The sequence below is a fragment of the Pseudomonas sp. S4_EA_1b genome, assembly GCF_016307435.1.
GTDB classification, from domain to species: Bacteria; Pseudomonadota; Gammaproteobacteria; order Pseudomonadales; family Pseudomonadaceae; genus Aquipseudomonas; species Aquipseudomonas rhodesiae.
The window spans coordinates 1-53,621 of record NZ_JAEILC010000093.1 but is presented as its reverse complement, the minus strand read 5'-3'; the positions used below and the strand labels follow the sequence as shown (position 1 = coordinate 53,621).

At 55.1% G+C, this 53,621-nt stretch carries 38 protein-coding genes and 4 pseudogenes; 27 read left to right on the top strand and 15 right to left on the bottom strand.

Annotation, left to right across the window (positions count from 1 at the left end; genetic code table 11):
- Window positions 1-224: 224 nt before the first annotated feature.
- A complete protein-coding gene (locus YA0848_RS25685; RefSeq protein ID WP_198712533.1) occupies window positions 225-1,682 on the bottom strand; it encodes a YfjI family protein in 1,458 nt (485 codons plus the stop codon).
- A gap of 28 nt (window positions 1,683-1,710) precedes the next feature.
- Window positions 1,711-1,977, bottom strand: coding sequence for a helix-turn-helix transcriptional regulator (locus tag YA0848_RS25680; RefSeq protein WP_232925182.1), 267 nt, complete (start codon window positions 1,975-1,977; stop codon window positions 1,711-1,713).
- Between the two features lie 378 nt (window positions 1,978-2,355).
- Between YA0848_RS25680 and YA0848_RS25675 the strand changes: the two genes are divergently transcribed.
- The 5 genes from YA0848_RS25675 (at window position 2,356) to radC (ending at window position 6,418) form a co-directional block, all read left to right on the top strand.
- Complete coding sequence (locus tag YA0848_RS25675) at window positions 2,356-2,685, top strand: hypothetical protein (protein WP_126588269.1); 330 nt, start codon at window positions 2,356-2,358, stop codon at window positions 2,683-2,685.
- A gap of 72 nt (window positions 2,686-2,757) precedes the next feature.
- Window positions 2,758-3,726 carry a DUF932 domain-containing protein gene (locus YA0848_RS25670; RefSeq protein ID WP_126588268.1) on the top strand — a complete coding sequence of 323 codons (969 nt, stop codon included), beginning with the start codon at window positions 2,758-2,760 and terminating at the stop codon, window positions 3,724-3,726.
- 109 nt (window positions 3,727-3,835) lie between these two features.
- Window positions 3,836-4,840: a YqaJ viral recombinase family nuclease gene (locus YA0848_RS25665; RefSeq protein WP_126588267.1), complete on the top strand. Its 1,005-nt coding sequence runs from the start codon at window positions 3,836-3,838 to the stop codon at window positions 4,838-4,840.
- Window positions 4,841-4,946: 106 nt separating this feature from the next.
- Window positions 4,947-5,873, top strand: coding sequence for a recombination directionality factor (locus YA0848_RS25660; protein WP_126588266.1), 927 nt, complete (start codon window positions 4,947-4,949; stop codon window positions 5,871-5,873).
- Window positions 5,874-5,920: 47 nt separating this feature from the next.
- Window positions 5,921-6,418 carry a RadC family protein gene (gene radC, locus YA0848_RS25655; protein ID WP_126588265.1) on the top strand — a complete coding sequence of 166 codons (498 nt, stop codon included), beginning with the start codon at window positions 5,921-5,923 and terminating at the stop codon, window positions 6,416-6,418.
- A 74-nt stretch (window positions 6,419-6,492) separates the two neighbouring features.
- Here the strand turns inward: radC and YA0848_RS25650 are convergent.
- A pseudogene (locus YA0848_RS25650) lies at window positions 6,493-6,699 on the bottom strand (YagK/YfjJ domain-containing protein); the annotation flags it as partial.
- A 351-nt stretch (window positions 6,700-7,050) separates the two neighbouring features.
- Between YA0848_RS25650 and rmuC the strand changes: the two are divergent.
- The 8 genes and pseudogenes from rmuC (at window position 7,051) to YA0848_RS25610 (ending at window position 17,934) form a co-directional block, all read left to right on the top strand.
- On the top strand, window positions 7,051-8,970 hold the full coding sequence (gene rmuC, locus YA0848_RS25645; RefSeq protein WP_198712534.1) for a DNA recombination protein RmuC: 1,920 nt from the start codon (window positions 7,051-7,053) through the stop codon (window positions 8,968-8,970).
- Between the two features lie 57 nt (window positions 8,971-9,027).
- Window positions 9,028-9,126, top strand: a pseudogene (locus tag YA0848_RS25640) (IS5/IS1182 family transposase); the annotation flags it as partial.
- A gap of 478 nt (window positions 9,127-9,604) precedes the next feature.
- Entirely contained in the window at window positions 9,605-10,558 is a 954-nt protein-coding gene (locus YA0848_RS25635; protein ID WP_232925181.1) for a dynamin family protein, read from the top strand.
- The gene (locus YA0848_RS25630) at window positions 10,555-12,813 is read left to right on the top strand and encodes a dynamin family protein (RefSeq protein ID WP_198712535.1); all 2,259 of its coding nucleotides are present in this window, start codon (window positions 10,555-10,557) and stop codon (window positions 12,811-12,813) included. The genes YA0848_RS25635 and YA0848_RS25630 overlap by 4 nt, the downstream gene beginning before the upstream one ends.
- A 12-nt stretch (window positions 12,814-12,825) precedes the next feature.
- On the top strand, window positions 12,826-13,722 hold the full coding sequence (locus YA0848_RS25625) for a hypothetical protein (RefSeq protein ID WP_057711635.1): 897 nt from the start codon (window positions 12,826-12,828) through the stop codon (window positions 13,720-13,722).
- Between the two features lie 4 nt (window positions 13,723-13,726).
- Window positions 13,727-16,927: an ATP-binding protein gene (locus YA0848_RS25620; RefSeq protein WP_126588263.1), complete on the top strand. Its 3,201-nt coding sequence runs from the start codon at window positions 13,727-13,729 to the stop codon at window positions 16,925-16,927.
- Window positions 16,924-17,511 carry an HNH/ENDO VII family nuclease gene (locus YA0848_RS25615; protein WP_126588262.1) on the top strand — a complete coding sequence of 196 codons (588 nt, stop codon included), beginning with the start codon at window positions 16,924-16,926 and terminating at the stop codon, window positions 17,509-17,511. Before YA0848_RS25620 ends, YA0848_RS25615 begins: the two co-directional genes overlap by 4 nt.
- Window positions 17,512-17,526: 15 nt before the next feature.
- Window positions 17,527-17,934: an SMI1/KNR4 family protein gene (locus YA0848_RS25610; protein ID WP_126588261.1), complete on the top strand. Its 408-nt coding sequence runs from the start codon at window positions 17,527-17,529 to the stop codon at window positions 17,932-17,934.
- A gap of 686 nt (window positions 17,935-18,620) precedes the next feature.
- Here YA0848_RS25610 and YA0848_RS25605 read toward each other — a convergent pair.
- Together YA0848_RS25605 and YA0848_RS25600 are read right to left on the bottom strand one after the other, a co-directional pair.
- A complete protein-coding gene (locus tag YA0848_RS25605) occupies window positions 18,621-19,673 on the bottom strand; it encodes an ADP-ribosylglycohydrolase family protein (RefSeq protein WP_126588259.1) in 1,053 nt (350 codons plus the stop codon).
- Window positions 19,674-19,683: 10 nt separating this feature from the next.
- Window positions 19,684-19,941: a hypothetical protein gene (locus tag YA0848_RS25600; RefSeq protein ID WP_126588258.1), complete on the bottom strand. Its 258-nt coding sequence runs from the start codon at window positions 19,939-19,941 to the stop codon at window positions 19,684-19,686.
- Window positions 19,942-20,060: 119 nt separating this feature from the next.
- Here YA0848_RS25600 and YA0848_RS25595 point away from each other — a divergent pair, with 119 nt between their 5' ends.
- On the top strand, window positions 20,061-20,936 hold the full coding sequence (locus YA0848_RS25595; protein WP_126588257.1) for a helix-turn-helix transcriptional regulator: 876 nt from the start codon (window positions 20,061-20,063) through the stop codon (window positions 20,934-20,936).
- Window positions 20,937-21,019: 83 nt separating this feature from the next.
- Here the strand turns inward: YA0848_RS25595 and YA0848_RS25590 are convergent, their stop codons facing one another.
- Together YA0848_RS25590 and YA0848_RS25585 are read right to left on the bottom strand one after the other, a co-directional pair.
- Window positions 21,020-21,697, bottom strand: coding sequence for a hypothetical protein (locus YA0848_RS25590; protein ID WP_126588256.1), 678 nt, complete (start codon window positions 21,695-21,697; stop codon window positions 21,020-21,022).
- Between the two features lie 206 nt (window positions 21,698-21,903).
- A pseudogene (locus YA0848_RS25585) lies at window positions 21,904-22,095 on the bottom strand (transporter substrate-binding domain-containing protein); the annotation flags it as partial.
- A 120-nt stretch (window positions 22,096-22,215) separates the two neighbouring features.
- Between YA0848_RS25585 and YA0848_RS25580 the strand changes: the two are divergent.
- On the top strand, window positions 22,216-23,556 hold the full coding sequence (locus YA0848_RS25580; RefSeq protein ID WP_185833384.1) for a hypothetical protein: 1,341 nt from the start codon (window positions 22,216-22,218) through the stop codon (window positions 23,554-23,556).
- A gap of 743 nt (window positions 23,557-24,299) precedes the next feature.
- Window positions 24,300-24,830 (top strand): hypothetical protein, encoded by a 531-nt coding sequence (locus tag YA0848_RS25575; protein WP_126588255.1) that lies wholly within the window; start codon window positions 24,300-24,302, stop codon window positions 24,828-24,830.
- 23 nt (window positions 24,831-24,853) lie between these two features.
- Here the strand turns inward: YA0848_RS25575 and YA0848_RS25570 are convergent, their stop codons facing one another.
- From YA0848_RS25570 to YA0848_RS25555, 4 genes are read right to left on the bottom strand one after another with little or no spacing between them, the layout of a single operon-like run.
- Window positions 24,854-25,615, bottom strand: a complete 762-nt coding sequence (locus YA0848_RS25570) for an SIR2 family NAD-dependent protein deacylase (protein WP_126588254.1) — start codon at window positions 25,613-25,615, stop codon at window positions 24,854-24,856.
- Window positions 25,602-26,609: a hypothetical protein gene (locus tag YA0848_RS25565; RefSeq protein WP_126588253.1), complete on the bottom strand. Its 1,008-nt coding sequence runs from the start codon at window positions 26,607-26,609 to the stop codon at window positions 25,602-25,604. Before YA0848_RS25565 ends, YA0848_RS25570 begins: the two co-directional genes overlap by 14 nt.
- 55 nt (window positions 26,610-26,664) lie before the next feature.
- Window positions 26,665-27,264 (bottom strand): hypothetical protein, encoded by a 600-nt coding sequence (locus tag YA0848_RS25560; RefSeq protein ID WP_126588252.1) that lies wholly within the window; start codon window positions 27,262-27,264, stop codon window positions 26,665-26,667.
- 26 nt (window positions 27,265-27,290) lie between these two features.
- Window positions 27,291-28,178 (bottom strand): tetratricopeptide repeat protein, encoded by an 888-nt coding sequence (locus tag YA0848_RS25555; RefSeq protein ID WP_126588251.1) that lies wholly within the window; start codon window positions 28,176-28,178, stop codon window positions 27,291-27,293.
- A 106-nt stretch (window positions 28,179-28,284) separates the two neighbouring features.
- Between YA0848_RS25555 and YA0848_RS36535 the strand changes: the two genes are divergently transcribed.
- The 4 genes from YA0848_RS36535 to YA0848_RS25535 all read left to right on the top strand — a co-directional run bounded on the left by YA0848_RS36535 (window position 28,285) and on the right by YA0848_RS25535 (window position 31,198).
- Window positions 28,285-29,280 carry a helix-turn-helix transcriptional regulator gene (locus tag YA0848_RS36535; RefSeq protein WP_126588249.1) on the top strand — a complete coding sequence of 332 codons (996 nt, stop codon included), beginning with the start codon at window positions 28,285-28,287 and terminating at the stop codon, window positions 29,278-29,280.
- A gap of 71 nt (window positions 29,281-29,351) precedes the next feature.
- Window positions 29,352-29,516: a hypothetical protein gene (locus YA0848_RS25545; RefSeq protein WP_185833383.1), complete on the top strand. Its 165-nt coding sequence runs from the start codon at window positions 29,352-29,354 to the stop codon at window positions 29,514-29,516.
- 3 nt (window positions 29,517-29,519) lie between these two features.
- A complete protein-coding gene (locus tag YA0848_RS25540) occupies window positions 29,520-30,674 on the top strand; it encodes a hypothetical protein (RefSeq protein ID WP_126588247.1) in 1,155 nt (384 codons plus the stop codon).
- 233 nt (window positions 30,675-30,907) lie between these two features.
- Window positions 30,908-31,198: a hypothetical protein gene (locus YA0848_RS25535; protein WP_126588245.1), complete on the top strand. Its 291-nt coding sequence runs from the start codon at window positions 30,908-30,910 to the stop codon at window positions 31,196-31,198.
- A 37-nt stretch (window positions 31,199-31,235) separates the two neighbouring features.
- Here the strand turns inward: YA0848_RS25535 and YA0848_RS25530 are convergent, their stop codons facing one another.
- From YA0848_RS25530 to recC, 4 genes are read right to left on the bottom strand one after another with little or no spacing between them, the layout of a single operon-like run.
- The gene (locus tag YA0848_RS25530; RefSeq protein ID WP_126588243.1) at window positions 31,236-35,492 is read right to left on the bottom strand and encodes a sacsin N-terminal ATP-binding-like domain-containing protein; all 4,257 of its coding nucleotides are present in this window, start codon (window positions 35,490-35,492) and stop codon (window positions 31,236-31,238) included.
- On the bottom strand, window positions 35,489-37,606 hold the full coding sequence (gene recD, locus YA0848_RS25525) for an exodeoxyribonuclease V subunit alpha (protein ID WP_126588242.1): 2,118 nt from the start codon (window positions 37,604-37,606) through the stop codon (window positions 35,489-35,491). The genes YA0848_RS25530 and recD overlap by 4 nt, the downstream gene beginning before the upstream one ends.
- On the bottom strand, window positions 37,603-41,298 hold the full coding sequence (recB, locus tag YA0848_RS25520) for an exodeoxyribonuclease V subunit beta (protein ID WP_198712536.1): 3,696 nt from the start codon (window positions 41,296-41,298) through the stop codon (window positions 37,603-37,605). Before recB ends, recD begins: the two co-directional genes overlap by 4 nt.
- Entirely contained in the window at window positions 41,295-44,774 is a 3,480-nt protein-coding gene (gene recC / locus YA0848_RS25515; protein WP_198712537.1) for an exodeoxyribonuclease V subunit gamma, read from the bottom strand. The genes recB and recC overlap by 4 nt, the downstream gene beginning before the upstream one ends.
- A 281-nt stretch (window positions 44,775-45,055) precedes the next feature.
- Here recC and YA0848_RS25510 point away from each other — a divergent pair, with 281 nt between their 5' ends.
- From YA0848_RS25510 to pglX, 7 genes and pseudogenes are all read left to right on the top strand, one after another.
- Window positions 45,056-45,250 carry a hypothetical protein gene (locus YA0848_RS25510; RefSeq protein WP_198712538.1) on the top strand — a complete coding sequence of 65 codons (195 nt, stop codon included), beginning with the start codon at window positions 45,056-45,058 and terminating at the stop codon, window positions 45,248-45,250.
- 169 nt (window positions 45,251-45,419) lie between these two features.
- Window positions 45,420-45,536: pseudogene (locus YA0848_RS25505) on the top strand (hydrolase or metal-binding protein); the annotation flags it as partial.
- A 302-nt stretch (window positions 45,537-45,838) separates the two neighbouring features.
- Entirely contained in the window at window positions 45,839-46,708 is an 870-nt protein-coding gene (locus YA0848_RS25500) for a helix-turn-helix transcriptional regulator (protein ID WP_153334712.1), read from the top strand.
- Window positions 46,709-46,710: 2 nt separating this feature from the next.
- The gene (locus YA0848_RS25495) at window positions 46,711-47,322 is read left to right on the top strand and encodes a DUF1819 family protein (RefSeq protein ID WP_198712539.1); all 612 of its coding nucleotides are present in this window, start codon (window positions 46,711-46,713) and stop codon (window positions 47,320-47,322) included.
- A 22-nt stretch (window positions 47,323-47,344) separates the two neighbouring features.
- On the top strand, window positions 47,345-47,920 hold the full coding sequence (locus YA0848_RS25490) for a DUF1788 domain-containing protein (RefSeq protein WP_198712540.1): 576 nt from the start codon (window positions 47,345-47,347) through the stop codon (window positions 47,918-47,920).
- Window positions 47,921-47,938: 18 nt separating this feature from the next.
- On the top strand, window positions 47,939-51,592 hold the full coding sequence (gene brxC / locus YA0848_RS25485; protein WP_198712541.1) for a BREX system P-loop protein BrxC: 3,654 nt from the start codon (window positions 47,939-47,941) through the stop codon (window positions 51,590-51,592).
- Window positions 51,593-51,679: 87 nt separating this feature from the next.
- On the top strand, window positions 51,680-53,621 hold a 1,942-nt coding region (gene pglX / locus YA0848_RS25480), incomplete at its 3' end, for a BREX-1 system adenine-specific DNA-methyltransferase PglX (RefSeq protein WP_198731450.1).

Below are 53,621 nucleotides of genomic sequence, written 5' to 3'. Positions count from 1 at the left end.
ACTAACTAACTAACTAACTATTAGATAATTATTTTAATTAAACCAACAATCAAACTACAAACCTAACAACTTAATTAAATAGTAATACATAATCAAACAATAGACACCTTGAACATGCACCTTATAAAAACGAGAGAAACAAACTCACGCAACTCGTAAACACCTAACACCAAACATCAAAAACAACCAAAAAAGTTAGTACCCCAAGAAGAGCCTGGCATCATCTACACACCACCCTGCCAAGGACAGAGATCGACATAAACAGTTTTACCACCAGGATAATTCGAAATCCGGATAGCACCGTTATTTACTAGTCGCAAAAGAACATACTCAAGAGCAGATTTCTTTCTAAACTTCCCAGGCCCGCATTGCAAAATATAATTTTTCTTAACAAACCGTTTACCCACCTTACGAAAATTATCTAGCCAGCAATTTAATTCCTGCTCTTCATCATTCTCTTTAGAGTTCTGCCCAAACAACTTTATAAACTCATTGGAGTACCATTTAGCAAGATCCGTTGCCACCTGCAAGGTTGACGTCGAAATATCACCCTCAAACCCTTCAAAACAATGAAGCAATGCAGCCAACCTAGAAATCACCTCCATTAACTTTGAGCCATGATCACCTAGTCCATAAAGTATTCCACCCGCACACATCCTTGACTCAATATCGTTCGCAATCTCCACCCAAAGCCGAGCCGCTTCGGAGTCGAATCCGATCACTTCTTTTTCTTTTTTATTTCCTCTGAAACAAATAAGTCCCGCCTCAAGAAAGTGCTCCAACCGCGAGGCAAATTGTGTTTGATGATACCAGGACGGTGCCTGAGTGCTTACATACCTAGTCCCCTGTGTTGAAGCTGGGTGACAGATTAGAAAACGCGCCCACAAACCAGACCCCCTAGACACCCCGCCTTTATGAGCCATGTACTTCGAAAATACGCTTTCCTGAACCATAAGAGAGACTGTCAGCCGCGCGTCAACAAGTTCAAAGCTTTCCGCCGTCTTACGATCAATTGTGATTGAGTCACCACTCCAAATGGCATTTTGCTTTGATAGGTCATTGAAGGCGCGCCCTTCTAAAACACCGCCACCTTCACTTGAAATCAAACCAGCCGTAGGTAAATTTTCGTACATCCCATGAAACAAAGCCTCAGAGGTTGAGTCTTCATACAAAATCTTAAATTCTTTTGGTTTAACTGGAGCTTCTTTCTGTAAAGCCAATAGGACCTTCTCCTCTTCGTCAGCAGGAAGACCTTTTGATGCTTTTTTCATAATCGCTTTTAATATTCCATTACGTCGAACCGTCCAAGTATCGTACTTAATCTTCCACACTGACTGACTCTCCCTCACCTCCTCGCACTGCTTAGCCTGAAAGGCTCTAATCGGCTTCAAGAAAACATTCTCAACCGTTGACTTCCTTTCACCCGAGTCAGCAATAGCAAGAAGCATCAGAGAGGTCGGACCGACCTGACCATTAGGTTTACGAACATCTACATCGCCCTGCAAGACAGCAGAAATCGCGGTTAGGGCCGCATTTTGAATCAATCCCCGTGGGGCCTGAATATTTGCTTGAGCCTCATTTATTGCAGCATCCAACAAGGGAAACTGCGACAAACTCGGATATGAATCATCTCCGAAATAAGATTTTTTTTCATTTTGTTGCCTAAAAAAATTAAAATACATAAATCACCACAAATACAAGCAACTAATATCAAACAACCATTGCAGATATAATTTCCGCCATTGAGCCTTGACTCTGCCTAGACAGCCTCACATATTCTTCCATCCACGAATTTATTTCGCTTTCAATCCATCGCACAGATGTTTTCCCAACACGTATCTGCCTTGGGAATTTCGCATCATAATGTTTAGAGCCCACCTTAAGCTTGTTATAAATAGTTGACCTAGAAAAACCTGTTCGTTTTAAAACATCTTTCAAGCGAAGCATAACCAATGTTTCTGATTTTTCATTAAACATCATTGCACCCTTTAGGACTGGACGAGGCAATCCTATAAGCAGCAACTCAAATCTCAAAGAACGTGAGCGTAACGCTTGCTAACGTTACGCTTTTGGAGCTCACCACTTTGACAGACAGCAACTCTGCACTCCTTCAAAACAGAATGCCTCTCCCCCTTAGCCAGCACTATTCCAGCTATTAATAGCTAAAATAGCAGCCCATAACGCCAAACCTCACATTCAGATACCGCCCACTACGTCCCTCGCGGAGACGTTGTTTCGGCAAGCCTCATTCAAAAAAATCTCAGACCTATATCACCCAGATGAACGCTCAACGATGAGCGCGTCATTCAGCATTTCTGCGTGATACGTGGACTCAGTAATAAGAGAGGAATTTTTATGTATACGCCTTGCCCAAGCTGCAACTCTGGTCGTGTGATTACTAAAAATGTGGGTAAACAAGCGGGTGGTTTGATTGGTGCAGCAGGAGGTGCGGCCAGTGGGGCCGCTGGAGCACTAACGGGAGCGGAGGCCGGTGCCGTACTGGGCGTGGTCGGTGGGCCGGTCGGGATCGCCATTGGCAGCATTGCCGGGGCGCTGCTGGGCGGTCTGTTTGGCGGAGTGGCTGGCGGGATCGCGGGGGCCACGCTGGGCGAGCAGATCGATGAGAAAGTCCTTCACAACTATCAATGCCTGGCGTGCGGTTACAGCTTCAGCGTCAACCGTTAAGTCGTTGTGAACAGGCGTCGCTTGTCACTGACAACGACGCTCTTCTGCATTCATTCGCAAGGAATCATTCCCATGGCTCATCTCGTTGAACAAATGGCTTACGTTGGCGCCACTCCTTGGCATGGTCTGGGCAGTCGCCTTTCCCCGAAACAACCGCTCGAAGTCTGGCAGCGTGAAGCGGGTATGGACTGGAAGATCCAAGACAGCCCCGTTCATTTCAAATCCGAGAGCATCGGTGCACTGGGTTCAATTCACACCTTCCCAGAACAGAAGGTGCTGTACCGCTCCGACACCAAGGCCCCGTTGTCGGTGGTCTCCAACCGCTACCAGGTTGTGCAACCCCGTGAAGTACTGGAGTTCTACAGGGATCTCACTGAAGTTTCCGGCTACGAGCTGGAAACCGCTGGAGTGCTCAAAGGCGGTCGCAAGTTCTGGGCTCTGGCCCGTACTGGGCAAGGCACGGCGCTGAAGGGCAACGACGAGGTGAATGGCTACCTGCTGCTTGCCACCTCCTGTGACGGCACCTTGGCCACCACCGCCACTCCGACCACCGTGCGGGTAGTCTGCAACAACACGTTGACCATTGCCCTGGACGGTACGACAAAGGCGATCAAGGTGCCGCACAACACCCGCTTTGATCCCAATGCAGTGAAAAAGCAGCTGGGTATCGCCGTCTCACAGTGGGACGAGTTCATGTACCGAATGAAAAATCTGGCTGAACGCAAGGTGCAGTGGCATGAAGCGATGGGCTTTTTCATGAACGTGCTGTGTGACGTAACCCCCCATAGCAAACTGCCCGAAGTCCTGCCGAACGAGCGCGCGCTGCGCAAGGTTCAAAGCCTGTACGAAGGCGGCGGTCGCGGCGCCACGCTGGAATCGGCCCAAGGAACTGCGTGGGGCTTGCTCAATGCTGTGACCGAGTATGTCGATCACGAACGCAGGGCTCGTAGTAACGAATACCGCATGGACTCTGCCTGGTTCGGTCAAGGTGCACAGATCAAGCAACGGGCGCTGGAGGCTGCGCTACAACTTGCAGCTTAGCCCCTGTTTTCGCTGTCTTCATCAACCTCACCCCCTTCTCATTCTTCTCACTCCTTAAAACGCCTGGTAAGCCTCGTGCTGGTCGGGCGTTATGCCTCAGGAAATGATCATGAGCACTCAATCGCTGCAAAAATTCAGTACTAAACCCCGTCCGGCGTTGCGCCTGGTGGGTACCCAACAACTGCCGCGTGAGGACTGGCTGGCCGTGCGCAAGCTAGGTATCGGCAGCTCGGATGCGGCCGCTGCCGTCGGGCTTAACCCGTACAAGTCCCAGCTGGAGCTGTGGATGGAGAAAACCGGGCGTGATGAATCACTGCCCAAGCTCGATCCGCAAGACGAGGAAAGCCCGGCTTACTGGGGCAACATTTTGGAGCCTATCGTGGCTGCGCATTACACCAAGCGTAGCGGTCACCGGGTGCGACGGATCAATGCCGTGCTGCAACACCCGGCTCCGCAGTTGAACTGGATGCTGGCCAATATCGACCGTGAGGTGATCGGCGCATCAGAAGTGCAGATTCTCGAATGCAAAACCGCCGGCATAAACGGCGCACGCCTCTGGAAGGAGGGTGTGCCCGAGTATGTGCAGTTGCAAGTCATGCACCAGCTCGCCGTCACCGGCAAGCAGGCCGCTGATGTGGCGGTACTGCTCGGTGGTCAGCACCTGGAAATCCATCGCATTGAACGCGATGAACCACTGATTGCTCGGCTGATCGACCTGGAGCGGTTGTTCTGGGATTACGTCGTCAGTGATACCCCGCCGCCGGCAGACGGATCTGCCTCGGCGGAGCAGGCGTTGCGCTGCCTTTATCCGCAGGACAGTGGGCAAAGCCTGGACTTCAGCCATGACACGCGGCTCTGTACGACCTTTACCGAACTACAGCGCGTGCGAAAATCGATTGCTCTGCAGGAGAAGCAGGAAGCTCAGCTCAAGCAAACGTTGCAACAGGCCATGGGCGATGCCAGTCGGGCGATCTTCGCAACTGGCTACATCACTTGGAAGAAAGCCAAAGACAGCGTGGCCCTGGATATCCCCCGTCTGCTGAAAGAAAAGCCCCATCTGCAAGTGCGCTACTCGACCACCAAAACCGGCAGTCGACGTTTTCTGCTGGCCTGAACGTTTGTTCGCTCCTCCCTTATTCCCATGCCCTTTCTCTCCAACGCCCCCCTGGCCGTTTGCGCGGTCTCGGTGGCGTTTTTATTTCAGATACAGGAGAACTCTCATGCTCAAAGGTTTAGCCATCACGCCCCCGATTTTGGGCCGCATTTCCATCGGCAAGGTCGTCGAAAAGAACGGCAAGCGTCTGCCGGAAAAGGACGATCAATTCACCCTCACCTCCCAAGTACAGAGCCGCGAGGGCTGGTTACTGCATCCACTCAACGAGGAGCTGCGCAATGGCCAGGACGGCAAGCTGCGCAGCATTCCGATCCGGCTGCTGTTCAACGAGCCCGACCTCAACTTTCGGGCTGACTACAGCCTGTTCGACCGCACTACAGGACGACTACTGTGCGTCGGTAATGGCGAGACCTGCAAGCGCTTGACCAAGGACGGCATCCAGTCGTTGCCCTGCCCTTCACCGGATAGCTGTTCACTGGCTCAAGGCAATGCCTGCAAGCCTTACGGCCGGCTGAACGTGGTGATTGGCGATGACGATCCGCTGGGCAGCTTTGTTTTCCGTACCACGGGCTACAACAGCATCCGTACCCTGGCGGCACGCCTACATTACCTACAAGCCATTTCCGGAGACCGTCTCTCCTGTCTGCCGCTGGAGTTGCGTCTTCGCGGCAAGTCCACCCGCCAAAGCCACGGCACGCCGATTTTCTACGTGGACATCACGGTGCGCAGTGGGCTGAGCCTAGAAGACGCCTTGCTGGAAGCCAAGCAACTGGAGGAAACCCGGCAAGCCGCAGGCTTTGATCAGACCGCCTTGGATCACGCGGCACGACAGGGCTTTAGCAACGGAGCCTTTGAAGACAGCGATGAGGACACCGGGGCCATCGTCGAGGAGTTCTTCCCCACAGCAGAAGATCAGACCAGCAAGGCAGAAGCCGCTCCCAAACCAGCGCCCCCTGCCAAAACCTCACTGGTACAAAAGCTGGAATCCAAATCCCTCCAAAGCGGCAGTGACCACTCTGCTCGCGCCCACTGATCACACTTCCAACCTGACCCAATGTCTTCCAATTCAAGAGAACCCCCATGAAATATCACAAGCTCAAAGCAGGTGAGACGACCGGCACCTATGTCATGGAATCACCGGTCACCGAGGCCGACATCCTACAGATGGCTCAACAACTGGCAATGAGTCGTCTGTCTAAAGGCCGGGCACTGACTGAGCCCAAGCAGGTCTTCAGCCACCTGCAAACACTGCTGCAGTACCACGAGTACGAAGTCTTTGCTTTGCTACTGCTCGACACCAAGCACCGGGTAATAGGCTTCAGGGAGCTATTCCGAGGCACGTTGGATGGGGCGTGCGTGTACCCACGGGAAGTGGTCAAGATCGCTCTAGAGCACAACGCCGCGGCCGTAATTATGGTTCACAATCATCCCTCCGGCGATCCGGAGCCAAGTCAAGCTGATCGCACGCTCACCGCCACCCTCAAGAACGCTTTGAACATGGTCGGTATCCGGATATTGGATCATGTCGTGGTGGGCCATGAAGGCTGCGTGTCGTTGGCTGAACGAGGTTACCTGTAGCCCTTATGGTCACACCGTCCGATAGACTGCTCTTGGCTGATGCCAGGGCGGTCATCGGCACGGTACCCAATCACTTATTTTTTGTCGTAATTCAGCGTTTGACTTCGGCTGCAGCCAAAGCCATGGCTGCCATCCACAAAGACCTTAGTAGCCGACTTGCAGAGATAACTTGTTCGGTGGAAGAGGACTGCCTGTCCAGCCAGGTCGTCACGACGCAGGTGATAGAACAGGTTGATGGGGATCTCGACCAAACCGCTGACGGCCTCTACAGATACCCATAGCGTTGTTGCCGTCCTTTCGTGAGCTTCATGCTCGCCCCAGGGAGGCATGGCAGTTGTCCCGGTAGAGTTGGTAGAGGCGGGTGATGTTGCTTGTATGGGCTGCAGCTGGGATAAACAGGAGCGATGCTCCACCAAGACATCCAGCTTAAGTTACAGGCTGCATGTCCGGTGCAGAAACACTGTATTCCTAAACAGGTAAAGAAACCGCCCGGATCATTAGGCTAACTGAAGTCCCGTGGGGAATTTCAGTAGCGTTTCGCATTAGATCAAGCTCGATTTGTTGACAGTTCTCAGCAGACGCGCAACGTGCCATCATTTTGCAATCCAATCCAGCGATAAAAGGATGTACCGATGGCACAGCAGTACCTCAACCCTGCCCTGATCGGGCTCCTCAGCTTACTGTTTCTGGGCATCGGCTTCTGGATCAATAGCCGTATCGCAGCAGGCAAGCTGGCCCAACAGTTTTCCGAGCTGCAAGCCAGTCATCAGGCTGAACACCAGCAATTGCTGAACGATGTCGCGCTTGCGCGGCAACGCGAGCAGCAAATGCTCCATGAGCAATCGGAACATCAACATGAGCTGAAATTGGCCGTTGAGGCATTGGCTAACCATCGAGAAATCGAAAAGCAGCTCAGCATTCAGCTCAGCGAGTTCAAGACTTCGCTGGAAGCTGAGAAGCAACGTACGCTCGATAAGGTGCAGCAACTCGCAGAGGCCGCCACCCTCACTGAAAAACACAGTACGGAAACGAACCAACTCCGGTTGCAGCTCGGCGAATTAAAACAGGAGCTTGGGCAAGGCCAGGAGCAGACACGGCAGTTGGATGAGCTGAAACAGGCGCTGACGCAGCTGCAAGCGCGTTTTGAAGCAGCTCAACTACAACTGCAAAAACAAGGTGAGCATCTAGGGCAAAGCGCGGAACAAGCGCATCAGCTCCTGGAGGTAAAAACCGCCAACAAGGACCTCCAAAGTCGCCTCGACAATACCCAGGAAGAATTTAAAAAGCAGCGCGAACAGTTGGGACAGGCAGCAGAACAAAAGGACCAACTGGACACGCTACGCAACACATTGGCCCAACGAGACAAAGAACTAGGCACTACGCGAGAGGAGCTCAGCCTTGCGAAGCAGAGTCTTGCCGAAATAAATATGCGCCACCAGCGCGACCAGCACTCAGCTGCAGAGAAACTGCAGTTATTGGAAGATAACAAGGTTCAACTCAAGCAGGAGTTTCAGAACCTTGCCAATCATATTTTCGACAGTAAACAGCAGAGCTTCTCTGAGCAAAGCCGCCAAGGGCTGGACACTCTACTAAAACCGTTCAAGGACCAGCTCGAGTCATTCCGTCAGCGGGTGGATCAGGTTCACTCCGATACCGTGCAGGGCCAAAGCTCGATGAAAAGCGAGCTGGTCAAGCTGATGGAATTAAACGTCCAGATCACAACCGAAGCGTCAAACCTTACCAAAGCGCTCAAGGGTGACAAAAAACTTCAAGGCACCTGGGGCGAGCAAAAGGTAGAGATGCTGCTTGAGCAGGCAGGGCTGCGCAAAGGGTTCGAGTACCACCGCGAGGCGAACTTCAAGGACGACGATGCAGGAAACAATCGACCAGACTTCGTGGTCAATTTGCCCGAAGGCAAACACATCATCATCGATAGCAAGATGTCGCTAGTGGCCTACACGGAGTACGTTTCCGCCGAAACCGACGAAGATCGCACCAAAGCCCTGTCCGCACACGTTCTGGCTTTGAAGAACCACATCAACGGATTGTCCGATAAGAAATATACAGACCTTAACGGCATCAACTCTCCTGACTTTGTGTTTTTATTCATGCCGGTTGAGCCCGCATATTTGGTCGCGGCCGAGCACAGTCCGGGGGTATTCCAGGCTGCATATGAAAAACGTATTGCGATAATCACCGCCACCACACTGCTGCCGGTTCTGAGGGTCGTATCGAATCTGTGGAGCATCCAGCGTCAAAACAGCAGCACGCTGCAACTCGCAACGATGGCAAGCAAGGTTTACGACAAGTTGCGCATCTTCGTGGATAAAATGGACAAGCTCGGTAATCAGATCGCTACGGTGCAGAAAAGCTACTCCGAAAGCGTCAATACTCTGAAAGGGGATCACGGAAGCCTGGCCAAGACCGTGGACAAGTTCGTCGCTTTGGGCGTCACGGTCTCCAAGCGTCTACCAGCATCAGCTGTGGGAAACGATGAAGAGATGGAAAGCGACTTGGCAATACTTCCGGTGGAAAGCGCGGCCAATACCTAACGTAAACAGTGAGCGACACCCTTGCCGCTCACTTTGCCTCAACTGACCTCGAGCACTCGTTCGGTGATCCTGAGAAAGCGCAACTCGATCAAGGGCAATGCCGATCTGGACACAGGTCTCTACCGTTACCGGGACTTGGTCCAGAACACCTTTAGCGGAGTGCTGGCTTAAATCCGCGGGTCGGCAACGCCCCATCGGGGCCATTCATTGATTGCGTTAAAGATTATTGGATTCAGGCCGATAGATGGCTTAACCGGCGCTCTCCCAAGACAGCCAAGCATTTGTACAAGGATGACTCGCTTGACCTCAGCCAAGACCCATAACGCCATTCATATGTGACATGGATCTCAGGCGTGGATCGATGTGATCAACAAGAAGCTGGAGAGAATGCGCGGGCTCTACAGAAGTTGCCCCTGCGACCTGTTCTGTCGCGCACCTGTGAGAACGTCACCATCCAAGCAAACAACGCGTGACATTTTAACCAGGGGCGATAGCGCTGCCGCCGCCCCTATAGCACTCATGGATTACGACTAGCCAGACGCGTTCCGACGCGACGGGCGATAGGGATAATAAGTTTATGAAGCAAACAGCGCCCAAAAAAGCGCAGGCAACCACAGCTAGGCCACGAAGGCCTTTGACCACGGACACCTTCGACGTATTGGTGCTGGCGACTATGAGCGCCGGCAAAACGTCCTTCATCAACGCCTTGATCGGGCAAGAGCTTCTACACACGGCCAATGAAGCCACCACTGCCTGCATGACCAGCGTCGAACATCGTCAGGGTACGAAGTATTTTAGCGGCGCATGTTATTCGTACTCCGATATTGAGTTAGCACGTCAGCCAAAAACTTCGGCGGAGCTTGTTCGTAACTGGAATGCCAATGCCGAGGTTAAGCGCATCACGCTGGCTGGCAGCTTTAAAATCGTGCCACGTCCGGCACCTGGGCTGGTGCTGCATGACACGCCCGGACCGAATAACAGTCAGGACGACGGGCATGCTCAATTGATGCTTGAGGCGGTACGTACGGTCTCCTTCAAAGCATTGTGCTATGTGCTCAATGCCAGCCAGCTGGGAACGCAGGATGACAGGGCCTTCCTGGAGCAACTTCGCGATGAACTAGCCAGCAAGCCTGGCCACCCGATTTACTTCATTCTCAATAAAGTCGATTTGCTCGACCCAGAAAGGGGCGAAGACATCACCACCTATGTCAGCAGCGTGTACAGCTATCTGACGGCCATAGGTTTCGAGCATCCGATGATCATACCGACCATGGCCAGTACCGCCCTCTATGCCCGCAAGGCATTGAAGGCAGAGACATTGACCCGCACGCAGCGCTCGAAACTTCGGCAAGCCCTAGATGATCTCGGCGATAACAAACGCGCCCTGCTTCACGCCACTGTAGTACCCGACTTTATCAAGAAGCGGGTCTTCAAAACGCTGGCCAGCCTCGAACGGCAGCATCAGGCCAAGCCATCTGACGAGCAGGCCTGCGAGAAAAATGAATTACAACAACTGGTTGCCATCAGCGGCCTTAAAACAGTTGAAATCCTTATAAAACATCAACGGCAATCGGTTGAAAACCCATGAACGCTATCGAAATCAAGCACAACCCATTCACCGTCGACACTGCTTTTCTGATCAACGGGCAAGCCCCCGCAGATGGTTGCAAGCTTTCGAGCTACAAGGAATCGCGACTGCAGGTCTGGGTCGAGAAGCTGTTCGACGAGTTGAACAACCTGTTCAATGGTGACAACAACTACCACATCACCTTCAAGGGCGTAGAGTCGGACTATCTGGATATCGTCGAGGCTGCGGAGGTGGCCATCGCTAAAGGCATGCAGGTCGAGCTGACCTGGATTGAAACGGTACCTACTGAAACTCGCCTGAAACAGATTCGCGAGCTGATGCAAGAGGCTCAGGAACATCCGAAATTTGAGCACTTCATTAACGAAAACGAAGAGGTGCGCAAGTCCTTCAACGAAGCGTTCAACCGCGATTTTGACGTCTATGTCGTGGCCACGATGTCTTCAGGAAAATCGACGCTGATCAACGCCATGCTCGGCCGCGACCTCTTGCCAGCGGCGAACGAGGCCACGACGGCGACCATTGCCCGGATTACTGACAACGATTCGATGACGGGGCGTTTTACAGCTAAGCGATTCAACCGTAGCGGTGACAAGGTAGGCCAGGATGATAATGTCACCCTGGAAACGCTCAAGGAATGGAACCTACTGACTGATACTCAGGTAATTGATATCGAAGGCAATATTGAAGCGATTCAGGAACGTGAAAGCGTGCGCCTGGTATTGACCGATACCCCCGGCCCCAACAACAGCCAGGATGAAGAACACCAGCGTACCACCATGGGCTTCATCTCGGACTCCAAGCGCAACCCGCTGATCCTCTATGTGCTCAACGCCAGCCAACTAGGCACAAATGACGACCGTAACCTTTTGAGCCTGGTCGCCGATACCATGCGCAAGGGGGGCAAACAGAGCAAGGACCGCTTCATCTTCGTGATCAACAAGATGGATGTGTTCGATCCTGAGAACGGCGAAGACCTGCCCTCGGTTTTGGCCCGCGTCAACCAGTACCTCACCAGCAATGATATCCATAACCCACAGATCTATCCGGTATCCGCTAACCTCACGCGCTTGATTCGCAAACCAAGCGACGAGCACACCCGCAAGGAGCGTGGTGAATACAAAGCGATGGCCGACATGTTCAGCGAAGAGCCGAGCATGAACCTGCTCCAGTACATGCCGATTAGCTCGAGGGTCAAACGTAACCTTCGAGAGAGAAAACACTCAGAGTTGCTGCTGAGTAGCGGCCTCCCGGCAGTTGAGGCGATGATCGATGAGTACATCGACAAGTACAACTTCCCGCATCGTTTGAAGCGCGCTTATGACGCCATGACCAAGGCAATCGAGGTGGGGCTCAACGAGGCCGAGTTGATCGAGCAGTTGGATCAGGATGAGCGCTTTCTCCGTCATATCAATGAAGAGATTCAGGCACTTCAGCAACGGCAGGAGCAAGGTTTCGACACGGCAGCTTACAAGGATAAAATCGCGCGGGAAGGTAAAGATCTGCCCGCGGCCACTGAGCGTGAGCTGTCTGAACTCGAAGGCGTGATCCAACCCGTTTTGAGAAAGCTAGCGGAGCGCTTCACTAGCAGTAGCGTGACGGTAAGTATTGCCGAAACACGCATCCAAGAGGCCGAAGAGCAGCTTCAGTTCCAACACAGGAAACTGATCAACGCTTATGAGGATGTTTTCAGCTCCAGCCAGGAAATCATTCGCCAGGACCTGCACCAGGAGTACCAGCGCTACATCGCCGACCTGTTTAATGATACCCAACACCTGCAGTTGCCTATCCTGGAAGGCATCAAAAAAACGGTCGGGGATATTTCGTTCAACCTCAACGTGAAAAACAACGAAATCCAGGAGCGAGAGATCGTCATCAGCTCCCGCGAGGTCAGTGCCAGCAAGTGGTACAAACCCTTCTCCTGGGGCTCGACCAAGACCGTCCATGAGTATGGGACTGAAACCTTCGTAGATCTCGAGGCCTTGTGGAAAGAGCGAGTCACCCGCGTTGAAGCAGAGTTTGAACGCTTAGTGGACAGCGCCCGAAATGAAATTGAGGTCGGTAAAAATCGCCTGATCGACCAATTCCTGGCATTCATGAACAGGGAGTTCGATACAAAATTCAGTGAGCTGTTGATTTCACTGAGTGAAAAGACGAGCGACCGCAACGCCCGTGAACGGGCAATTGCAGAGGCAAAGGAACTGCATAGCTGGATCGAAGCCTTCAAGTCCAAACTCGACAATACTTTGGCCGTTTAACCTGGAGCTCATATGACAACCTCAACCGCAACGCTCTCCAAAGCCCGAAAAGGCTTTCTAGCGTCACTCGATGACACCCAACTCAGCACTGAACTTTTGCTGGATGTGCTTACACAGGCACAAGCTCAGACCCCTGAACTGGTTGTCAGCTACGAGGCAGGTGAAGCAAAGAGCCCCATAGACAACGATCCAGTCAGTTGGACCAGCTCTTACTACAGCCGTCACAAAATTCTTGCTGAGCACAACTTTTCCCGCGAGCGCCTGGAACACTTGATCCGTGTTCGCGATCACTTCCGCAAACAGAGCATCAAAGGCTTCGTTCCGTCTTCCGAGCGGACGAGTGCCACAGTTGAAAATTCCCGGACTGCGTCGATGCATTACACACCCTCTGCAAACCTCAAGAAGTTCGTCGACGAAGGTGACTTGCTAACGATCCGCACCGCACTGCGGATGGAGTTGAACGACAATCGTCTTTCAAGCGAAGAGCTCCGTGCAGCGCTGTCATGGGTCAAAACCAAAGTACCCGGCCTTTGCGAAAGCTACTCTGAGAAAGCCTTCGCCCGTGCAATGGACCCGGATCGCAACCATTGGACTTCGGAGTACTACGACGGTCAGGTTGTCTACCTGAAGGCCAACTTCGCCGAAGAACGCTACTTGCATCAGATCGACGTACGCTCGTTACTGCGTGAACGGGGCGTAGAAGGCTTCGTTGCGATTGCGCCAAAACCGAAGACCGCCTCAAGCCAAGCCTCGCCAGCAACATTACAACAACAGCATCATTCCTCGCAGTCGCAACGCTCCCCCCTCTCCTCTTCCAGCTCGGAGCTCAACCCTGTGTTCAAAACAGCGTTGATGATCGGTGGCACCATCGCCGCACTGGTGGTCTTTCTGATTGCGCTGGTGAAGTGACCCCATGAATACGACTACCCTCAGTCCACTGGCCATCCGAGAAATCCAGCAAAGCGCTGCCTTGACACTGGAGGCCGGACGGGCACTGATCAATCGCAGCTACCTGTCGGAACTGGATCGATACCCGGTTCACTCCTCCACCGAGGCGGGCGTACTATTCAACCGGGCGAGCGACATGCGGATCTTCCGTGTCGAACGTATCGTCCAGGACAACAAGCAGTCGGTGCTCGAAAGCACGACCGCGGCCTACACCGCACTGGGGGCCGCCGGGTATTCGGTATTCCTCTTCCTGCGCTCCGATGGCCGCGAAACGGACCTGTATATCGGTACCCGTGGCGAATCTGGAAAAATGCTCGGGCAAAACTCCGGCGAACTGCTACGCGAGACCTTCAAGGGGCACTTCTCGGGCAGTGCCTTGCACGCCCTAAATGTCCAGGACGCCAATTCGCTACTTGATACACTGCAGGCGGAAAAGGACAACCCCGCTGCCAGTATCACCGCAGTGACGGGCGTGCCGGCGCTGTCCACCGAAAACCGCGAGCATTTCATGCAGGGGCTTGAGCGCTTTATCGATGCGGCTGAGCAGCGCGTCTATCAAGCGGTGATTCTGGCCGAGCCGGTGTCTTCGCAGAACCTAGACCTGATCCGTGCCGGTTACGAGCAGGTCGCAACTCAGCTCTCGCCACTGCTCAAGCAGCAACTGTCGTTCGGTGAGCAGGAAAGTGACAGTGTCGGGCTCAGCATCAGCCAAGGCCTGAGCGATTCACTGGGGCACAGCCTAGGCCTGACGGAAACCAGGGGTACGTCGGAAACTATTGGTACCTCGACCACTGAAACGACTGGAACCAGCGAGTCGTTCAGTGCGCAGACCACGCTCGGCAAATTGGCATCCTTTGGCGGCAAGATGGTCGGTTCATTGTTCAATGAGCAACGGACCACAGGCACCACACAATCCACCGCCCAAGGCCGCAGCGAAACCCACGGCACGTCCTGGAGCGAGTCTGCATCCAGGACCACCTCGACAACCCAGACCAACAGCACAACCGACAGCCGCTCGCTCAACAAGACCACCGGCGCCAACCGCCAGATCTCGATCGAGATGACCGACAAGACCATCGAGCAACTGTTGAGCAAAATCGATCACCACCTGCTACGCATCGACGAAGCCAAGACCTACGGCGGCTGGAACTCGGCCGCTTACTTCATCGGCGACAGCAAGGCATCGTCCGAGTCACTGGCAAGCATCTTTCTCGGCCTCGTTCGCGGCAGCAAGTCCAGCCACGAAGACTTCGCCCTGACCACCTGGACCTCAAACCACAAGTCAGCGGTGCTGAGCTGGCTCTCAACCTTCAGCCATCCGCAGCTCAAGCCTGGCTTCTCGACGCGGGTGCCGATCAGCTATGTTACCCCTGCCACGCTGATCTCCAGCAAAGAAATGGCCATTCAAATGAGCCTGCCACGGCGCTCAACCTCGACGGTGTCAGTGGTCGAGACCCAGGCTTTCGGGCGCAAGGTGCAGCGCCTGGATGGCAACGCCACACTGTCTTGCAAGGACAGGACGCTGACCCTGGGCAACATCCGTCACCTCTGGGAAAACCTGCCACAGACGATTGAACTGAGCCTGGATCAGCTGTCCAGCCACGTCTTCGTCAGCGGTTCGACCGGTGCCGGCAAAAGCAACACGCTATACGAAATGCTCAACCAGGTCAGTGCCGCGGGCGTACCGTTCCTGGTCATCGAACCGGCCAAGGGCGAGTACAAGCACGTCTTCGGACAGCGCTCGGATGTCAGTGTGTTCGGCACCCACCCGGCCCACAGCGACCTGCTCAGGATCAACCCCTTCCGCTTCCCGAGTGCAATCCATGTGCTGGAGCATGTGGATCGGCTGGTGGAGATATTCAACGTGTGCTGGCCGATGTATGCGGCCATGCCTGCGGTGCTCAAAGAAGCGATCCTGCAGGCGTACCAAGCCTGTGGCTGGGACCTGGAGCTGTCCAGCAACCGCTACAGCGATAGCTTGTTCCCGACCTTCACCGATCTGCTCAGCACACTGGAAACAGTCATCGAAGCATCGGCCTACTCCCAGGAACTCAAGGGCAACTACATAGGTTCGCTGTCTACGCGGATCAAATCCCTCACCAACGGCTTGAATGGCCAGATCTTCGCTGCGAATGAAATCGACAGCAGCGTTCTGTTCGACAGCAATGTGATCATCGATCTTAGCCGCATAGGCTCGTCCGAAACCAAAGCCCTGATCATGGGCATCCTGATCATGCGCCTGAGTGAACACCGCATGGCGTTTGGCGGAATGAATCAACCGCTGCGTCACGTCACCGTACTTGAAGAAGCACACAACATTCTCAAACGCAGCCCTTCCGAAGGGGGGGGCGAAGGCTCGAGCATGGTCGGCAAGTCGGTTGAAATGCTGACCAATGCGATTGCCGAAATGCGCACCTATGGTGAAGGTTTCATCATCGCTGACCAGTCGCCGCATGCGGTCGATATCGCAGCGATCCGCAATACCAACACCAAAATCATCATGCGCCTGCCCGATGAGATGGACCGACGCCTGATCGGCAAATCCGTGGCCCTGCGTGATGATCAGCTCGAAGAGATCGCGAAGCTGCCCAAGGGCGTTGCCATCGTCTACCAGAACGACTGGCTGGAGCCGGTGCTGTGCCAGGTCAGGAAGTTCGCCGGTCGAGAAACAACCTACATCTACCGCCCCGCAGCAAATGCCAATATCAACAGTAGCCACTTCAATCAACAGTTGCTCAGCTTACTGCTGGCACAGCGTATTAACACGCCGGTTGAAGTAGAGGTGGCACTGCTGGAAAACGGCTTGTGCAACCTGCCGTTGCTTGCCCGGTGCAAAATTGCCTTGCTCCAAGCGCTCGACGAGTACAAGGAAGATCAACAGCTGACACTGTGGAAACCGGAAGCCTTCGCTTACACCTCGCAATTGGTGGTCGACTTTCTCGGCTGCCGCAAGCTGGTGCAGCAGGCGATTCAGTCGGCGACCGATTATGGCCACCTGAGTGATCTGCTTGACCAATTGCTGAAGGGTTGTGTTGCCGGCCTTGGTCAGGAATTGGCCCTAGCCGCCCAACAATGCCTGATGAAAGACTTCAGTTTGCAGCATGACAGCCACCTCGAGATCTATTCCATGTGGCGCACCCGCCGTAAAACAGAGAGTGTCCTGTGAAATTTGAAAACTTCTCCGCCGAAAAAATCGAGGTTCCATCGAAGCTGGCGTTGATTGCCCGGGAAATGCCCGACAAATGTCTGAACGTCGCTGAACTCGACAAGCCAATGGCGCTCACCCAGGAAAATCGCCTGGAGTTGCCCGAGGTCTCTCCCGAAACACGCGAACGCCTAGAGCACCTGGGTTTTCCAGAAGAGGTGCTCGATGTAATCGGCAGTGAGGCCGAAGCTCGTATCTACGAGGATGCCAACCTGGAACCGGCGCAGGTCAATGGCAAGGATGCGCTGATTCGCACGGATATCGATTACGACCAGAAAGACCTGTTCGGCAACACCAACCTGGAACGGATGCAGATGGGCAAGGCGCCGCTGGATGCGAACGGCAAACCGATCGAACTCCACCATATTGGTCAGAAGCAGGATTCTCCGCTCGCCGAACTGACCAGCAGCGAACATCGTGGCAATGGCAATGACAATGTGCTGCACAACAAGCAGAAAGAGTCGGAAATCAATCGAGAAGATTTCGACAAAGAACGAAAAGACTACTGGAAGGCGCGAGCTGAACAGATCGAAAACCAGCAGTGAGTACGAGCCCCTCTTATGAAAAAACTAAAAGATTTGGTTGACCGTTATCAGGCTAATACCCGCCCTGCGGACTCGGCCAGCATCACTGCGCTCCAGGAACAGCTTGGTTTTGCTCTTTCTGCCGAGTACACGTCGTTCCTGTCAACATTCGGGGTGATTGTCTTTGAGGCCTATGAAACCTATGGTCTTGGTGTTCCGAATGACTATTACCTGCATGTCCTGAACAGTTTTACAGATCTTTCGCGCGATCCAAGCTACCCGAAAAATGCTGTACCGCTGATCGAAATCGGGGACGGCCAGTACTATCTATACGACAACAAGGCCCAAAAGGTTCTGCTATGGTCTACTCCCAATGGCGGTGTGATCCGGGTATTGGACGTTGACCTTGATCAATTTTTGATCAGTCATATCTTTGCTGAATAGCAACGTGTGCGGTATTGGTGTTCAAGTGATACTCAAGACCGCACTACCTAGGCGAACAGGAAAAACCTACCGCGGAGGCTGTCAGCTTCGTTTGAAGAACTAACTGAGTGCAGTCGCTACTGCACTCAGCTCCTGCAACCGCCGGGCAATCAACATCCAGAAAAACCGTAATTGTTTCACCTTCATCCGGGATCCGGAATAGAACGCCGATATCTTCAATTACATACGGACCGTCTCTATATCCGCGTATGCCACCAATATCAACGCACACAGCTTCCAAGAACCCTACGCCAACTTGAACAATGGCCCCTCCCAAAGCTCGTTACATTTACCCGTTCCCGGCAGAAGGCGACAGACGCGTCCAGCGACAGACAAGTCTGGGCAATAAACAGCCCAGCCCAATGGCATGTAGACATGATGTCTACATGCCCAGCGCTTGTAATGCCTTTACCGGCTCGACAAAAATTCGACCAGTGTTCTCTCCAACAACCCTGGAGGTCGGGTAGTCAGCGAGGTGCTCTGGCACTGGGGACATCGATCAAACCGATATCCTGGCCGCAGCACGTCACTTTGCGGTGCCACTGTTTTCCTCCACCCGCAATTAATGCAGACATAGGTAAGAAGTCTAGGCCTCATGGGCATGGTAGTTCTCCAAATGCTGATACGCACTCAATGACTTAACTCACTCAGTCCCCGGGATAGGCCCGCTCGATCTGTTCATCGAGCTCCCCGCCATGTCCACAATAATCACTAGGTACACGTTCAATATCCTCGGCAATCTGCTCGATCACTTCGCGCAGCTCCAATTGCCCGTACCATCGAGCAGGAATCGCCGCAGCACCATACTGAACTCCCAACAGGTGCCCGGCGATCAACCCGGTGCTGTCACTGTCGCCACCGTGATTCACCGCAGTGATCACGCCCTCCTCGAACGAGCGCGCGGCCAGGGCGCACCACAACCCAATAGCCAACGCCTCTTCGGCGACCCAACCGCCGCCGAATTCGCCTATGCGTTGCGGGGTGGGTTGGTAGCCCTCGTAAAAGAAGAACAGCACGCGCTCGATTAGACTACGTGTTTCTTCCATACCGGGCATTTGTCCGTAATTGGCCAAGCTTTGAGTAACTGCGTGCTCCAGACTGTCTTGCCGATCGACAATGCGCTGGAGAATATCGGCGAACAGTCCGGCCGCCAGGTAGCCCGTGGGGTGCCCGTGGGTCAGGCGTCCTGACTGAGCAGCGTAGTCAAAGGCGTTGGCAAAGAACGCACAGGGCGCGACACGCATCACGGCGCCACAGTCTTTACTGTTGTTCTCGGCAACAGCACCTAGCCGTAGACTGGCCTTGAGTGCACTGATGCAGGTAGTGCCAGGAGCGCGACGAGACCAGAGCGCCAGTTGCTCGACCAACCACCCATCCCGGCTGATAGGCATCGCCGTAGGGTAATCCTGGGTCATCAGCCAGCGCAGCAACGCATGATGGATAATGCTCGGAACGTGGCAAATCCCCCGCGAACTGCCGCGAACATAAGCCCGCAGCAAGCCTTCTGCGGTGAAAAGCATCATCTGCGTGTCGTCGGTGATGGCGCCGGTGATACCGAAAGCAGGGGCAAAATCAACGATACCTTGTGGACCGAATTTAGCTTCGATTGCAGGCCATTCGAGGAACTCCACCGGGGCGCCCAACGCATCGCCGACGGCACCGCCCAACAGACAGCCTTTGATCCGTTCAAGTCTGTTCATGTCCTTTCCCTTATCCCTCTGCCGGGATCAATTCCTGCAAAATCACCAGCTTTCTTTGCAACTGCTCTATGTGCTCTTTCTCAGCTCGCAGCGCCGAACGCAGTTCCCGATTTTCCATTTCCCAAATCCGCGCCCAGCGCACGTCCTTTTGGAAGCCAAGAGCCATTTGCCAGAGTTCACGCAACCTCAGGCACTGCAGCAGAAGCACCAGCAGGATTGCCCCCATCATCACCAATGCACCCGTCGAAACTGCTTCCGACATACTCATGACCACTTCCTTCCGTGAGTTCGATTCATCTCGAAGACAAACACACGATATGTAGTGATTAGTGACAGGTCTAGAATGTAGACTTATACAGGTAAAGTATTCGCGCACATGGAGAGGTTATGAAACGCAAGCAGTCCATCGAACAAGTCCGCTGGGATTTGGCACTTCGCTATCGTTTGATTGAGACCGTTGCCTGGTGGGAGGGCCGGTTGACCACGGGGCACTTGATGCAGAGCTTCGGCATCAGCCGACAGCAGGCATCCAAAGACATCAACACCTACATCAACGAGCATGCGTCTAAAAACCTTACATATGACAAAAAAATAAAGGGCTATGTGCCCAGCACGGCGTTCAAGCCGCTGTTCATTGACGACAGTGCCAGCGCCTATTTGCACCTGCTGTATCAAAACAATGCGCGCGCGCCGCACATTGAGGGCCTGGCCCTCGCTTATGCCCACACCAAGGTGCTGGAAGTGCCGGATCGCTCGATCAAGGCAGAAATCCTTCGGCCGTTGCTCAAGGCTTGCCGCGACCACCTGCGCCTGGACATTGACTACGTTTCGCTGAATAGCCCAGACCCCGAGGGCCGCACGATCGCGCCACACACCCTGGTGTACACCGGCATGCGCTGGCACGTTCGCGCCTACTGTGAGAAAAACCGTGAATACCGCGATTTTGTTCTGAGTCGACTACGCGGTGTGCCCGACGTGCGGGATGATGAAACCGAAAATGGCATCGATGGAGATGATGTCTGGAACACCGAGGTGGCGGTGATCATAAAGCCCGACGAGCGCCTGACGCTGGCGCAGAAGGCGATCATCCAGACTGATTTCGGTATGGTGGATGGGCAGCTAGAGATTCCCAGTCGCCAAGCGTTAGTCAAGTATGTGTTGCAGCGGTATCAGATCGATCCCAAGAATCTAGACCCAAAGCCGGAGGCACAACAGATAGTGGCGGGGAACCTGAAGGAGTTGAAACACTGGTTGTATGACTGAGGGAGTCAGGCACACATCTTCATTCCAGGCAGCGCGTTCCCTGAACTTACGCATTGCAGCGTAATACTCAGGGGCCGAGCGCGTCAGAAGTCGTCGTAAATCGAGTGGGCCTGGGCGAGGTCGTTCTTGATTAGCTGGAAAAACCCACGCTCCACATCCGCCACCCGGTATCTCCCACCGTAGTAAGTCGAACTGATGCAACGACACTCAGAGCGCCAAAGATCGTACACCTGCTCGTTGGCTTGGGTAATTGGAATGCTTGTCGGATATAGGGTCAGTCGATCTAAAGCCCTGCTGATTGGCCGGGCTTGTTTCTTCAACTTACAGATCTGCAAATCCAGCACGCAATACTCCTGGGGGTTCAGGAACATCAGAATCTTGGACACGAAAGAGATATTTGAGTAGCTGGGAAACCCGAGTCGCTTGAGCGCAGCCAACGAGGGGTGACCTGTGCTAACCAGGCCACTGAACGAGGCGTAAGGAGCAAACGAGCCAATCAGTGAGTTAAATTTTTCGAATCGGCTATCTCTGTAGCCGGCCGTCGCGTTTCCCCAATAAATGATGTTGCCCAGGCCTTGCTCGATATCGGTAGGCACCGTCGACCGCAGTTGGGTCTGAATGATCGACTCCAGTTGCTGAATACTGCTCGCTACCTGAGGGTTCTGCTGTTTCGGCAATGCGTGATCGTAGTAGTCCAAAGGGAAGCTATAGGTATGGATGGAGTGCTGCAGGGCCTCTATCTGGGTCCGATTTAACGGCATAGGTTGTTCCTTTAAGGGTCAACAGAGGGCAGCGCCAGTTGCGCCAACGGCGTTACCGATGAGAGACGTATCGACACGAAGTCATGCTTCTTGAGTTTGCTGCATTGGATGAATGAGGATGCTTGCTTGAACTCGCTTTAGGTTCCGGATGTCGCAGCCGGTCCACGCTCGGGAATCACACCAAGCCTTTCCGTCACACTCATCTACGAAAGAATGCCGTCGAACTTCCTCGCTTTCAGCCCCGGGATGACGCTGCCCCTGGGACTTTCCATCCATACGCATTTGACCTTGAGCTGGGCACAGATGGCGCTGCCGATATCGATGTCGAGCCCCACTAGATTACCGTCGGGAGCCTTCGACTCGAACGGCGCGTAACTGGGATCGACACCGAAGCGAATAACCGGAGCAATCGCAAGGTCAGCGCCTTTTCACTCATAGGAAAAATGTCACGACAGGAATTGTCGCAAGCTTAGCGATAATGGAACCTCACCGCAAAAAACCGATCACAGGGGCCTCTCATGACGCGCAATGACTACCTTACTAATCCGACCGTAAAAGATTTCATCGAGTGGCTCAGCGGTAACCTGGACAACACCACGATTCGTCATCAGTACCTGAATCGACAGAGTAAAACCTTGTGGTATTGCGACAGCCTTGCCGACGCTTACTCGGTATACCAATGGCAACATCCTGCAATCGAGCGCCTGCAGGTTCCGGCAGGTAAAACCGCAGTGAGCAACGATGTAGCTCTCAGCGCCCTAAAGGCCGACCTACAGAAGGCGTTGGCACTCGCCCCAGCGGTCAACGATGGAGCGTGCTGCCAAGCTGCTATCGACGTGATGATATGGGGCGGTGTACAGAGCAATAACGTTGCCTGGCTCAATATGAACTTGCGCGGCCTGGCAGCTACCCTATCAGCCACCCGTGACGCCATCGACGCTGGCGTAACCGACGTCCCCATCCTTCAGGCCAAAGACCTCCGATTCAACGCAGGCATGACCAAGGTCTACTCGCTGGTCTGCAAGGACTTTGTCATTTATGACAGCCGTGTCGCAGCAGCGCTTGGCTGGGGCGTAGTGATGTACTGCAAAGTTCGACAACTGAAGACTGTGCCGGAGACCTTGGCTTTCCCATGGGCACCAGCGAAGGAAACCGGTAAGCATTTCGTGAAGTCCCGAAACCCATCCGAAGGAAAGCTTCGTTTCCCCCGCCTGAAAGCTGGTTCCCACCATGCGGAATGGAACATGAAAGCAAGCTGGATTCTCAGCAGTGTAGTTGCCCATCCAAACGCTGCTGCGAGCGCATTCCTAGCCAACGACGGAACCAACGTTGATCCACTCCGCCGCCTGGAGGCCGCTTTATTTATGATCGGGTATGATCTTTGGAATCACCCAGAGGAGGGCCAAGGATCAACTCAACAGTTCGAGCCGGATCTCTCATGGATCGATTGCTGCACACCCACTCGCCGCAAGCCCTTCCGTTACAAGCTCACCGATGAAGGTTTCAGCGTTGAAGGAGGTCCATACTTCCCTGTCGGGGTCGTAAACAAAACCTTGGGCAACCTCCAGAGAACGTTCGGCATCCAGCCTTTCCCGTTAGCCAACAAGGCCGATGACGTACGCAACGGGGATAGCGCCGAAGGGATCGGAACTGCATACCACCACGCTACAAATGGACGTGGCAACATCCCCGACACCAGCAAGCTGGCGGCGATTCTCGAAGATCTTGGGGTGTTCACTGTAAATCACAGCACCAAACTATGGGCGCTGAACGCTGACCTGTTAGCTACGAACGTCGACGGGCAGCCCGACATCGCGCCCGTCATTCTGCGTACGATGGATGAAGATACCATTAGCTGATATTAGTCCATGAGCCAAACGAACATCTTCTCGGTGATAGTCGAGCGGACATCTGAGTCGACAGTCTAAAGGGAGATCGGCCTCGCTTTTTGACCGTCCGTTGGGTCCAGGCTGCGTGGAAAACTCAAAGTTTGGTTGTTTTAGGCCCCCCCTTCCAACTAGTCGATCATCGCGTATGCCCGATTACAGGAGGTCGATTTTTGAGTGAGTCGACCTTCGCAGGGGTTTTCACACAGCCTAGGTCGATTGCTGCTGGTCGTAAATGGCCGGAATCAGCCAGAGCCATCCCTTGGCCTCATTCCAGCAACTGCGATTAATCGCGACTACCCCGATCCCGATAACCTCTGCGTAAATACACTTACTCCAACTGACCCTCATCTTGCGAGGAACTGGCACATTCCGGCAGCGCCGGGTTAAGCATCTATACGACACAGCGTGTCGCTCAGGTCATCTAAGCTTCGGTGAATTCTAGACCTAGCAAATACAACATCATGACTAATCATATCTTTCCCCCTCCAGCCCCACCGCGCCCCATGTCTTTGCCGGTACCTGAAATCGATCACGAAGGAGCCCGCTGGCACGGGCGACTTGTCGGTGTACTGGTGAGTGCAGCGCTCTGGGGGCTGATATTCAGTTGCTTACATTTTGCGGTGAATGGCACAGAGATCTGGCCGCTGTTTGTAATTGGCGCCATATTCTCTCTGGCGTTTTCAATACCGTATATCTGGCGGTAGGTGGTTAAGATGAATAAACCCGAAGAGATTCAGAAGATTTTATTGGTAAAAGATACCGACACACGACAAGTCGTCTACGGGCAAATTTTCTACGATCATTACTTCGACGATGAGGAGCCTGCCACCGATAGAGTAGTACGAGACTATCTTAAGACGTTCTGCATGGATTGCGTCTTGCTGTCGAGCGACAAACTCAACTGTGTCATTCTGGACAGCTTTACTGGACAGGTCTGTAAGGTCACCGAAACGCCCGGCGCGAAGGAGTACGCCATCATCATAAATCGACTGGCTTGCAACAGTGATGCCGCTTGGCAGAACCGGAGCCTTTCGGAAAAATCATGGAAACCGGCTCTGAGCTATTGGGAATTAGGTGGGCAACTGATTGGTCCCATCGAGTCTGGTGACAGGCACCCTAGCTACTGGGACTCTTTCATTAGCGGAGTTTGGTACGTCATCAGCATGGTGGCTTTATCGCTGATTCTGGTGGCGGTGATTAAAACGCTACTGGGTGGGCGTAAGGCCGATGATCATCCGGGCTGATTTTTAAGAACAATGCACTTAGCTCAAGTTTTGAATGCCTGTTCAAGCAATTCTGGCAAGACCTCGCCAGCCAGGCCGACCAAGCTAAACTCCCGATCATGCAGCTTGGTTACGGGCTGAGTATTGATGTGTACGACCGTCGCTCCATTGTCGAGCGCTACCTGGGGAATCCGCGCCGCAGGCTGAACCAACCCGGAGGTTCCGATGGAAAGCAGTAAGTCGCAATGACGGGCTGCATCGTAGGCGGCCAACAATGCAACGTCCGGCAGAGATTCGCCGAACCAGACAACCCCAGGTCGAACCTTTCCGTTGCACTGTAAACAGCGAGGAGGCTCGATCCTTTCGCCACTCGTGAGCAAAGCGGGCAGTATTACGGTTTCGCGGTAGGGTTTATTGCAAGCAAAACAGCGAGGCTCGTTTAGGCTCCCATGCAAGTGCACTACGCCGGAGCTTCCAGCTCGCTCATGCAAGTCATCGACATTTTGGGTAATGACCGTGAGCTTTGCCACCCGAGCAGCTAACGCAGCGATAGCCTTATGCGCGCTATTAGGCTGCGCCTCAAGCCCTTGCCCGCGACGCCATTCGTACCAACCCCAGACAAGTTCTGGATCACGCAGAAAAGCTTCGGGAGTGGCAAGGTCTGCGGGATCAAAACGCTCCCAAAGACCACTGAGAGAATCGCGAAAGGTGGCAATACCACTTTCCGCAGATACTCCCGCACCGCTGAAAATTACGATGTAAGACGCAGAACGAAGCGTCTTCAGTTGTTGATCAGATAACTGCATATGCGGCGTCAGTTGGGGCGTTAGGGGGTGGAACAGAAATACCGGTCCAGACACCTGAGTATTTGACGTTGTAGCCGATCATGAATAACGCCCTCTGGATGTCGTCAACTGTCACGCTGACGCCTCGATTGTTCAACGAAGAAGCCATATTTCCTAGTATGCCGCCACTACTGCGCACCAGTTCGGCCCACGACTGATTTTGCTGAGCCATTTGTTGGGCTGGCTGATACAGCGATTTGAATTTGTACACCCCCAGCGAAGGATCACGTGCATCAGGCTGTTCCCCTCGTTTCGGCCCCCAGCGAAACGACAGATCGGCCGGAACACTCAGGGAACCAAGATTTTGTAGCCAGTACCGAGTCAGCAAACCCAATGCTGCTCCTACTCGCCCGTCGTACATGATGATATTTAACGGATCAGCAGCGGCATAGACCTTGGTCATAGCCGAGTTCATTAACAATTCTTGTCCATCAAATATGGCCAGGGAGCTTGCGCATCCTGGCTGAAGAAACTCGACCGCCATTCTGATTGAATCGCATAAGCGCCCCATATCGGCCTGGCTATTCACCCACAAACGCGAGCTATCGTTTGGTTTTCTCGCCACTCCCCCCCATTCAAAAATATCTAAACAGGCATCCCTGACGTTCTTGTTATCGCTGCAAATCAACCCTGACTGCAATCGCTGAACGATGCACTGGAAAGAATTGGGTAATGATTTCTCAGGCCACGAATAATTTAGATAAGCCTCCTTCAGCGTAGAGCACCACCACTGGCTCGTAGGATGGCCGAGTTTGGCTCTCCATTTCGCCCAAGCTCTGTGGTTCGTAATCTCATAACAATGAAAAATGCCCGAAATGCCCGAAATGCCCAATAACGCGAAGGGCGACCCGGCCTCCCCGGATGATTGAGAAAGAGGGAATTCTCGAGGTGACCAGAGGTCTTCCAGATAGTCGGCAAAATCTTGCTGATTAGTAGTTAGGCTGACTGTCAGCATGTTAAGCGACCCTCCAAATCGTTCAATGATTGGTCTTGGTGAGCAGCAATATTCACTATATCGGCTCTAGGCGGTAGCTAGCAGATTTGTCGATTAACTCAAAAAATAACTCGCCCTCACCTTTTCTGGGCACAGAAGATGCTGCCGCCCAGAACGTTGCATGGGTCCGCGCCAGCTCGCAGAGTTCATGTACTACACCGCTCTCAAGACGTAGGTTTTCCAACTCATCGCGCTTCAGACCCGGGAGGAACAATAAGGCGATATCACGTTTTTGGTTAACGGAAATCTCGGTTAACTCCTTGCTGTGACGGCTGAGCCACTGGGTAATCAGACGAATATCGGCGTGGTGCCTGGCATCGACCACTTCAAGCTGTGCCAGCTTTATCGCTGAAGGTGCCACTATTAACCGACACGCAACGTATCGATCACCCCCTACTAAGGCGGCGCTGGCATTCAGCAAAGCCAATTCCGGTGTGGGACTGGCATATGTTGAATGGCGTCGGGATGGGTAATGTTCGGGCCGTAACCATTCCCACAGGTTATCGACTACATACGGGACATTACTGGGAATCCTAGCTGACATCTGGCGTTTGATTCCCTCTGCTGATGCCGCCAATTTGCTTTCAGGTATCGCCCGGAAAAGGTTTGCGCTCATGCGTTGCTCCTTATGTTCATCTATCTTCAAAGTGTCTTCGAGACAGCAAAAAAATGAGGTCGACGGTCATCGACGCCCACTTCCAGTACCCACTGGCTGCCAAGCCGAATAGCATGATCACGCCAGAAGTCATACATGAGTCCATCCGGGTCTGGCGGTGCCAGCAGGGTCGAGTTATAGAGATAGGCCAAATACTCGGCCGCCATCATGTGTCCCTTCATTGCCGCCCATTGCAGCCAGTAGATTCCGAGTGCCCGTTCATGAGTGGGTGAGTGGTTATCCAGCACCAAGCAACCCAAGAGGAAGCAGGCATCAAGATCATCGTCTTCAGCTGCCCGCATGTACCACTGCACAGCTTTGTGATGATCAGCCGTCCAGTCGTCGGCACTTTCGCAATACAGACTACCCAGCACGCGCGCGGCGCAAAGAACACCGCCCTCGTACGCCTGCTCGTAGTAGCTGATAGCCAGATCCCGATCAACCGGTACACCCTTGCCATAGAAGGCTTGCTCGCCGAGATTGAAAGCCGCCTCTGCGGAACCAAGAACGAAGGCTAACTTGAAAAGCCGTCGGGCCAGAGCAGGCTCGAACAGTACTCGACTGCCATTGAGCCATAGCCAGCCCAGGTCATTAAGAGCATCAGGGTCTGAAGCCATCGCATCATCACGCAGAGATTCATAGTGGACTCGTAACCTGCCAGGTTCGACCATACCGCGAAGCGGATTGGCGGCCTTGATTTGATAGTAAGTCGCCAGGCAAAAATCGTTGGTTTGGCCGATCTCCAAAATTCGTAGTGAAGGAATGCCGATGCCGGCATAAAGGGCCAGCACGTCGTCCGGCTCGAAAAACCGGATGCCATTGACCATGGGCAATATGCCCTCCAATAGATTGAACACCTGGGCGTCTTTAGTCATGCTCATGTCCTGATCGGCGAACTTATCGGGTCCGCCTATTCTCCAGACATGGGCGACAACCTGTGTCGCATAGCAACCCAGATAATTGAAAGGCAGGGATATCTCCGTGGAACAACTCTTTCGTCAGGAAGTGCTGCTAGGTTTGCTACCCCGCATGGAAAGCGCCATTGACACAAAAACCATCCATGAACGCCTCGAAAACCAAGGAATATTTGTCGATCTACGCACCCTACAACGCCATCTACGCGAGTTGGAAAAACGCTTCCCTCATGTAAAAAGTAAACCTAAATCACTTACAGCCAAAGCCAGGATCTGGTGGGCAGACAGATCACTTTCTCGCTTAAGCCTGTTGCCGACCGATGCGATGAGCCTAGTGATGATCATGAACCACGCCAGTCGGTTTGGTATGGCGGCCCAAGTCACCAATCTTTCGGCACTGCATGAATATGCCCGGTCTTTGATGCGTGAGGCCCGGCCGTCTGAGGACTGGTCTAAAAAAGTCATCAGCAATACCCGCTTCATCACTTTAAAACCGGGCAAGGTAGACCCTCAGGTACTCGAATCCCTTCAGAAGGCGCTACTTGATGACTACGCTGTCGAAGCTCAATACCTCAAACGCGGCGCACGCGAAGCTAAGTCCTATCGTCTTCTACCGCTTGGATTGTCCTATCAAGATTCCAACATTTACCTCTCCTGCGTATTTGCGAATCAACCAGACACCCGGCCGGTGGCCTTGCCACTACATCGGTTCATTTCAGTTAAAACAATTCCAGAAAAAATAGCACCCCCTGAAGATTACGATATCAACTCGGTTAGCGCGCAGCGCAGCCTGATCAGCCTTGCGTCAGATACGCCGGTACCGCTACGTCTGCTTTTAAGCCAAGAGATGTACGAGCGACTAGCGGAAAACCCACTCACAGAAGATCAACAACTACTCGATGAAAATGGCTGCCGTACGATGGTGGGCAGCACCCACCTAAGCCAAGGCCTAGAGCTTTGGCTTCTCAGCCAAGGTGACAATCTTGAAGTAGTCGAACCGTTCACCCTGCGCGAGAAAATGGCAGCCACCGCACAAAAAATGGCGGCGCTTTATTTGAAATAATTAGAATACGACATAGCGTGTCGCACGTTGCGTAAAGACTCTTCTCCTACCAAATCCAAGGAGTCTTGACGATGAAAACCTACAAAGCATTCATGCAACGTGTCACGCCTAACGCAGGTCCAGCGGCCAACTTCACCATCACTGTGCAAGCCGTCACCTCGGCCATGGCCAAGGTGACGGCTGAAGCCCAATACCCCGGCTATAAATGTCCTAACAGTCCGATACAGGTGCGCTGAAGCATGAAATATTTCAATGCGACCTTACGTCGCCCGTTTGGATTGACGCCCAAGGATTTTTTGCACGATGTTCACTGCTGTGGCGAAGACCATGAGTGTGCGAGACAGGCCGTCGAAGATCAAAACCCTGGCTTTCATTGCCAAAAGCTTGAGACGTTCAACATCGCAGTTGTCGCCAATAACGAGAATGTTGCAAGCGAATGGACTCGTCGAATGCTGACTTTCTGTAACCCCGACATGCCCCGCGGCGAAACCTATGCCGGCAACCTCAACTTTCATAGCCTTACGGCAGACGAAGCAATCACAGCCTCAGACCTTAATGAAATTCATGTGCTTGATTGCAGCGAACTCTCTACCCAGCACTGGCTGTCTTTTTCCGACCAGACGAGATGCGTCGTCAATCTCCATCATCGGCAATCCTTACGGCCAGTGTTCTATCCGCATTTTAGAAATTTCCTCTGGAGCGCGGAAGACGACGCCAGTGCTTTCTGGGGTTCTCTGTATTCCGCAATCGGCAGTCGCGGCGCCTTAAGTCTCAGCTGGGAGGCGTATGTGCGGTTGGCATCGGGGTACGGTATTTGGCGGGGAAAGGTGGTCCACGGCACCGACCCCATTGTGGCTACTCGGTCACTAGTGCAGGGCCTGGCGCACCAAAAAACAGGTCAACCGGTACTGATCATCGCCGCACCACAGTCATTCACGATGGGGGACTTAGTCAAAGTGGACGACGCTGTGACTGAGGGTTTACCCATGGAGCGCAAAACACTCCTTACGGTGTGGCCTACAGGCACTCGACAGAACTTTGGTCTTTCGTTGCTATGGTTCAGCCCTGAATGGCCGAGTGCGAACTCAGTGACAATCGCTACTCCCCCCTCGTACTGCCTTAAAGACATCGTCGCCACTTGCGAGCACTTGAGTGCCATGGGGAGGGACCGATCCGTCTGCCCCGAACTCGAGTCGATACTTGGCCCCGATGAAATTGCCGAACTCGTGACCAGTAAAATCCTGACCGAAGACGGGCGGCTTGACCTGTGTCTAAGCGGTAATCTCAGCCCCCCTTGGAAAAACTTCTGTATGCTCTCGCCTGGAAAAACGGTGACCTGCGGAAGGTGGGGCATGTCGTCGACGGAGTACGTTCTACCGACAAGCCACCAGTAGTGTTGGTCAATGGCCCAGGCTAGGTGTTCAAGCAATTCGGCAAGCACCTCGCCAAACGGGCAGAGCCCATCGTTGATCAACACGTGCTTCGTTCATACGAACTGTACCGACCCCTGATTCTCGACGAAGCGAAGGAGAACCTGACACTTGAGGATGCAGAGGTAAATCGTATTCGCAGGAAAAACTTGTAGGATCGAGATGTCAGCTGGATAGAAAGTTACAAAGACTGGCTAATGACGCACTTCCGCAAGCAGCAAACCGAAAGCCCAAAGTATGTGATGAATATCGACATGGTGCTTTTTGCCTTGGGTCGCGCGATAAAGACGCGCTACCCCCTCCATCTTCGAGAAACGTCACTCATGAAAACGTACTCAGCCTTCATGCAGCGCGTTGTCGCCACTGCTGGCCCACAGACCAATTTCAATATCACAGTGCAAGCGGTCACTTTCAGCTTGGCCAACATTACGGCCGAAGCACAGTACCCTGGCTACAAATGTCCCAACGCACCGACCCAGGGGTGTTGAGAAAACCAACACACGGGGGTCGTGGGCTGGCTCAATGTCATTCCTTGAGCACAAACATCCATTCACCTGGACGTAATCCATCGTTCGCGAGTGTTTGTAATGCGTCGTTGTGTTTGTCAAAGGTATTCATCACCTCGGTGACATCTCGTGATTTGCCATCACTTGAGACCAGCCACAGTCGCCAATCAACCTCTTGCTGGCGATATTTCAGCGCGCGCCGTCTTTCGTTGTCAGACACGAAGAATCTACCGCTCTTCAATTGAGCGACTCGTTTGACCTCGACCTGCAGAAAGCGTCTGTCATGGGGAACCAACACATCGAATCCGGCGTTACCGACGTATTCGGCGACGTGAAGCAAGCTGCGCATTTGCTCTTCGCGGGTTATCAGTGTCGAGCGCCGCTGACCTTCATCCCCAAGAAACGCCAGAGACGCGGCCAATCCCTGATGAAAGCCTTCCGGGTCCTCTTTGAGCCAGCGCATGGCTTCAGGTACGCAATGGTCCAGAACGGCCTCCTCGGCCCGTAACCCACCTGTCGCCTTGCGCCGGGCATCACGAATGAAATAATCCTCATCCTGAGGAGCATCGCGGGCAATCATACTGACGCGCGTTGCACTGAACGATTTCAAACCCAACTTATCAAGAGCTTCGGGCAGCGCACTCAGGACCAACTTCCCGCTCGCAAATGCCAGAGCATCCGTTGAGGGCGCCTGGTCTTGCGGCTCAATATCCAACCGACGATGCAAGATTACCTGGGGATCGAAATCCATCATTTTCAGCTGTGCGCTCTCGTCGGCATGCTCAACCCTGACTTCCTTCTGCAACCGTTCCAGCAACGCTTCAGTCCAGCGTTCACGAGGAGTCGCTTCAATCGCAGCTGCCAGAGCAGGCAAGGTGTCGGCCAGAGCCAACGCCGATGCATGCGTGCCTGCGAAGTCGACAAGCGGACGAAGCTTGCTGATCCCGGCCAATGCCTCTGTCACCTCATCTTCTGCGACATTCCGGGCATTCAAAAAAATCTCCGGTCTGATCACCATACCTGGAAATGGCTCGCAGCTCAGGCCCGACGCGAAGCTTTGCAGTACTTCACGAACCGACGCCACCCACAGCAACCGCTCTTCGGCAGTCAACACAAGGGCGTCAATACGCAACCGGAACTCCGCTACCTCCTGATCGGAAATTCCATACTCACGACGAAAGCGCTGAACGGATCCCGACACTCGCCCGTCTTCACCGACAGAATCCGCAGCATTGCTCCACGCATGCAGCCCATCCTTGAACAACGCACCGAATGCCCGCTTTTCTGTCAGCAGTTGGCTCAGGGGATGCGCGCATTCGACCAAGGGCACATCCGGCCCATCGAACCAGAGCTGATGCGCCCCCTGTTGCGTGACGTGTTCAAAGACATCACCTACCGAGTCTTTGCCCAGGCAGCCGAGCTTGCCGTCAAACGACCATTCGATCCAGACATCGTCATAGTGGCGGATGATCAATCTGGCGAAAATCTCCAACGCCTTGCTGGCTTTGAAATCGTTGTGCGCCGCGCTGGCAGCGGCCATCAGATCCGGCATAGCCAAATGCAACTGGCTACGCAGCTTCACCGCCAGCGGATCATTACTGTCACCGTGGCAGCTGATTTTTGCGGTTTTCGGTTCGAAATGCTCCAAACCGTAGCGGCAGGCGTTCTCTTTGCTCAGTTTTCTGACCACCCACAATTTGATGTCGTTGAACGAGAGCAATGCGGTGGGATTTTCCCCGCTATCGTGCCAGATGCGGTCCCCTGCGCTGCCCCACGCCAGTCCTTGTTGGCGCCCCGCTTCGCCGACGACTCGATAGAGCAAGGGCGGTGTCAGGCTTTCGTGCTTGAGGGTCAAATCCATCAGACTGCGATACAGCTCGCGCAAATCACGCAGCGCCGCCGAGTCCAATGTGCGCGGATCAATGTGCCGCAGGCGCTCAAAAGCGCGGCGCACCCGCTCGGCGCCATTGGTCTCCAGTGCATTGGCAATCCCAAGCTGGGCGTACCAGGTCGCGTCATTGCCTCGTTCTACTTCCAAACGCGGCAACAACAAGGTTCTGAACCCCCCACTGCTCCGCTGGCGCCAGATATCCAATGGCGCATAGGGACCCTGGCCCTGCAGCCCGTCACGGATAATCACCGGACCGCCGCTGTGCAACCAGCGGCACCGCTCCAGGGCAGCCAACAGATACCGGCCTTCCTCTCGGGCGAGAAAGCCGGAAAGCAATGGCCAGCGCGCAACAAGCTCGGTCATCGTTTCGACCGGCAACTCATCGGGCAATGCGATCGTTTCAGGGGCGGACAATGGAATAGGGCCAATCCCCAATAGCAGACACAGATCATCGATGGTGGGCGACGGCACAATACCGTCCACAACTTCAGCCAGCCAGAGCTCATCCAGTTGCGGCCACGGTCCTTTGACTCGTGCACACGCCTGTGCGGCATGCCAATGGCCATCCATCCCTTTCACCATCAGGCTGGCCAGGCTTACACCAGCACTGGCGGCAGTTTCCTTGCTAACAAAACGCCAGGCCGCGCCGACACCATGCTCCTTCGCCCGACGCAAAAACGAGCCAACGCCGCCAGTGCCCTCATGACCGGCCAAGGCCAGCGCGGCGCAGACCAGCTCGACATGATCGTCTTCGTTGTCCCCTGGACGCAGTTGCGCGAGTATTTCTGGTCGATCAAAGTTGATCAGTCCTTGCTGCGCGAGTGACATATCCAATGCAGGCGTGAAGGTCGTAATAAAGGACTTCTGACGCATGATCACTTGAGCCAGCTCGGTTTGATTTTCAAGCCCTGAGCGGCGGTAGTAGATGCGGTCGACTTCGGCACCACGATGCTGCCCCCTGGCAATTTGAACCAGCGGCTGCGCGCGCAGGACAGGCGCATTCTCCTCCAACCCCTCGCTGACAATCGGCAGGACCTTGGCGCCACTGGCCTGAATCCGCGCTAGCAGATATTCACGGTGCGATGAAAGATAACCGAGCTTCAGGTTGCGATAAGCGTAATCCGCCCAGGCTTCAAGCGCCTCGAACAGCTGTCGGTAGCGCACCAGAGGCCATGTCCGGCCAGTCGAAAAACTCTTCTTCACCATGCTTTCAAATACCGCTCCGCGCGCCTGCCAGAACAGCGTGGCGACTTCGCGTTTCAGGTGCGGGCAAGTACAGGCACGCGGCGTGGCGTATTCCCAGAATGTTTCAGCCAGGCAAACTTCCGGCGTTTGCCAGAGCTCAACAATGCACTCAGCGGCCAGATGCACCAAAGTCGCATTCCACCCAGCCGGGTCAGTCGCTTGCCCGGTGCCTTCCAGTTTTCGCAGCGTCAGGTGACGGCGCGAATTGCTCAAGTAGAAGTCGCCGTGAATCTGAACGCCAAACCCGGCAGGCTGTTCGGTGGGCAAATAGGACCAGTAGCGCGAGTTGCTCGGGTCATTGGACGCAATCACCCGCACATCAGCGACGTCCAGATCCAACCCGGTACTGGCACGCACTTCGACCGGGAATGCCATGTGCCGCTGCGCCATCGCCAGGTAATTCTTGGCGTCGATAACATGGGTGACGTCCTGCTCCCCTGCGACACTCAAGGTAATGCGCAAGCCAAGTGCGGAGCGCTCCTGCAGGAAGGCCAGCGGTCCACGGCTCAACTCCGCCATGGATGCCTCAATGCTGGCAACGACCTCAGGTTTTCTGATGTCCTGCAAGCGAATCAGTGTGACATGCTCTGAATCGAGTTCTGGCTGGGCCGAGAGCATCAGCGGCGCGTAAAAGCTGGCCGCGTCCTGGCTGATCCAACCGTCAACGGCCACCGCGAAGCGCGCCGGATGTTGCAGATGCATGCCCCAACAATGGCCATCTTCAGCACGACTCCAGACCTCGACCTGACTGCCGGCACCAAATACCGAACGAAAGCCGACACCTTTATTGCCAATGCTTTCGCCAGCTGATTTGCTGCTCGAATGCATACTCAGCAACGCCTGAATATCGGAGCGACGCCCGTCCACGCTCTGGGTCGTGATCGCGCGTCCATCGTTGGCGACTTCGAAAATCTGTCGTTGTCGATCCCAGCGAAGCAAAATATGGCCAGTAGCGCGATCAAGGGCGTTTTGCAGCAGCTCGAAGACAACCCGTCCCGAATAATCCTGCACCACCGCTTTTTCCGAGCCCAGGTCCCGCAGCCGAGTACTTTCCGGCAGGTGCCGATGTTCTTCGAGATGCGCGTGCAACAGGGCCCGCACCTGTGCAAGGTTGCGGGGTAATCCCTTGATACCGATCATCGTTGAGCCTCTTTGGACAACTCAGCCTTTAACTGCAATGCCAGCCCACTCAAACGCTGTACATTGCGGCTCACCGCGCCCTCAAACACCCCTGGGCCGGTCTCAATCAGGCTAAACCAGTTTTTCGCGCGGGTAATGCCGGTGTAGAGCAGCTCCTTGGTCAGCACCGGGTTTAGCGCATCCGGGAGCAGCAACGCGGTGTGGTTGAATTCCGAGCCCTGGGATTTATGCACGGTCATGGCGTAGACCGTTTCGACTTCAACCAGCCGGCTGGGCAAGACAAAGCGTACATCGCCAGTGCCGTCATTGCGGGGGAACGCCACCCGCAGGATCATGCGTCCGGGTTGACTGTCATCGGGCACAGGAAGGTAGAGCGCTATGCCGATGTCGCCATTCATCAATCCCAGGCTGTAGTCATTACGGGTGACCAGCACTGGTCGGCCTTCGTACCAGCCATGGTCGGTGTCGATCAGTTTGCGATGTTTCAGCTCGCCGGCCACGCGCAGATTCAATCCTTCTACGCCCCAAGGGCCACGGCGCAAGGCGCAAAGCAGCCGGAACTCATCGAAGGCTTTGAGAACATTGCTCGCCCATTGCACCCAGCCATCGCTGTTCCAGACAGTGCCAGTTGCCGGCCGCAGCTGTTGCAATTGCTCCAGGTAATAGCGATAGCCCGGGGGCTTGCCGTCAGCCTCGGGATGACCATCGATAATTAGACGGGTAAGTTTGCTGTCTTGTTCGCCTCGCAGTTTCAAGCTGAACAGTTGTTCCGGCGGATGTTCGAGCAGTTGACGAGCCTCGCCAGCATTCTTTTCGTTGACCAGCTTTGCCAGGCGTCCTATGCCTCTGTTGGCATCGAAACGTCGCGAGTAACGCAGCATCACTGTCTGCTGCGCCAAAGGGTCGCCTAGGCCCTCGCCAAGTTGCAGGCCCGTCGCCTCAACTGCTTCGTGGGTGTGTTCAGTGAGCCAGGCGCTGGTCGCCGCAGAGTAACGCCCAGCCTCGGCGTCGCGACACAGGTCACCCAGCACGGCGCCAGCATCGACAGAGGCCAACTGGTCCTTGTCGCCGAGCATGATCAAGCGTGCCTGCAGCGGCAAGGCATCGAGCAGGCAGGCCATCATTTCCAGATCAATCATCGATGCTTCATCGACCACCAACACATCCAGCGCGAGAAGATTGTCCTGATGGTGAATAAAGTTGCGCGAGTCGGGACGACTGCCCAGCAAGCGATGCAGCGTCGAAACATCGGTGGGGATGGCCCGGCGAACGTCGTCCGTCACTTGCAGTTCGCTGACCGCCTTGCCGATGGACTCCGACAAGCGTGCAGCCGCTTTGCCAGTCGGCGCGGCCAAGCGAATGCGCAAGGGTTTGCCAGCCTCGACGGCCGGGGTCTGCAGCAGCCCCAGCAGGCGCACCACCGACGTGGTCTTGCCGGTGCCAGGCCCGCCGGTGATCACGCTGAAATGCCCACGAGCAGCCAACGCACAGGCCAGCTTTTGCCAATCGGTGATCCGCTGACCACCGTCCTTGGCCGATTCTGGAAACAATTCATCGAGCCGTTTGGACAAATGATCGGGGGTGATCGGCGGCTGAGTCAGTCGAGCGCTGAGCGCTTTGGCAATTTTCTGCTCGTAGTTCCAAAAGCGTCGCAGGTACAAGCGTTGCCCGGCGAGCACCAAGGGGCGCTCCGAGTAACGTATTGGGGTGTCGCGGTCTTCGACCAGATCACTGGCAGCCAGCGCCTGGCGCCAGGTGACCGCATCCAAACCGTGCAACCACTGCGATGGTAGCTGTCCACCTTCATCGCCTTCAGGCGGCAGCGAAAGGACGAAGTCCGGCGCGCTGAGGGTTGCCGTCAGATCGAGACAGGAATGCCCTCGGCCCAATTGATGGCTGGTCATCGCAATCGCCAACAGGACACTTGGCGGCGCTTGGGGGTCCTGCTCCAGGACGAACGCGGCCATTGAACGATCCAGGGCGCGCAGCCAACCGCGGGTCACCCAAAGCTCCAACTGCTGCAGCAAATCCTGGCTAGAAGCCTGAGACAGGGCAATCGCAGGTGCGTCGCTGCTGCGCTGGCTGTCACTGAGTTGTTTGAGTGTCAGGATCATACTGCCACCTCCGTGTGCTGGCCCATGAAAAGTCTGTCCATTTGTTCGATGAGTTGGCGAGGCGGTCTTTCGAAATGCACACCCTGGCTGGCAGAATGGTGCCCGCGCACGAATAGATACACAGCACCGCCCATGTGCCGGTCGTAGTCATAGTCACGTAGGCGCAACTTCAATTGCCGATGCAGGGCCAGCAGATAGAGGCAGAACTGCAGGTCGTAGCGCTTGCTGAGCATGGTTTCGGCCATCGATGCAGCGTCATAACTGTCGTCATTGCGGCCCAGCCAGTTGGACTTGTAGTCGGCCACGTAGTAGCGCCCCTGATGTTCGAACGTCAGGTCGATAAAGCCTTTGAACATACCGTTCAGCTGGCCGGGATTGAGTACCGGTCGCGGTTCGCCATTCAAGGTATATTGGCGCACCAATTTGTCGAGCTGCTGGACATTTACCGACTGACTGGAAAACCAGAACTCCATCTCCACCTGATAGGTGCTCAAGCCACTCAGGCTGACCGAGCTGCCGTCAAAACGCAGCGGTGTACTCAGATAGGATTTGAGCCAAGCTGCCAGTGGTTCGATCCAGGTTTCCCAGCTTCGCAGGTTGCAACGGCGGCCAACTGTGCTGTCGATCGACTCGGGCATGGCCTGAGCTTTCGCGAAGCCTTCGTTACCCGCCCACTCGAACAACCCATGCAGGAAAGTACCGGGGCCTGCGCCACGGGGAAAACCGTGAATGCCCGGACCCGCAGGAAGCGTCGCGACTATTTCATCCACAGCAAGGCCCTCCTCGGTGAGGTTCGCCTCCAGGGCCGTGGCAGGCTCAAGCCGCTGACCAGCTTCGGAGCCCATCAATTGGTTGCCGTCGGCGATGGACAGTGCCGAGTAGCTGGCGATCCACCAGTTTGAGGCGGGCTTATGCAATGGGATCAATGCCTGGCTGAGCTCGGCTTTTAGTGGTGGTGTATAACAATCATCCGTGGCCTCGGGTGCTGGTTCACAGACGATGTGTTCGCAGTCCCCGCGCAGGTCGGACAAAAGCGATTCAAGTTGCCCGGCAACAATCTTGTCACCGCCAGCCAGCAGATAACCCAGGCCGCCTTTATCCAGATCGGTCGCCTTGCCATTGGAGCGACCCACTGCTGCGATACCCAGCCAGGTGGCGTAACGGGCACGGGTCAATGCCACATAGAGCAGACGCATTTCCTCGCCCAGACGCTCGTCGTTGGCTTTTTCATACGCCACCCTGGCTGCCTCGGACTTGCCCAATTCGATGCACAACTCGCCGTCATCGTCGCCATGGAACATCGGCGGCGACTTGCTACGACCATTGAGTTCAGTCGCGTTGCAAATGAATGGCAGCAGAACCAGTGGATACTCCAGCCCCTTGGATTTGTGGACGGTGATGACTTTAATCAGATCAGCATCGCTTTCCAGACGCAGTATTTCTTCTTCACTGGCAGCTTGCAGCTGCTCGGCCAAGTGACGAATCAATGCATTTTCGCCGTCCAGCTCAGTGGCGCTACGCTGCAGCCATTCGGCCAGATGCAGCAAGTTGGTCAGGCTGCGTTCGCCGTCGGTCTGCAGCAACAAACGCGCGGGTATCTGAAAGTCTGCCATCAGTTTGCGCAGCATCGGCAGCACACCTTGCTGCTGCCAGAGATGACGATAATCCCGGAAGCGTAAAACCTGTTGCTCCCAGTAAAGTTCGTCATGGTTGAGCTGCTCCAGCGTCAGCCAGCTTAAGCCAATGCTGCGCGTCGCCAGCGCCGCCCTGAGCAGGCGATCCACTGAAGGCTCAGCGCAGGCACGCAGCAGATAAAGCAGGTCCTGGGCTTCTGGACTGTCAAACACCGAGTCGCGATCAGACAGATATACGCTGGCCAGTTTGCGCTGGGACAGCGACTTGCGGATGGCCTCGGCTTCGGTTCGATTGCGCACCAGAATCGCGATGTCGGCCGGTCTCAGGGCAACGAAGCTGCCATTGGGCTGACGCAGACCTGCTTGCTGGGCACCATCCGGCACCAACCAGGATTGAATAGCCGAAGCCGCTGCTTCTGCCATGCCTCGCCGGTACGCCCCGGTGCTGATCATGCCGTCAGTGCCGGGTAGGCTCCACAACGTCATCGCGGCAGCGGCCTCACCGCCTATTTCCAGACGCGCCTCGCGCCCCTTGGCAAGCACGGCGGAAAACGGCACTGGATTGGCAAAGCCTTCCCGGGCAAACCGAAAGGCCGCTCGCGGATGTCCTTCGGCAAACTCGAAACAGCGGTTGGCGGCCGTCACCATGGCCTCGGTAGAGCGGAAGTTTTTACCCAGGGTGTAATGTCGTCCACTGGTGGCTTCACGGGCGCTCAGGTAGGTGTAGATATCCGCGCCACGGAAGGCATAGATCGCCTGCTTGGGGTCACCGATCATGAACAGGCCGCTGTCCGGCGAGTTGTCGGCGATGCGGTAGATGCTCTCGAAAATCCGGTACTGCACAGGGTCGGTGTCTTGAAATTCATCGATCAAGGCAACCGGATACTGCTCACGAACAGTTTTTGCCAGTCGCTCACCCGACTGCCTCTGCAGCGCCGCATCGAGCCGATTGAGCAGATCATCGAAGCCGATTTCGGCGCGGCGCAGTTTTTCGGTATCGAAACGCTCGCTGATTTCAGCCAGCGCATGAAGTAGCAACTGGGCCCGAATGTCCTGCTTGCTTGCTTGATGGTCCGCCAAGGCGTCGATGGCTGCGAACGCTGGATGCGATGGGGCCTGTGCGCCACCGGTGAGCTTGAAACGCTCCTGACCAAACTTGCTCAGATTGCCAGGTGCGGTCTGGCCCTGGCTCCAGTTCGCCAAGGCCTCAAGCCACCCGGCAAATACCTGATCATCCTTGACGCCCCGATAGGTATTGCCATGCAGCTTGCTGCGCATGCCGTGCAGCAATTGTTCAATCTGCTGCCGGTCATCGCGCCATGTCGTTCGTGCGAGCTGCTCCAATGCAGAGAGGCTGACCTTCCAGTCAGCAGGCGCCTTGAGCAAGGCCGCCAGGGTTCCGGGGGCAGGCAATACTGCGCCGCCATGCATGAAGCTCGCAGTACGTCGCGCCAGCAAGGACGAGAGCAGCTGACCCAACTCTTGAGGCCCGCTGAAATAGTCGGCGATCACCTCAGCCTGATCCAGCGATAGCCCATAAAAATGCCGCCGCCAGTAATCCCTCACCACCTCGGCCAGCAATTCGCTCTGATCGGTTTCCAGCGTCTGGGTGAACAGGCTGCCGCTGTCGAAGGCATGCTCACGCAACATCCGATAACACCAGCCATGGATGGTCGAGACCGCCGCCTCATCCATCCACTCGCCGGCCAGTTGTAGGCGACGGGCGCAATTGGGCCACTGCTCAGCCGGATAATCAGCGCGTAGTTGCTCCAATAACGAATCGTGACTACCGAGGGGCTCGGCGAAACAATGCGCGGCTTCACTCAAACGCAGGCGGATACGATCCCGCAATTCCTGAGTGGCGGCGTCGGTAAAAGTCACGACCAGAATCTGCGGAGGATTGAGCGGCTCTTTGAATGCATTCGCGCCGCCGTGCCCAAGCACCAGCCGCACATACAGCAACGCAATAGTGAATGTCTTGCCGGTCCCGGCGCTAGCCTCGATCAGACGGCTGCCGTGTAACGGAAAATTCAGAGACTCCAGATTCACGGGATTCATAGGTCGCTCCCTGCGCCAGCAGATGAAAGATGGTTAAACAGAGGGCCATACAGGTGTTCGGCCAACAACGTAAATCGTCCATCACCAGACAATGCATCGAAGTCGGGATAAGCGCGGCGCAAGGCGGCCGAACTGGCGACCTCCCCGGTCACCATATAGCCGCCCTCGAATGTTTCCCTGGCCTGGTCCAGAGCCGCGCCCCCACTGCCCGACAACCAGGCGAAAGCAGTCTTGCAGCCAACCGGCAGCGGTTCGCACATGCCCTCGACCCAGTATTGCAACAAGTGCTGCAGATGGTCTTGCGCAGTAGCCTTGCTCAATGGCGGGAACAGCACATTGCCGTTGAGACAAACCAAAATCGTCGTGCACGGCTCGGTACCCAGCTGCAAAGCAAGGTGCCGTACCCAGAGACGGACTAGGTTATGCCAACGAAAACCGTCGTCGGTGAGCAGTTTGTTGCTCACCAGTTGCACGTAGGCCAAGTCCTTCCCGGCGTTACGGCGTAGCCCGCCCAGCCAGTCGACGAAGCCTGGCGTCGAATCCGTCGGCTCGCACCTGAGCTCGATCTGGCCTGGCTCTACCTCGCTCCATTCCTGAATGGCCGCGTGGTAACGCGCCATCAGATCAGGAAGCGGTCCAGCAAGCTTGGCCGCACTCAGTGAGCCGAATGCCGCCAAGGGCAATTTGCCCTCCCGTTGCAAACGCTGCACATGCTGTTCCAGCTGGGCGTCCATATGCTCGGGCTGATAGGACTCCTCGACCCAGCGTTTGAGTGATTGGCTCAAGGTTTCCTGATGCTGCCAATTCTCCAGCGCGTCCAGCTCAAAAGGCTCCTCATCGCGGCTGACCATTTCATCACTGTCGAAATGTACCTTGAGGCGCTGTTGAAAGAACGCAGCCACTGGATCGCGCAGAAAACCCGCCAGTTGGCGCAGGTTCAAAGGCGTGTCTTGCTGGAGCGGTGTCAGCTCGATCGGCGCCTGCACTGCCTCGGCAACCGTATGGACGTTGCGCCACTCATGGGAATAGGTGAACAGACCATCCGGTCCCGACAGATTCGCAAAGTACGAAGGGCTAAAGGGCTGCAGCGGGTGTTCCAGGGTCAGAGCGTCAATCAGCGCCTTCGGATTCTCCTCGCTACCGCTCAGTCGCCAACCGGTCGACAGGTGATCGCGCAGTTGCCCGATCAAAACCGATGGCACCCGCTCACTGTTGTCGCGGATATTGCGCCCCACCCAACTGACATACAGCTGATCCCTGGCCGACAGTAGCGCCTCAAGCAGCAGGTAGCGGTCATCCTCACGGCGGGAACGGTCACCGGGACGGTAGTCATGACGCATCAGGTCGAAGTCGACATGGGACTGCTGGCGAGGGTAGTCGCCATCATTCATGCCAAGCAAGCACACCACCTTGAAGGGGATCGCACGCATCGGCATCAAGGTACAAAAATTCACCGCGCCCGCCAGGAAGCGTTGGGACAGGCCGCCCTGATCCATGCCGCCAAGCCAAGTTTCGTGGACAACGCTCAGCGGCACCGCCTCATCAAACTCAGCCTGGTTGCAGGTTTTCAGCCAGTCATCGAGAATCTTCAGCAGTTGGTTGACGAGCAATTCATCGGCCTCGCCAACGGGCCGGAAAAACACCTTGAGCAGCGACTGGAAACGCTCAACCCAAACCTTCGGCACTGTGGGTTGCTGCAAGTCCAGACGGGCGATTTCCATGTGATCGAGCAGGGTAAGCAACGGGCCTGCCAGCGCGGCTTCGAGGCCGGAGACTTCGTCGTAAGGCTCGATGCCGTCCAGCGCCGGGCCTTTGCCCGCGGCATATCCCAGCAGCATGCGGCGCAAGCCGAAGCGCCAGGTGTTTTGTTCAAGCCCGGCTGGCATGTCCAGGCTTTCACGCTGCGCTCCATCGAGTCCCCAGCGGATACCGGATCCTTCAATCCAGCGATGCAGCGTAGGCAGATCGGCCTCGGTGACGCCAAAGCGGGCACGAAGCGCGGGTACATCAAGCAGGTCAAGAATATCGCTGACCGCAAAACGGCTCTGCGGCAGCTTGAGCAAGTGTTCCAGCGCGATTAACAGCGGCTCGCGACCACGCTGCCCTTGGTCGGCGAGAGTAAACGGGATGTAACGCGGGTCGTGGTAAGGCACTTGCCCGAAGACTGCCTCGATGTGCGGCGCATACGCATTGATGTCCGGGACCATGACAATCACATCACGCGGGCTGAGCCCCGAGTCTGCACTGAAACGGGCCAGCAGCTGGTCATGGAGGATTTCCACTTCTCGCTGGGGGCTGTGCGCCACATGGAAACGTACCGAGCGATCCTTGTCCGACAGTACCGGCGCCCAGTGTTCGCGAGTTTCAGCCAGTGGGCGCAGTTCCAGAATGTCGTCCTGCAACTGCGATAGCAGCGTCGGTGCCTCCTCTTCGCTGAACAGGTCGATTCGTCCGCCGTTCACGTCGTCAAACAGATGCCGGTAGCTGGAGGGGTCATCGTAGCTGTCGAGAAGATTGATATAGTCGCGACCCTGCTTGCCCCAGGCGGCCAGCAACGGCTGACCATTTTGATGCAGCGAATCCGCGCCCAGTGCCAGGCTGACGACCTTATGCTGCTGACGTTTGTAGCTGTGCAGCAGCAGATCCTTGTCGGCGACGATATCGATCCAGTGGTGACGACAGGGGTTATGCACGCAGAGCAGCACCTGACTGAAACGCGAGAGCATCGCCAGGGCTTCGAGCACCTGAGCCGGCATCGACGAAATACCAAACACCACGATCCGCCGCGGCAGGCCCTGCGGAGCCTGCTCCACCGACTGCAAGCGGGCAACAAAGCGCTTATGGACACCTGCTCGGCTGCGCTCAAGCGCGCCTTCGCCGACATCCAGCAACAGCTCGCGCCACAGGTCAGCCTGCCAGAGATTATCGGCATCCAGCGGGTTGGGTATGCCATTGATCTGCTTGAGCTGGTCGCGGACTTCAGCCCAGTCTTCCAGCCAGTCCGCACGGTACACCTGGTACTGATCGAACAAATCGGCCAGACGCTCGGCTAACTGATGACGCTTGCGCAGATCGTCGTCCTGCTCCAGAAACCGCTGCAGGCTCTGGAAATTAGGCTTGCTCATCAGCTGCGGCAGCAAGCGCATCAGCCGCCAGCTCAGGGGAGTCTTGTCCAGTGGCGAGGTTTCAGGTGTTGAGTCCTTACCCAGCACTGATCGATAGGCTTGCCACAGAAAACGTGCCGGCAACTGCACATCCAGCGCAGCTGCAATGCCGCAACCGCCTACTTGAGGGTCATCTGCCAGGGCCAGCTTGAGCCACTGAGAAATACCATTGCTATGGACCAGCACAACTTCGTTTTCCAGTGGTGCCAGCGGATAACGCTGCATCCAATTCACAGCCAAGGCTCGCAAATCATCGAGACGATTGCTGTGGATAATCATGAAGCCAGGCTTCAACTCGTCAGCGTCCTGCATAAACCACTCCCACATTCTTAGACTGTCGCCAACACCTGGGTGCCGGCATCGGAAAAGCTGTTAGTACACTAGGGCCAGATTCGCCCTGAACGCCTTCAAAATCGGAACCAGGCCAAGCGCAGCTGCTGAGCGCAGACCGGTTTTTCGAGCCAAAAAGAGGTGTTTCGATGACCGACCGTAATGACACGATCGGCACTCATCACCGCATAACTGTTGCGGGATTTTTTGGCGAGTTGTCGATCCTGGCTGCACACGCTTTGTAGCAGGCCATCGAACACATCATGATCAAACAGTTAAATCTCGGCGCCGTACTTCCAGATTCGCACACCAAATTTGCGCAACCACTCATCCTGAAGCGCACGAATTCCCCGCTGGGTACAGCGCTGAACGGCATGATCACTCAACTCCATACCCCCTTTCGCCCGCCTGGCGATGATCTGCATGACATAGAAAACATCAAATCCTCCTTGATTTAGGCTCCAGCGATCGGGGCCAAAATTTCGTACACGCAGACGATATGTCGTTAAACACTACAGGGGAATATTGGGCGGATATACAGGTCAAGTTTTGCAGCAGGTTCCTCGTGCAGACAGGAAAAAAAGCAGCATATGGCGGGCGGAGATCCATTGTTGTGTGCGTTTTGTTGACGGTTGCCCTTCGCTGGCCAAAGACAATGCCTGCAGGCCCTAGTGGGGACTGAATGTGGTGCTCGGCGACGATGACCCGCTCGGCAGCTCCGTCTTCCGCACTACAGGCTTCAGCATCCGCATCCGCATCCGCATCCGCATCCGCATCCGCATCCGCATCCAAGAGTATTGGGCTCTTTATTTTTCTCTGTTCAAGCTAGCTACTGACAATGCGGCCCGGCCAAGTGAACTTGTAAATAGGGCTTACGAATTGCGCTCGTTAATAATCGATCGGCGTTAATTTTCACGCACCCGGCACCGACGCTATCAGCAATCCACTCGATATCAATCAAAACGCAAAAAACTTTACAGTAAATAAATTTACACTGCTGCCTCGTATCAGGCATCATCTGGACCAGCTCACATTCAGGAATGCCAATGCCGCTCCCCAAACACGAAGCCCTCCTCAGGCTACGCGCGATAGAGCTAATCAGCTATTGGGAGGGTCGCCTGGTCACCACTCAGTTGATGACATGGTTTGGCATCAGCCGCCAGCAAGCTTCTTCCGACATCAATCGCTATAACAGCGAATTCAATCCAGGCTCGCTAATTCACAGCCCTGCAGTTAAAGGCTATGTCCCGACGGCTGGCTTTCAGCCCGTACTGAGCGCTGGGCACATCAATGAGTACATGGCACTCATCGGCGATCAATCTGATCAGCCCGTGTCTGAAATTTTGGAAGCCCACCCCAGCGTCACTACTGTCCAACTTCCAGACCGTGCAGCCCGCCCTGAAGTGGTTCGCGAGTTAATCAGAGCCTGCCGCAATGCCGGCAGCCTGAAAATACTCTACGCCTCCATGTCCAACCCGCAAATTCATGAACGCGTGATTTCACCTCACACGCTCGTTTATACCGGTTTTCGCTGGCACGTTCGCGCTTGGTGCCATAAGCGCCAAGCCTTCCGCGACTTTTTGCTCTCACGTATCTGTCGCACGCCAAAATCGTGCGACGCTCACGCCCCATTATCAAGTACAGACAGTAGCTGGCACGACCAAGTCAACCTGACACTGATCCCTAATGAGCTACTCAGTGATGCCCAAAAGTCTTTAGTAGAACGCGATTTCGGCATGCCAGAAGGACGCCTACAGCTGACTGTTAGCACAGCACTTGCCCACTACACCCTTCAACGCTATCAGGCGGCCATCACCGCAGAGGAAGCCGAGCGAGTACGCGAGCATCCATTGCAATTGCTTCCAGCTGATCGCGCCAAGCTAACTCCCTTCCTTTTTAGCAGTGATGGGGAATAGGCATGCATAGCTTCCATTACGGCTCTGACTTAATCGGCGGCTCGTTGCAGGTGCGTGAATCACGCATCGTTGCAGACCTGCTGTTGCAGGACGCCAGCCCTGAGCAATGGCATGAGGCCATACAGCAACAGAACCGGCTGCAGAAACGCGCACTAGCCTCGGCCAAGCGTGTGGCTCACGCCATCCGCAAGCGACTGGAGCGACTGGATGCCCCTTTCTGGAGGGCAATTCGAGATGGAGATGATGAACTCGCCACCCAAGTGGTTTTCTGCTCGGCCTTGGAACGCAACCTGCTGCTCGTCGAATTCATCGAGACCGTCCTCAAAGACGCTTTCGTCACCCGCGCCGGCGTGCTCGAACCCTACCACTGGAATGAGTTTCTGGATGAACGCAGCCATCGAGATTCGACCATCACCACCTGGACGGAGTCCAGCCGTAAGAAGATGGCGCAGGTCGTCTATCGCATGCTGGCCGAGGTCGGCCTGTTGAAAAGCACCCGCAACATGAAACTACAAAAACTGATGATTCGGTCAGAGGTCCGCGTTTTGCTGGATGACAGCTACCGCTATCGCATAAAAGCCTGTTTGGAAGTATCCAATGCCACCGGACAGTAGGCGTGGAATAAGGAGTGTTCGCATGAATCAGCAACTGCAGGATCGGCTAAACCAGATCCCAGACAAGATCCTCACCGAAGAGTTCTTGAAGAGCCAAGGATTGGGCAATGAGCTCGGTTTCTGGATCTTCGACTACGCCCCCGAGGATGAGCTGCAGGTGCGCGAATACCTCAATTTTCTGCAGGGGTTCCTCGCCAAGAAGCACAGCCAGCTCAAAGTGGCTCATATCAATCTGCTGCAGGCTATGCGCGAATATCTGGATCAACGCAGCTTCACTGAAAAAGCCATTAAGATGCAGCAAACCAAAGGTGACCTCGCGCTGCTCAAGGCTCTGTCCGGACCGCTGCATATGGACAAATTCGCGCCCTTCCTGATGGAGCATAGCGACGCCGATCAACACGACGTGGTGCTAATCAGTGGTGTCGGCTCAGTTTGGCCGGTTCTTCGCGCCCACAACCTTCTCAACAAGCTACACGCGCTGCTTGGCCACAAGCCTCTGGTTCTTTTTTACCCCGGTCATTACTCAGGGCAGTCACTCGCCTTGTTCGACCGCATTCCCAGCAACAACTACTACCGCGCCTTCAAGCTGGTTCCCTGATCAATAAGGACGATTGCCGTGAGCATTAAAGATATTTTCTTCAAGGAACTCGATCGCCCGATCAACGGCGTGGTTAAGGCGGATCAGTCAGACGACGCAACCGTGCACCAAGAGCTGGATGAATACGTTGTCACCAACGAGCTGGAAAAACACTTCCGCAGCTTCTTCGAGTCCTACAGTACTGACTTGAACGATCCCTCCATTGCCAACCGCGTGGGCGTATGGATCAGCGGTTTCTTTGGCTCGGGTAAGTCGCACTTCCTCAAGACCTTGTCATACCTGCTGGCCAACATCGAAGCGCGCGATGAGCAGGGCAACGCTCGCAAGGCTGTTTCCTTCTTTGATGCGAGCAAACTGCGTGATGCCACCATCCGTGCCGACATCGACAAGGCCGTTGCCAACAGTGCCGATGTCATCTTGTTCAACATCGACAGCAAAGCCAGCTCCAACGATGCTGGCAACCCGATCCTCAATGTCTTCCTACGGGTGTTCAACGAGCATCAAGGTTTCAGTGGCGACCATCCCCACATCGCCCACATGGAGCGTCATCTGGCCCAGCGCGGCGTCTATGAGCGATTCAAACAAGCCTTTAATAATTCCACCGGGATGGACTGGAATGAGGAGCGTGATGGCTATCAGTTCTATCAGGATGACATTGAGCAAGCGGTAGCCGCAGCCCTCGATCTGTCTGCTGAAGCCGCGCACAAATGGTTCGAAGACTCCGAACAAACCTTCAGCGTCTCGGTCGAAAACTTCTGCAACTGGGTGCGGGAATACCTCGACACCCAGCCAGCCAAACACCGCGTGCTGTTCCTGGTGGACGAAGTCGGCCAGTTCATCGGCAGCGACACCAAACTGATGCTGACCCTGCAGACCATCACCGAAAACCTCGGCACCATCTGCAAAGGCCGCGCTTGGATCATCGTCACCTCTCAGGCCGATATGGATGCCGTATTGGGTGAGCTATCCGCCTCCAAGGCCAACGATTTCTCGAAAATTGCCGGGCGCTTCAAAACCCGACTTTCACTGTCCAGCTCCAACACTGACGAAGTCATCCAGAAGCGTCTACTGCGTAAAACACCGGAAGCTGAAGCCGAGCTGCGCGCCCTCTGGGAACTTAAAGGCGACATCCTGCGCAACCAGATCACCTTCGACCGCTCCGGCCCGACCCTGAAGAACTTCGATGGTCCGGAAAGCTTCATCAGCAACTACCCCTTTGCGCCGTACCACTTCCAGCTGGTGCAAAAGGTCTTCGAGGAAATCCGCAAGGTCGGTGCCACCGGAGCGCACCTGGCCTACGGCGAGCGTTCCATGCTCGATGCCTTCCAGATGGCAGCCATGGCCATTGCGGAGAAACCGCTCGGCGCGCTGATTCCCATGTACAGCTTCTACCGCGCTGTCGAAGGCTTCCTCGATACAGCAGTCAAGCGCACCATCGACCAGGCGGGCGAAAGCAGCGTCCTCGACGCCTTCGACGTACAGATCTTGCGCACTCTGTTCATGATCCGCTATGTCGACCTGATCAAGGGCACCCTCGACAACCTCGTCACCCTATCCATTGAACAGGTCGACGAAGACAAACTGGCTCTACGTCGAAGCATCGAAGAAACCCTCCAGCGCCTCGAAAAGGAAAGCCTGATCACCCGCAACGGTGACGAATTTGTCTTCCTCACAAACGAGGAACGCGACATCACCCGCAAGATCAAGGCCACAGAGATCGCCGGTTCAGAAGAGAACAAGGCACTGTCGGACCTGATCTACAAAGACCTGCTCAAGGACAAGAACAAGTTCCGCTACAGCGTCAACAAGACCGACTACAGTATCGGTCGCTACCTCGACGGCCACAGCCTGGAAGGCCGTTACGAGCACGACCTCCGTACCGAAGTGATCTCGCCACTGGATCTCGACTACACCCTCTATGGCGAAGCCGGCTGCATCAATAAAAGCAACGAAGCTCCTGCCGGCATGGCACTGTTCAAATTACCCGATAGCAAGGATTTCTTCACCGAACTGCGCACCTGGCTGAAGACCAACAAGTTCATCCGCCTCAACGACGACGGCAGCCAACCTGAGCTGAGCAAGATCCTCGCCGAACGCGGCCGAGAGAACCAGGAGCGTAAAAAGCGCCTGCGCTTGCTGCTGGAAGAGCTGACCGAGCGCGCGGAGGTCTATGCGCAGGGCCAGCACTTGAAACTCAACAGCAACAGTATCGTCAGCAAGTTCGACGAAGCGTGCCAGTACCTCCTCGAAAACACCTTCACCAAACTGGGCTACCTGCGAGTACTACAGCAGGAGCCCGAGCGTGAACTCCACGCCATTCTGCACACCAATGACATCGGCCAACTCGGCTTGACCCTCGATGGTGACGAAGGCAACCCGCAGGCCATCAAGGAAGTTGAGCAGTTCATCTCACTGCGCGCCTCCGGTAACGAACGCTTACTGGTCGCCGACATCATCGAACGCTTCAGTAAGCGCCCCTACGGCTGGCCGGACGGAGAGATCCTGCTGGTCCTCGGTCGCCTGGCTGCTTCCAGCCATATCTCGTTCCACGCCGCAGGCCCCAGCATGCCGCTGCCGGACGCCTTCGAGTACCTTACCAACAGCCGTAAGCGTCGTGAAATCTCGGTGCAGAAGAAGCGCCAGACCGACGAAGGACTACTCAAGCAAGCACGTAATCTGACCCAAGAGCTGTTCAACGCCCTTGGCCCCGCAGGCGAGAAGGAATTATTCGAGTATTACTCCGGACACTTCGGCAGCTGGCGCACCAACCTGGAAAAATACAAAGCAACGGTTAGCGCCGGGCGTTTTCCTGGCAAAGAAGCCGTCGAAAAGGCCCTGCTCATCCTGCAGCGCCTGCTCAGCAACACTGACAGCGTCGACTTTTTTAAGGTTGTGGTCGACAACAAGGATGACTTCCTAGATCTGGAAGAGGACTACCGTGACTTACATGAGTTCTTCACCAACCAGCTGCATACCTGGCAGCAACTGCAGCAGGCATTGCGTCGTTTCGACAAAAATAAAACCGCGCTGGATAAAGATGAGAAAGCCCGCAAAGCGTTAACTGAGCTGAAGGCCATCGAACAGAACGCCGCGCCCTACGGCCAATTACACCAAGTCGCTACCTTGGTTGAAGCGGTTGAAGCCATTAACGCAGGCATCCTAGGTGAAAAGCGTCAACATGCCCTGGCGCGTGTTGACGAGAAGATCGCCCAACTGCAGGCCGAGATTACTAAGAGCGGCATCGAAACCGCCGAGCTGAGTAACCGGCTGCTGCGCCCGCTACAGCTGGTCAAGGCGGATCTTGAGACCGAAACCAGCATCGCCAATATCTACATGCTGCAAACCCAGACCGCCGACGAGCGCCTGCATGACGGTGTATTCGATCTGGAACGTGCCATCCAGGCCGAGGCCGAGCGCCAGCAGAAGCTTCAGCAGGAGCAGGACAATTCGGCAAGCGGCGTCAAAAAAGACCGAGCGCCTGCCCTCGTGCCAACCTCAAAACCTGTAGCGCAGCCCAAACCCGTATTCGAGGTGGCAGCGACCAGCGTGTTTAACAAACTAGGGAACGGATTGTATCTAGAAAGCCAGAGCGATATTGACCGCTTTATTGAGGCCCTCAAGGCCGAGCTGGAAAGTGCCATTAAGCAAGACAAACGCGTTCGTATTCGCTGACACAGCGCGACCGGTAGGAGGGAGAGACCAGCTCCAGGCCGCAGCAACGCAGCAATACCAGCTCAAGTAGAATTAGGGAAAGCCCATATGAACACCAACAACATTAAACGCTACGCCCCCAAGGCACGCACCGCCTTCATTGCCGCAATGACCAAGCGCGCGGCGCTGTTTGGCATCAGAGAGTCCAGCATCCCCAGCATGGGCATCGAGCCGCTGGAGCAGAAAGGCGATCTGGCCCTGATCGAAGATCGGCCTTTCCCGGCCAGCATCATCCGGCCTCGCGCCGCGTTGGTGAAAAAGGTCGAGCAAATGGGCTTTGCTCAGACCATGGAGCAGTCGGCTTACAGCTGGTTCAACCGTCTATGCGCTATCCGTTATATGGAGCTAAAGGGGTATCTCGAACACGGCCGCTGTGTGCTCAGCCATCCAACTCAGACGGGCAGCTTCCAGATCCTTGACGACTGCCTAGATATCGAGCTGGAAGGCCTAGACCGGCCGCGCATTGCCGAACTGAAACTCGACGGCACCAAGGATGAAGAACTGTACCGCGAGCTACTGCTTGCCCAGTGCCATGCCCTGCACAAGGCCATGCCCTTTCTCTTTGAGGCGGTCGACGACGCCACTGAGCTGCTGCTGCCGGACAACCTGACCAAGACCGACTCGCTGATCCGCGAGCTCGTCAGCGCCATTCCCAAAGAGGACTGGCAGGACGTAGAGATCATCGGCTGGCTTTACCAGTTCTACATCTCCGAGAGGAAAGATCAGGTCATCGGCAAGGTGGTGAAAAGCGAGGATATTCCCGCCGCCACCCAACTGTTCACCCCCAACTGGATCGTCCAGTACCTGGTGCAGAACTCTGTGGGCCGCCAGTGGCTGCAGACCTATCCAGACTCGCCGCTCAAAGCCAAGTGGAGTTACTACATCGAGCCAACGGAGCAAGGCCCGGATGTGCAGGGACAGCTGGCGGCCATCACCCCGGACAGCATCGATCCGCTAACCATTAAGGTACTCGACCCAGCCTGCGGTTCTGGCCATATCCTGGTCGAGGCTTATAAGGTGCTCAAGGATATCTACTCCGAGCGCGGCTTCCGCTCCCGCGATATTCCACAGCTGATCTTGGGGAATAACCTGTTCGGCCTGGATATCGACGACCGCGCCGGGCAGCTCGCCGGCTTCGCTCTGATGATGCTGGCCCGTGAGGACGACCGGCGTATCTTCAGCCGCGTGGCTGATAATGGCTTCAAACTAAATGTGCTGTCTCTGCAGGAAAGCCGCAACTTTGACGTGTCCGCGCTGTGGAGCGCCCTCAATCTGAGTAGCGACTGGCAGCTTGGCCAGTCGCAGAACTTATTCGATCAGGATCAGTGCGACCTTAGCTCCGCACCGACCGACAACCGATTCAGCCTGCTGAAAAACACTCTGGCCCGCTTCAGCCAGGCTAAGACCTTCGGTTCGCTGATCGAGGTGCCGGCCGAGGATGCCGAGCCGCTGGGAGAGCTGCTTGAACAGATGCGACAACTGGTGCGTGACGGCGACGTGATGCAGAAACCAGCAGCGGAGCAACTTATTCCCTTTCTGCAACAGGCGTGGATACTGGCGCAGAAGTACGATGCAGTCATAGCTAACCCTCCATATATGGGCACTCGAATGATGAATTCCGAGCTCAAGGGGTTTGCTGCAAAATATTATGAGAGTAGCAAAACAGACATCTATTCAATGTTTATGGAGCGCGGATTGCGCCAGTTAAACGCTAGCAGCCATTTAGCGATGGTTGCAATGCAAAGCTGGATGTTTCTATCTTCACACGAGAAGATGCGAAAAAAAATAATAGACGCGAACTCAATAGTATCGTTATTGCATCTTGGCCCTCGAGCATTTTCTCAGATATCCGGAGAGGTAGTCCAAGTCGCAGCATTCTGTATTCAAGGCTGCTCGATAAAAGGATGGAAACCTACATTTCAGCGATTAGTGGACGGGGTGGAGGGCGAAAAAATAGATGCATTTCATGCCAAAAAAGATGTCTTTAATC

What these genes read in the sequence shown, in the direction of transcription:
- YA0848_RS25685 (WP_198712533.1), bottom strand. Translation starts at nt 1,682, where the DNA reads ATGTATTTTAATTTTTTTAGGCAACAAAATGAAAAAAAATCTTATTTC.
- YA0848_RS25680 (WP_232925182.1), bottom strand. Translation starts at nt 1,977, where the DNA reads ATGTTTAATGAAAAATCAGAAACATTGGTTATGCTTCGCTTGAAAGAT.
- YA0848_RS25675 (WP_126588269.1), top strand. Translation starts at nt 2,356, where the DNA reads ATGTATACGCCTTGCCCAAGCTGCAACTCTGGTCGTGTGATTACTAAA.
- YA0848_RS25670 (WP_126588268.1), top strand. Translation starts at nt 2,758, where the DNA reads ATGGCTCATCTCGTTGAACAAATGGCTTACGTTGGCGCCACTCCTTGG.
- YA0848_RS25665 (WP_126588267.1), top strand. Translation starts at nt 3,836, where the DNA reads ATGAGCACTCAATCGCTGCAAAAATTCAGTACTAAACCCCGTCCGGCG.
- YA0848_RS25660 (WP_126588266.1), top strand. Translation starts at nt 4,947, where the DNA reads ATGCTCAAAGGTTTAGCCATCACGCCCCCGATTTTGGGCCGCATTTCC.
- radC (WP_126588265.1), top strand. Translation starts at nt 5,921, where the DNA reads ATGAAATATCACAAGCTCAAAGCAGGTGAGACGACCGGCACCTATGTC.
- rmuC (WP_198712534.1), top strand. Translation starts at nt 7,051, where the DNA reads ATGGCACAGCAGTACCTCAACCCTGCCCTGATCGGGCTCCTCAGCTTA.
- YA0848_RS25630 (WP_198712535.1), top strand. Translation starts at nt 10,555, where the DNA reads ATGAACGCTATCGAAATCAAGCACAACCCATTCACCGTCGACACTGCT.
- YA0848_RS25625 (WP_057711635.1), top strand. Translation starts at nt 12,826, where the DNA reads ATGACAACCTCAACCGCAACGCTCTCCAAAGCCCGAAAAGGCTTTCTA.
- YA0848_RS25620 (WP_126588263.1), top strand. Translation starts at nt 13,727, where the DNA reads ATGAATACGACTACCCTCAGTCCACTGGCCATCCGAGAAATCCAGCAA.
- YA0848_RS25610 (WP_126588261.1), top strand. Translation starts at nt 17,527, where the DNA reads ATGAAAAAACTAAAAGATTTGGTTGACCGTTATCAGGCTAATACCCGC.
- YA0848_RS25605 (WP_126588259.1), bottom strand. Translation starts at nt 19,673, where the DNA reads ATGAACAGACTTGAACGGATCAAAGGCTGTCTGTTGGGCGGTGCCGTC.
- YA0848_RS25600 (WP_126588258.1), bottom strand. Translation starts at nt 19,941, where the DNA reads ATGAGTATGTCGGAAGCAGTTTCGACGGGTGCATTGGTGATGATGGGG.
- YA0848_RS25595 (WP_126588257.1), top strand. Translation starts at nt 20,061, where the DNA reads ATGAAACGCAAGCAGTCCATCGAACAAGTCCGCTGGGATTTGGCACTT.
- YA0848_RS25590 (WP_126588256.1), bottom strand. Translation starts at nt 21,697, where the DNA reads ATGCCGTTAAATCGGACCCAGATAGAGGCCCTGCAGCACTCCATCCAT.
- YA0848_RS25580 (WP_185833384.1), top strand. Translation starts at nt 22,216, where the DNA reads ATGACGCGCAATGACTACCTTACTAATCCGACCGTAAAAGATTTCATC.
- YA0848_RS25575 (WP_126588255.1), top strand. Translation starts at nt 24,300, where the DNA reads ATGAATAAACCCGAAGAGATTCAGAAGATTTTATTGGTAAAAGATACC.
- YA0848_RS25570 (WP_126588254.1), bottom strand. Translation starts at nt 25,615, where the DNA reads ATGCAGTTATCTGATCAACAACTGAAGACGCTTCGTTCTGCGTCTTAC.
- YA0848_RS25565 (WP_126588253.1), bottom strand. Translation starts at nt 26,609, where the DNA reads ATGCTGACAGTCAGCCTAACTACTAATCAGCAAGATTTTGCCGACTAT.
- YA0848_RS25560 (WP_126588252.1), bottom strand. Translation starts at nt 27,264, where the DNA reads ATGAGCGCAAACCTTTTCCGGGCGATACCTGAAAGCAAATTGGCGGCA.
- YA0848_RS25555 (WP_126588251.1), bottom strand. Translation starts at nt 28,178, where the DNA reads ATGACTAAAGACGCCCAGGTGTTCAATCTATTGGAGGGCATATTGCCC.
- YA0848_RS25545 (WP_185833383.1), top strand. Translation starts at nt 29,352, where the DNA reads ATGAAAACCTACAAAGCATTCATGCAACGTGTCACGCCTAACGCAGGT.
- YA0848_RS25540 (WP_126588247.1), top strand. Translation starts at nt 29,520, where the DNA reads ATGAAATATTTCAATGCGACCTTACGTCGCCCGTTTGGATTGACGCCC.
- YA0848_RS25535 (WP_126588245.1), top strand. Translation starts at nt 30,908, where the DNA reads ATGACGCACTTCCGCAAGCAGCAAACCGAAAGCCCAAAGTATGTGATG.
- YA0848_RS25530 (WP_126588243.1), bottom strand. Translation starts at nt 35,492, where the DNA reads ATGATCGGTATCAAGGGATTACCCCGCAACCTTGCACAGGTGCGGGCC.
- recD (WP_126588242.1), bottom strand. Translation starts at nt 37,606, where the DNA reads ATGATCCTGACACTCAAACAACTCAGTGACAGCCAGCGCAGCAGCGAC.
- recB (WP_198712536.1), bottom strand. Translation starts at nt 41,298, where the DNA reads ATGAATCCCGTGAATCTGGAGTCTCTGAATTTTCCGTTACACGGCAGC.
- recC (WP_198712537.1), bottom strand. Translation starts at nt 44,774, where the DNA reads ATGCAGGACGCTGACGAGTTGAAGCCTGGCTTCATGATTATCCACAGC.
- YA0848_RS25510 (WP_198712538.1), top strand. Translation starts at nt 45,056, where the DNA reads ATGATCAAACAGTTAAATCTCGGCGCCGTACTTCCAGATTCGCACACC.
- YA0848_RS25500 (WP_153334712.1), top strand. Translation starts at nt 45,839, where the DNA reads ATGCCGCTCCCCAAACACGAAGCCCTCCTCAGGCTACGCGCGATAGAG.
- YA0848_RS25495 (WP_198712539.1), top strand. Translation starts at nt 46,711, where the DNA reads ATGCATAGCTTCCATTACGGCTCTGACTTAATCGGCGGCTCGTTGCAG.
- YA0848_RS25490 (WP_198712540.1), top strand. Translation starts at nt 47,345, where the DNA reads ATGAATCAGCAACTGCAGGATCGGCTAAACCAGATCCCAGACAAGATC.